This window comes from Planomonospora parontospora (genome assembly GCA_014647935.1).
Taxonomy (GTDB): domain Bacteria; phylum Actinomycetota; class Actinomycetes; order Streptosporangiales; family Streptosporangiaceae; genus Planomonospora; species Planomonospora parontospora.
In genome coordinates this window covers 147,676-205,346 of record BMQD01000005.1, presented here as the reverse complement: position 1 = coordinate 205,346, position 57,671 = coordinate 147,676, and the positions used below count along the sequence as shown (strand labels likewise).

Here is a 57,671-nt window from a genome sequence, read left to right as displayed (position 1 = left end):
CAGCGCCAGCTTGACGGCGGTGAGCATCGCGACGAACCCCAGCATGATGGTGACCAGCCCCGGCAGGGACGAGCCCGTGGTCGCGGCCAGCTCCGGCGAGCCGTGCACCGCGAAGGCCCAGGCGAACAGGCCGGCGGCCAGCATGACGATGCCCGTGTCGAGCCACAGGGTGAGCCGCTCCCTGCGCGAGCGGCGCGCGACGGGCAGCCGCAGCAGCGCCCAGAGGGCGGACAGCACACCGCCGAGGTACAGCGCCGTGGTCAGCGGCCCGGGCTGCTGCGTCGGCGCGCCGGGCCCGGCGACCGCGTCGTACGCGTTGCAGGCCACGCCGAGCCCGATGATGAACGCCGCCGTGCCCAGCCACCGCCAGAACAGCCGCGCCGCGGCGTCCAGGGAGGCGAGACCCGCCGTGCGCATGCACGCGTGCGCGCTGAGGAACGTGCTGAGCACCACCGGCACCCAGGCCACGACGGACATGCCCATGGGATGCGCGAAGTCGAGGACGAACCATCCCGCGCTGAACACGGCGAGGACCCCGAGGCCGACCGTCGGGGACGGGGACGGCACCCGGTCCGGAGCACCGCCCTGCAGCGGCAGCGGACGGGCCGGGAAGCGGGTCAGGAGACGGGTCAGAGCCGCACCGGAGGGCACGGTGCGCTCGCGCCGACCTGTTCGCATGCCCTGGCCCCCTTGCGACGCTTCCGGTTTCCCTTACGGAGGCCCATCGGCGGAACGGGACCGGTCCTGAGGGTTTCCCCACCGCCGCAGGCGCGACACCGTGTCACGGTGTCCGCCCCGTCACCGTCCCGGCGGAAGGCGTTTCCGCTGCGGAAACCGATGATCGGATGAAACTTTCAACTTTTCCAAGTCAGATGTCGCGACTGACCCTTGTCAGGTAATATCTCCATCGAATGGGAGCGCTCCCACCAACCGGAAACCCCCCCGACCGGAAGACGGAGACCGCACGATGCACCGTGACGACCACGCCGGAAGACCACGCCGGACGCTTCGCTCCATGGCCCTGCTGTCCGCGGCGGCGCTCTTCCTGATCCCCCTGGCCGAGAGCGCCTCCGCCCACGGGTCGATCGTCGACCCGGCGTCCCGCAACTACGGCTGCTGGCAGCGCTGGGGCAACGACCACCTGAACCCCTCCATGCAGCAGCAGGACCCCATGTGCTGGCAGGCGTGGCAGGCCAACCCCAACGCCATGTGGAACTGGAACGGCCTGTACCGCAACGGCGTCGGCGGCAACCACCAGGCGGCGATCCCGGACGGGCAGCTGTGCAGCGGCGGCCGGACCGAGGGCGGCCGCTACAACGCACTCGACGCCGTGGGCGCCTGGAAGACGACCGACATCCGCAACAACTTCACCGTCAAGCTCTACGACCAGGCCAGCCACGGCGCGGACTACTTCCGGGTCTACGTCACCCGCCAGGGCTACGACGCCACCACCCAGCCGCTGCGCTGGAGCAACCTGGAGCTGGTCCACCAGACCGGCCGGTACGCCCCCAGCCAGAACATCTCGTTCAACGTCAGCGCCCCCGGGCGCACCGGCCGCCACGTCGTCTTCACGATCTGGCAGGCCTCGCACATGGACCAGGCGTACTACCTGTGCAGCGACGTGAACTTCAGCTGACCCGCCGAGTCCACCGGCCCCGCCCGGCGCTGCCGCGCCCGGCGGGGTCCGCTGTGCCGTCCCCGATCGCGCGGGCGCCCATGACGGGATTCAGAAGTCCCCGGTCAGGGTGTAACCGCGCGTGACCGCGGTGAGGTCACCGTCCTCCCTGGTGGCGGCGACCAGCCCAGGAGGTCTGGGGACGAAGCCCGGCACGGCGGTCAGCCCGTCGGTCTCGGCGATCACGGTGAGGCGGATCCGGTCCTGCTCCGGTATGCGCAGGGTGATCCGGACTCCCCGGGCGGGGATGCCGCGGAAGCGGATCTCCGCGGGCCAGGTACCGGCTCGTGTGCCGGTGACGGGCACGCTCACCGACCCGAACCGGCCGGCCGACGCGGTGGCGCGGGTGATCGGCCGGTCGAGCCGCAGCGTCACCGAGCGCGCCCCCTTCCCGGCGGTCACGTGCAGTTCCAGCGTGTCCCCGCTGCGGGCCAGGACGTCGGCTCGCGGGCCCTCGGCGGCGATCGCCGGTGCGGGTCCGGTCCGGAGCGTGCCGCGTGCGTACCCGGGGGGCAGCGCGGAGGCGTCGTGGCCGGACACGTACCGCTCGGTCCACCGCGCCGGGTCCGCGTCGGCGCTGACCCAGTGGGCGGTACGGGTGGCGGCGTCCATGACGTACGCCAGATGCGTGCGCCGCGGCCGGTCGGCGTCGAAGTCGTCCGCCACGAGCCCGATGGCGACCAGCACCGACGCGAGGAGCAGGGCCGTCAGGGGCACCGCGAGAACGACGGCCCGCTTCGGCCGGGTGGCGGGATCGGGCAGGAACAGCTCCGCGATCGGCACCGCGATCAGCCCGGACAAGGCCAGCACCGACGCGCTCGCCCCGCCGAGTGCCAGACCCATCCCGTCGAAGACGTCCCCGGCCAGGGACGGCAGCAGCATCGCGGCCGTGACCGGACCCAGCATCGCGGCCGTGACCGGACCGAACATCGCCACGACCGTCCGCGCCCGGGCAGGCGTGCGGAGCAGGACCGCGGCCAGCCAGCCGAGCGCGCCCGTCAGCGCCGGCAGGGCGAACAGGAAGGACGCCCCGGGAGCGGCCTGGGCGCACAGCACGCCCAGCCCGGCGAACCAGGCCAGCGCGCCGACCGCCAGCGCCGCCGGGCCCAGCCTGCGGCGCAGCGCCAGGTACCAGCCGAGGACCGCCAGCGCGCACAGGACCGCGATCGCCGCCTGGTACGGCCGCGGCCGGTGCAGCAGGCCGCCCATCAGGTCGTAGGCGGGCCGCCAGGACACCAGCAGTTCCCACAGCCCCTGCGCCAGGGCGGCCGACACCGCCGGCGGCACCACGGCCGAGGCCGTCGCCGCGATCAGCCGGGGCAGGCTCAGCAGCCGCCTGACGCGGGCCGCCAGCGCCAGACCGGCCACCGCGACGACGGCCAGCACCGCCAGCGGCCAGACGAGCCGATCCGAATAAGTGATCATGGTGCCGAGTGCACGGAAGTAGGTGGCGTCGTGATCGGAGGCCAGCGTCCGCAGGTCCGTGCCGCCGAGGGCGCGCGCCAGCGCCAGCATGTTGCCGCCATGGTGTTGCAGGCTGCCCGGGTCGAGGTTCGCGATGGAGTCACCCGCGGTGTGGTACAGCGAGGAACCCTGGATGTAGGCGAAGTTCATGCCGGTGAAGCCGGCCTTGGTCAGCGGGGTGAAGTCCGTGTTGTTGGGCAGCAGCCGATACAGCTCCACCATGGCGGAGTGGCCGCGCGGCGCGGGGACGGCGCCTGCGAACGTCTCGACCAGACGGGCGTTGTCCGCGGAGGTCTCGAACATCAGCGAGGGGCCGCTGACCCCGCGCGCCTCCCAGTTCAGCAGCACGCCGCCGGTCCTGCCCAGGGGGTGCTCCCGGACGAAGGCCTCGGCGCCGAGCACACCGTCCTCCTCACCGTCCGACATGAGCAGCACGATGTCGTTACGCAGGCCGGGGCCGCCGCGGAGCGCCCGGACGGTCTCGAGCATCGCGGCCACCGCGGCGCCGTCGTCGGAGGCGCCCGGCCCCATGGCTGCGGAGTCGTAGTGCGCGGCGATGAGCACGGTGCCGGTCGAGGCCGTTCCCCGCAGCCGGCCCACGATGTTGTCGACCTGGCCGAACGTCGCCAGCCCCGCCGCGGAGCGGGAACCGACCGAGCGTTGGATCTCGACCTCCAGCCCTGCCGCGCGCAGCCGTCCGGCCAGGTAGTCCCGGGCCCGGTCGCCGGCCCGGCTGCCGACGGGCCGTGGTTCGGCGGCGAACTCCTTCAGGTGGACCAGCGCGCGCCCGGCGCTGAACCGGTCGTCCGGGGCGGTGGCCGGAAGGGGTTGCATGGTGCTGTCCGCCATGGCCGTCAGAATGATCACCACGGCCAGGACGAGCAGGGCCGCCGACCCGGCCCGCACCCGCCGTGGCACATCGAACAACTTTCCGATCATGGTCGGGAACGGTAGGCCGGGCCGCCCGCCCGGCGGAATGAGGCGCCCGTCCGCCTGAACCTGCGGTTTTCCGTACCCCAGGTACGGCCATGCGCCTCATTCCCGCCGCCTCCCGGTCCTTCGTAGCCTCGGGAGCACGGCATGCCGGCCGGCAGAGACCGTACTGCGCGGGCTCGTGGCCGACACGGTGTTCCGCCGGTGAGAGCCCGCCCCGCCTCCGCCTCGCCCTGCGCCCACGTGCACGGACTGCTCCCGCCGCTCGGCCGGACTCACGTCGCCCCGGCCGGGTGCGGGTGTCCTTTGTGATCTATGTAAGGGTTATAGTTTTATTTATTCGATTACCGAGACGAGGTGCGGAGTGCGGATCTCCATCACCGACTACACGGCCGGGGCGGCTCTGGCCGGCGATCTGGCCAACACCTCTCCCACCGTGCAGGCCGCGGCGGGCGAGGCTCTGCCGACCCCGGACGCGCTGATGGGGTTCCTCGCAGGACACGGGCTGCGGCTCGACGCCGTGGCGGGCGGGCGGCCGCCGACCGACGACGACCTCCGCGAGGTCCACCTGCTGCGCCGGGAGGCACGCGGCGTCGTGGAGACCGAGACGGAGGACCAGGCCGTCGCGGGCGGCGCCGTGCTGGCCGGGCGGGCAGGGCTCAGGCCGGTGCTGGAGCGCGATCCCGGCGGGCGGTGGCAGTGGTACGTCCCGACCAGGCCGGGCGCACCGCTGGCCGAGGAACTGGCCACGCTCATCGGCATCGGGTTGCTCGGCGCCGTTCGGGCGCTCGGGCACGGCCGGTTCCGTGCCTGTGCCGCCCCGGGCTGCCGCGGGGTGTTCGTCGACGTCAGCCGCGGGGGCCGTCGCGTCTACTGCAGGCCCGACGTGTGCGGCAACCGGATCAATGTCGCGAATCACCGCGAACGGCGGCGGCTTGACAGCCCCGCTCGCTGAAGAAGCCCGAAGACGGTTTGACGGCCCCGCTCACCGAAGAAGCCCGAAGTAGACGGCTCCGCTTCCCCAAGGAGACCAGGAGGACTCCCATGAACGACTCCGTGGACGGCACGACGGCCCGTCCGGCGGGCGGACCGCCGCTCGCAGGCGCTTTCCGGCTCCCCGACGGCACCTGGATCCGCGGCCGCGGCCTCCGCCGTCCGCCACCGGAGGGGCCCGTACCCGATTTCGGTCTCTACCTGGGTTCCGACGGGCTCCGCCGCCGCCACGAGAGCGGGCTTCGGTGGCCGCACGAGTGGATCCGGTGGCCCGACTTCCTGCTGCCCCGCGACCGCGACGCGGCCGTGCGGCAGATCCGTGCGCTGTACGAGCGAGCGCGGGCGGGCACCGCGGTGGAGGTCGCCTGCGACGGTGGCGTCGGCCGTACCGGCACGGTCGTCGCCTGCCTGGCCGTCCTGGCCGGTCTCGACCCGGCCGACGCCGTCGCCTGGACACGCGAGCACCACCATCAGCGGGCCGTCGAAACCCCGTGGCAGCGTCGCTGGGTGCTGCGCTTCCCGCCGTCCCTCAACCCGGATTCACGCGGCTGAGGGACGGGATGCGCACGGCAGCTCCGCTTCGATCACGGTCGGCCCCCCGGGCGGGCTGGTCACGGTGAACCGGCCGTCGAGCGCGGCCACCCGCTGCGCCAGCCCGGTCAGCCCGCCGCCGGCGGCGTCGGCTCCGCCCGTGCCGTCGTCTTCCACCCGCACGACCACCGCGGCGCCTTCCTGACGCACCTCGATGGCGACCAGGGTGGCCCCCGAGTGTTTCACGGCGTTCGTCACCGCCTCGCCGGCCACGAAGTAGGCGGCGGCCTCCACCGCCGCCGGAGGCCGCTCCGGCAACTCGCACGTCACCTTGACCGCGACCGAGGCCCGCTCGGCCACCCCGGCCAGCGCCTCGGCCAGCCCGTGCGCGTCCAGCCCCGACGGGTAGACCCGCCAGGCCACCTCGCGCAGCTCCACCAGCGCCTGCTGGGCCTGCTCGTGCAGCTGTCCCAGCAGTTCGGGCCGGCCCCGGCGGGCGCGTCCGGCGAGCATGGACAGCGCCACCAGCCGCTGCTGCACCCCGTCGTGGAGGTCGCGCTCGATCCGCCGCCGTTCGGCGTCGACCGCCGCGACCACCCCGGCGCGGCTCACGGTCAGCTCGTCGATCCGCCGCCGCAGCGCCTCCGTCGGGTCGGGAGCGAGCAGCCGTACGGCCAGCCGCCGCTCCAGCGCCTCCACCCCCACCAGACCGCACACGTCCAGGAACAGCAGAACGAAGCCCGACAGGCCTATGTAGGCCACCAGCGGCGGGGTGGGCAGCATGCCGTCGAACGCCTCCCCGCGCCCCCACGACGACGCCAGCGTGACCGCCAGGCCGACACCGATCACGAGCAGCAGCACCACGATGCCGCCCAGCAGGCCCACCGGCGTCCGGGCGGCCAGGTAACGCAGCTCGCCCTCCGCGTCCCTGCCGGGAAGCTCCAGGCGCAGCCGCCGCAGCTCCAGCCCGGTCAGCCGGGCGGCCGCCGAGCGCACGGCGGGACGGTCCGCGAACGGCGTCGCCACCAGCACGAACAGCAACCCCGCAAGTGCGGTCACCGCACCGGCCGCCACCGCACCGACGAGCCTCAGCCCTCTGGCCGCCGCCCCGACGAGCCTCGCCCCTCCGGCCGCCGACCGCATGCCGGCTCGCGGCGCACCGGGTGTTCCCATCACGTCGATCAGCCGTTCCGTCATGCGTCTCACACTAGGAACGACCGGGGTACGGCCGCCATGGGGCACATGGTCGTCCAGGGGTGCGGGAAACCACAGCCGCCGTGGCCCGCCTGGCCGACCCCCCCGCCCCGGACCTGTCGGCCGGCACCGCCCGGCCGGCCGACGCGGGCGTCCCGGGTCCGATGACCGGAATCAGGCCGATGCTCAGCAGGCCTTCGGCCGGGACTCGCGGCCGGATACGACCGGTCCCCGGCCCGCGCGGGGCCGCGGAGAAAACAACTTGGCATTCCGTATGCGAAAACCTAATCTTCGAACACAGGAGCCGGACGAACAAGAGAGGGGACGGACTCCGGAGCCGGAGCGCATACCGCACCGATTCATCCGCGCGGATCCGCTCCGCGACCGGAACCGATTACCGGGGAAACACGCCTGACAACTCCACAGTGGAATGCATTTCCTTTGGACCGCCTTTTCCGCCGTTTCCGCCGCCTGCGCGGCGGGCGTCCGCGGTGCCGGCCGCGAGGGCGCGGCGGGGCCCGCGGGCCGCGCTCCCCTCGGAGCGTCCGCGGCGGGCGGTTCCCGGGCCGATGGTGAAGCGGGATCACACCTGCCTTGCAAGCAGGAGTCCAGGGTTCGATTCCCTGCCGGTCCACGAGTGCCCTGAAAGGAGAGGGCACCGGGCCGGGACTCGGCGGCGGGATTGGCGACCCCCGCCCGGTCCACGGTCCACCCGCGTCCGCCCGGGCCACGCCACCCGGACCGGACGCGCGGCTCGCCGCCCTGGCCCAAACGGCAGAGGCGCCGCGCTCAGGTCGCGGAGGATCCGGGTTCGAATCCCGGGGGCGGCACGACGGCCCGGCGGGGCACGGCCCCCGGCCCTGTGGTCAGGGCCGGGGGCCGCCGCGTGTCAGTAGTAGAGGTAGAGGTCGAAACGCGAACCGGAGAGCGTGCACCGGAAGTCCAGGGCGGCACCGTTGACGAGCGCCTGGAAACCGGTCCGGACGCATTCGCTGCGCAATTTGTAGTGGCCCATGAGGTGCCAGCCCTCGGTGGCCTGGGCGGACGCTGCCGCGGCCGGGACCGCGACGGTGCCGAATGCCAGCCCACCGGCCATCAGCGCCACTGCGGCCAGACGACGAGCTCTCATTTCTCCCTGCCTTTCGTGAAGAAGCGGAATCTGCATGAACGGCGATTCGAGTGGGAATCACCCGTCGGACATCCGGTGTCCTGGAAAAGAGAGTGAACCGGCGCACTTGGATACCGCTTGCGGATCGGTGGGACGCCTGCGGGCAGATATCCGCGGCCCCGGTGAATTCGCGTCCACGAGGTCCACGAGGTCCACGAGGTCCACAAGGTCCACCGGGTCCGCGACCGGCACGGGATCCGTGTCACGGGCCTCCGATGAGGGAGCGTTCCCTGACGTTCCCGGCATCGGGGCGGGCCATCACGTTGCCGCCGGAGAGGACGGCCACCACGGGCCCGTCGGGCAGCACGGCCCGGTGGGCGAAGTAGGCCGCGGCGGCCACCGCGCCGCTGGGTTCGGCGCGTTCCCCAAGCTCCCGCCAGAGGACGTCGGCGGCGGCCTCGATGCCGTCCTCGCTCACGGTCACCATGTCGTCCACGTACCGGTTGATGTGCTCCCAGGCCAGCGCCCCCAGGACCGGAGCGCGCAGGCCGTCGGCCCGGGTGCGGTAGGTCTGCTGCACCGGCCACGCGGTGCGCCGGCCCGCGCGGAAGCTGGCCGCGCCGTCGGCGGCCAGCTCGGGCTCGACACCGATCACCCTGACCGCCGGGTCCACGGCCTTGGCCGCGACCGCGATCCCGGCCAGCAGCCCGCCGTTGCAGACCGGCACCAGGATCGCGCCGACGCCGGACAGGTCCAGGCCGATCTCGGTCCCGGCGCTGCCGTGTCCGGCGATGACGTCGAAATCGTCGGAGCGGACCACCGTCGCCTCGAGCCGGTCGGCCAGCGCCAGGCAGGTCACCTCCCGCAACGCCGGCGGCACGATCACCACCTCGGCGCCGAGCCTGCGGGCGGCCGCCACCTTCAGCTCAGGCGCGGTGTCCGGCAGGACCACGGTCGCCCGCAGGCCGTACCTGCCGGCGGCGTACGCGACGGCCTGGGCGTGGTTCCCGGAGGACTGGGCGATGACGTGCCCGATCCCCCGCTCCGCCAGCCGGCCCACGGCGTTCACCGCGCCCCGCACCTTGAACGAGCGGGTGGGCTGCCGGTTCTCGGGTTTGATCCAGAGCCGTCCGCCCGGCAGGCGCAGCAGCGGCGTGCGCCGTACGAACGGCGCGATCCGGACCGCGGCGGCGGCCACGTCGGCCGCCGCCACCAGGTTCGTCCCTCCGTCCATCAGGCTCATCTGCCCAGCACCTCGGCCTGGATGGCGTCCAGGTCGGCCGCGGCCTCGGGCGGCGGCGCGGCGTCGGGGACGAGGTCCTCCAGGTGGTGCAGTTTGCGGTAACGCAGTCCGAGCAGCCCCCAGACCACCAGGAACACGCCGCTGACCAGGAGCACCGCCGCCGCGCCCCGGCCCGGCCCGGAGGTGTGCCGCTGGGCCCAGTCGGCCAGCGGGCCCGCGGCCAGGAAGCCCAGCGGCTGCATGGCCGTGGCCAGCATGACGTTGACGGCCAGCACCCGGCCCTGCAGTTCCGGCCCCACCTTCACCTGGATGATGGACAGCCAGTGCGCGTTGCCGATGCTCATGCAGGCCAGCCGGAGGAACAGGCCGGCCGCGATCAGCCACACCGCCGGCCACGCGCCCATCAGCACCACCCCGACGCCGGACCCGACCACGAAACCGACCATGCCGGTGGCGCGGCGCCGGGTCCCACCCCAGATCAGCACCACCCCGGTGCCCACGGCCGCACCGAGGCCGCCGACCGCGGTCACCGTGCCCAGGGCCGCCGGGGAGCCGATGGCCAGCACGACCGGAGTGATCAGCACCCACATCAGCGCGGTGCAGAAGTTGACCACGGCGAAGTAGAACGCCATCACCAGCAGCGGCCGGCGCCGGTTCAGGAACCTCCAGCCGCCGGTCAGCGCCGCGCCGAACGTCTCCTCCTGCCGGTGGAACAGCCGGTCGGGGAAGCGGACCGCCAGCAGCGTCACCACGCCCACCCCGAACGAGACCACGTCGATGGCCACCACGGCCGACAGCCCGAACACGCCGATCAGTGCGCCGCCGGCGAGCGGGGCCACCACGTTGCCGACGCCGAAGCCCAGGTTGGCCAGGGCGTTGGCCTGCGGCAGGTACGGCTTGGGCACCAGCTGCGCGACCGCGGCCAGGTAGGCGGGTTGCTGGAACGCGGTGACCATCGAGGTGACGCCGACGATGGCGCACACGCTCCACAACTCCAGCCGGCCGGTGACCAGCAGCAGCACCAGCGCCGCCGTGACCAGGCCGGAGACCGCGTCGCAGGCCAGCATCACCCGCCGCCGGTCCACCCGGTCGGCCAGCGCGCCGCCCAGCGGGGTGAGGATCACCGCCGGGATCTGGGAGAGCATCACGACCAGGGCCAGGTCCAGGATCCGGCCGCTGAGCTGGTAGGCCCAGACGCCGAGCGCGAACGAGCTCAGCGCCGTGCCCACCGCCGAGACGAACTGCCCGCCCGCGACGGTGTAGAAGGGGCGCAGGCCGGTCCGCTCCGGTGGGCGCACCGGGTCGGGCAGTTTCCCGGACGCCCAGCGCCGCAGGTGCTCGACCACCAGCGCGGCCAGCGGTTCGGCCTGGTGCCGCAGGAAGTAGTGGCCGGCGCGGGGCAGCACGGCCGGCTCCACCCTGGGCGCGAAGACCGCCCACTCGGCGTACCGCTCCTCGTGCAACTCGGTGGCCCGGTCCCGTTCCCCCACCACGCACAGGATCGGGGCGCGCAGCGGCGCTCCCCCCGCCTCCAGCTCGCGGCCGAACCACTCCCGCGCCTCGGTCGCGTCGTGGCGCATCGCCCGCACCGCGGCCCGCACCGCGGCCTCGTCCATGTCGTCCTGCAGCCCGCCCGTGGCCCGCAGCGCATCCCGGAACATCCGGTCGGAGACCCAGCGGTCCCCGCGGAAGAACCGCCGGGTCAGGCCGGGCAGCTGCTGGGCGGCGGGGAAGCTGCCGCCCGTGATCACGCCCAGCACGGGGACCCCGTCCGCCTCCAGCCGGCGGGCCAGGGCCACCGCGAGCGCGGAGCCCACGCAGTGGCCGTAGACCGCGATCGGACCGGACGCCGTCCCGGTCGCCTCTGCGGCCAGGATCTCCACCAGCTCCTCCAGCGGCAGCGGCGCCTCGTCCGGCCGCGCCGGGTCGTGACCGGGCAGTTCCGCCGCGAGCACCTCCACCTGTTCACCCAGCGCCCAGGCCAGCGGCTGGTACACCGCCGCCGACCCGCCGCCGTACGGCACGCACACCAGCGTGAACTCGCTGGTGCGGCCGCCGCTCAGGCGGTGCAGGAGCCCGCCGCCGTCCTTGTCGCCGAGGAAGGCGGCCAGCTCGGCGACCGTGGGACGGGTGAACAGGTCGATCACCCGCAGGCCGCCGCCGATCTCCTTGACCGCGCGCACCGCGGCGAAGGAGTCCCCGCCCAGCGCGAAGAAGTCGTCGTTCGCCCCGACCTCGGGCACGCCGAGGACCTGCGCCCACACCCGGGCGACCAGCTCCTCCGCGGCCGTGGACGGCGGCACGAACTCGGCGGTCTCCGGCTGCGGCTCGGGCAGGGCGGCCCGGTCGATCTTCCCGTTCGGGTTGAGCGGGAGCCGGTCGAGCACGACGAACTGGGTGGGGACCATGTAGTCGGGCAGCCGATCCCGCAACGCGGACCGGACCGCCGCCGTGTCCACGGCCTTCCCGGTGCTCTCAGTTTTCCCGGTGTTCCCGGTGTTCCCGGTGTTCCCGGTGCTTTCGGTGTTTTCGGCGTCTCCGCGGGCGCCTCCGGCGCTCCCCGCCGACGGGGTCACCCAGGCGGCGAGCTGCCGGGCCTTGCCCTCGCCCACCGGCAGCACGACGGCCTCGGCGATCTGGGGCAGGGCCCGCAGGGCGGTGACGACCTCGCCCAGCTCCACCCGGTAACCGCGCACCTTGACCTGGTCGTCCACCCGGCCGCGGAACTCCACCCGCCCGTCGGCCGTGACCCGCAGCAGGTCGCCGCTGCGGTAGCAGCGCCCCCGCCCGGTCAGCGGGTCGGGCACGAACCGCTCCGCGGTCAGCTCGGGCAGGCCGATGTAGCCGCGGGTGACCCCCGGACCGCCGACCACCAGCTCACCCGGCACGCCGACCGGCACCGGCCGCAGCTCCGCGTCCACCAGGTGCCCGTACACCCCCGGCAGGGGCCGGCCCAGCGGGACGATCCCGGTCCGGTGCTCGGCCTCGACCTCCTCGGTCTCGCAGACCAGGCAGATCATCGTGGACTCGGTGTGCCCGTAGTGGCTCTGGATCCGCAGCCCCGGCCGTGCGGCCCGGGCCCTCTCCACCAGGTCCCACGGGCAGGCCTCACCGGCCAGGATCAGCAGTTTCTCCGGCAGCACCGCGGCCAGGTCGCCGCCGGAGGCCAGCAGCTCCAGGTGGCTGGGCACGCACTTGACCACGTCGACGCGGTGCGCGCTCAGGTAGCCGGCGAACGCCTCGGGGTCCATGGCGGTCTCCCTCGGCACCAGGTGCACCGTCCCGCCCGTGGTCAGGGCGCCGAACACGCAGGTGAGCCCGAAGTCGGCGGCGGGAGTGGACACCACCGCGTACGACCCGCCGGGCACGCCGATCCGCGGCAGCATGCCGTTCAGGTAGCCCGTCACGCTGCGGTGCTCGACGGCCACGGCCTTGGGCGTGCCGGTGGACCCGGAAGTGAAGATCACATGGTGCAGGTGCTCGGGCCGCACGCCGGTCTCCGGCCGGGTCCGCGGCAGGGACGGCAGGCGGTCCAGCGCCAGCACCCGGCGGTCCGGCCCGATCAGGCCGGCGAACTCGGCCGTGGTGATCACGGCCCGCACCCCGGCGGCGTCGAGCATGGCGGCGATCCTCGCGGCCGGATAGGCCGGGTCCATGGGCAGGTAGCCGCCGCCCGACTTCTGGATCCCGAACAGGGCGCAGGCCAGGCCGGCCCCGGGCTCCAGCAGCACGCCGACCGGCTCGTCGGCGCCTGTCCCGCCCTCCAGCAGCCAGTGGGCGATCCGGTTGGCCTCCGACTCCAGCTCCGCGTAGGTCAGGCTGCGGTCCGCGCCCACCACGGCCGGCGCGTCGGGGGAGGCGTCCACCCAGCGCTCGATCAGCCGGTGCACCGGGACGTCCGCCGCGACCGGCGACGGATCCCCGGCCGGAACCCGGCCGGTCCCCGCCTCCGCCGTGAGGCCCCCGGCCGGAACCCGGCCGGCCGCCGCCTCAACCGACGGGTCCCCGGCCGGAACCGGACCGGTCCACGCCTCCGGCGCCGGGCCGCCGGCCAGGATCGGGCCGGTCACCGGCTCCAGCGGCTGCGCGCCCACGGGCGCGTCCAGATCGGCCAGCATCCCGTCCAGCAGGGCCAGGTACCACCGGGTGAACCGGGCCGCGGTGGCCTCCCCGAACAGGTCTGTGCGGTAGCCGAGCCCGCCGCGCAGCGGCCGTCCCGGCCCGTCGTCGACCACGTACCAGTTCAGGTCGAACTTCGCCGTCCGCTCGGGCGGCTCGATCCCGGCCGCCTCCATCCCGGGCAGCTCCGGCCGGCCCGTGCCGGGGACGTAGTTCAGCATCACCTGGAACAGCGGCGTCGCCGACAGGTTCCGCTCCGGCCGCAGCCGGTCCACCACCCGGTCGAACGGCGCGCTCGCGTGGGCGAACGCGCCCAGCGACGACTCCCGGACCCGGGCCAGCAGCTCGCGGCCGGTCGGGTCGCCGCCCACGTCGGTCCGGACCACCACCGTGTTGAGGAAGCAGCCCACCACGCCCTCGGTGTCGGGGTGGTCCCGGCCGGCGACCGGTACGCCGACCGCGATGTCGGTGCCGGCCGACAGCCGCGCCAGCAGGGCCTGCAGGGCGGCCAGCAGCACGATGAACGGCGTCGCCCGGTAGGCGGCGGCCACCGTCCGGACCCGCTCGCTCAGCTCCGCCGGCAGCTCCAGGTCCACCGAGGCGCCGCCCGGGTCGGCCACGGCGGGGCGCGGCCGGTCGGCGGGCAGGTCCAGCACCGGCGGCAGTCCTCGCAGCCGCTCGGCCCACCAGTCCAGTTCGGCCAGGTCGGGGACCGGTGCCACCTCGGCGTACTGGGCCGGCGGCGGCTCCGGTGGCGGGCGCAGCCCGAGCCGGGCGGCGTACAGTGCGGCCAGCTCGGACAGCAGCAGTCCGCGGGTCCACGCGTCGGTGGCGATGTGGTGGAAGGTGAGCGAGAGCACGTGCTCGGTCTCGCCGACCGCGAGCAGCACCGCCCTCATCGGGGGTTCACGGTCCAGCGCGAACGGCGTGGCCAGGTGCGCGGCCACCGCGTCCTCGACCTCCGCCGGGCCGATCTCCGCCGTGGACACCGGCACGTCCTCGGCCGGCCGTACCACCAGGACCGGTTCGGCACCGGAGTCGTCGATCACGCTGCGCAGCACGTGGTGCCGCTCGGCCAGGTCCCGCACCGCGCCCAGCAGTGCCTCCGCCTGGAGCGGCCCGCGCAGCCGCAGCGCCAGCGGCACATTGTAGGCCGTGCTCTCCGGCTCCAGCTGCGCCAGGAACCAGAGCCTGGCCTGCACTCCGGACAGCGGGACCGGACCGTCCGCCCGTGCCCGCCGTACGGCCGGCGCGGCGGCCGGGCGGGGCAGGGCGGCGGCCAGGTCGGCGAGCACCGGGTGCTCGAACAGCAGCCGCACCGCCACCGGCGCGCCCAGGCGCTCCCGCAGCCGGCCGACCACCCGGGTCGCGGCGAAGGAGTGCCCGCCCAGGGCGAAGAAGTCGTCGTCCGCCCACACCTGCGGCAGGTCCAGCACCTCGGCCCAGACCTCGGCGACCAGGTGCTCCTGCGGCGTGCCCAGCGGCACCCGCGCCACCGGACCGGCCTCGGGGACCGGCAGCGCCGCCCGGTCCACCTTGCCGTTCGGGGTGAGCGGCAGCGCCTCCAGCACGCCGATCGCGGACGGCACCATGTAGTCGGGCAGCCGCTCCCGCAGCGCGGCCCGGATCGCCGCGACGTCCACGGCGCTCACCGTGCCCGCGGCGCCTACGGTGTCCACGGTGTCCATGGCACCTGCGGCGTCTGCGGCGCCCGCGCTGCTCCCCGTGCCGCCGGAGTCCCCCGTGCCGCCGGAGTCCCCGGAACCTCCACGGGAGGGCGTCACCCAGGCCGCCAGGCGGCGCTGCGCCCCGGTGCCGACCGGCTGCACGAATGCCTCGGCCACCTGCGGCAGGGCCCGCAGCGCGGCGGTGACCTCACCGAGCTCCACCCGGAACCCGCGCACCTTCACCTGGTCGTCGATCCGGCCCAGGAACTCCACCAGCCCGGCCGGGTTCACCCGCACCCGGTCCCCGGTGCGGTACCAGCCGTCCGTGAACCGCTGCGCGGTCAGGTCGGGCCGACCCAGGTAACCGCGGGCCACGCCGGGCCCGCCGATCCACAGCTCTCCCGGCACGCCGTGCGGCAGCGGCCACCCGGCGCGGTCCACCACCCGGCACCGCACGCCGGGCAGCGGACGGCCCAGCGGCACCGCGCCGGACGCCGTCTCGGCGCCGTCGCAGGCCAGCGCCGACACCGTGGTCTCGGTGGGACCGTAGTGGATCTGCACGTCCAGGGACGGCCGCGCCGCCCGCACCCGCTCCACCAGATCCCGCGGTACGGCCTCACCCGCCAGGATCAGCAGCTTCCCGGGCAGGGCGTCCACGCCCAGCAGCTCCAGCTGGCTGGGCACCATCTTGACGACGTCCACCGGGTGCGCGGCCAGGTGGGCGGCGTACGCGGCCGGGTCCGTGGCCGTCTCGTGGTCGACGAGGTGCAGGGTCGCGCCCGAGGTCAGCGCGCACAGCACGTTGGTCAGCCCCAGGTCGGCCGCGGCGGTGGACACCAGGGCGAAGGAGCCGGCCCCCTCGGGCAGGCGTCCGTTCACCGCGCCCAGGTAGTGGGTGATCTGCCGGTGCTCGACCGCGACCCCCTTGGGCTCCCCGGTGGAGCCGGAGGTGTAGATCACGTACGCCAGGTGGTCCGGCGGCACGGCCACGTCCGGGCGGTGCGCGGGCCGGTCCGCGGCGTCGGCGACCTCGGCCTCGGTGAGCACGATCCGGGCGCCGGAGGCGGCCAGGACGGCCTCGGTCCGCCGCGCCGGGTAGACCGGGTCCAGCGGCAGGTAGGCCGCACCGGCCTTGAGGATCCCCAGCAGGGCGACCGCCAGCTCCGGCCGCCGCTCCATCAGCACCCCGACCGGCTCCTGCGGCCGCACCCCGCGCTCCAGCAGCCAGTGCGCCACCTGGTTGGCCCGCCGCTCCAGCTCCGCGTAGCCGAGCGGCGCACGGCCGGGCGACACCACCGCGACCGCGTCGGGGAAGGCCTCGGCCGCCCGCTCGACCAGCGCGTGCAGCGGCGCGTCCGCCGGCGGGTCCCCGGCCGGGCCGTGCAGGTCGGGGCCGGCGGGCAGCAGGACCGGCGCGTCCAGGTCCGTGAGCATCCCGTCCAGCAGCGCCAGGTACCAGTCCACCAGCCGCCGGACGACGGTCTCCTCGAACAGGTCGGTCCGGTAGCGCAGCTCGCCGGAGAACCGCTCCCCGTCGTCGCCGACCGTCAGGTTCAGGTCGAACTTGGCCGTCGGCACGGGCAGCGGCTCCGGCCGGACCTCCACCCCCGGCAGGCTCACCGGCGCGCCCGTGTCGTACACGTTGAGCATCACCTGGAACAGCGGGGTGACCGACAGGTTCCGCTCCGGCTGCAGCCGCTCCACGATCCGCTCGAACGGCGTGCGGGCGTGCGCGAACGCGTCCAGCGCCGCCGTACGGGCCCTGGCCAGCAGTTCGGCGCCGGTGGGATCGCCGGAGGTGTCGGTGCGGATCACCAGGGTGTTGATGAAGCAGCCCACCACGCCCTCGGTGTCCGGGTGGTGCCGGCCGGCGTCCGGCACCCCGACGGCGATGTCGTCGCCGCCGGACAGGCGGGACAGCAGCGTCTGCAGACCGGCCAGGAAGACCATGAACGGCGTCGTGCCCGCCACCGCGCGCACCTTGGCGGTCAGGTCCGCGGGCACCTCGAACGCGACCGCGGCCCCCTCCCAGGTGGGGACGTCCGGCCGGGGCCGCGCGACGGGCAGGTCCAGCACCGGCGGCAGGCCGGCCAGGCGCCGCGTCCACCAGTCCAGGTCGTCCTCGGAGCGCCCGTCCTCCGAGCGCCCGGCCTCCCACGCGGCCACGTCGGCGTACTGCAGGGCCGGGGGCTCCGGCTGCGGCGCCAGGCCGAGGCGGGCGGCGTACAGCGCCGCGAGGTCCTGCAGCAGCAGCCGCTCCGACCAGGCGTCGGTGGCGATGTGGTGCAGGGTCAGCGCGAGCACGCACTCGTCCCCGCCGGTCCGGAACAGCGCGGCCCGCATGGGCGGCTCGGCGTCCAGCCGGAACGGGCGCCAGGCGTGGGCGGCCAGTTCCCGCTCCAGCGCCCCGGGCTCCACGTCGACCACGGAGACGGGCACGCCGCCGGTCGGCCGTACCCTCGTCCCGTCGACGACGCCGCGCAGGATCCAGTGCCGCTCGGCCAGCTCGGCCACCGCGGCGGTGAGCGCGGCGACGTCCACCGGCCCGCTCAGCCGCAGCGCCAGCGGCACGTTGTAGGCGGGGGTGTCCGGCTCCAGCTGGGCCAGGAACCACAGCCTCTCCTGGGCCGGGGAGAGCGGCATGTCCGCCGCGGACAGCGCCGGGATTCCCGCGGCCCCGGGGGCGTCCGCCGCGGCGCCGGGGGCTTCCGCCGCGGCGCGGGCGGCGGCGAACCGGGACCGGACCAACTCGGCGATCCGGTCCTGGGTGACCTCGGTCATGCGTCGCTCCCGTTCATCAGTTCGGTGAGGATCAGTTCTTCCAGCCCGGCGGCGAAGTCGGCGAGCACCGGCCGCTCGAACAGCAGCCGCACCGGAACGGGCACCATCAACGTCTCGCGGAGCCGGCCGACCACCCGGGTCGCGGCGAAGGAGTGGCCGCCCAGGGCGAAGAAGTCGTCGTCGGCCCAGATCGGGGACCGCTCCAGCACGGCGCTCCACACGGCGGCCACCAGGCGTTCGGGGTCGGTGCCGGGCGCGACGCGCCCGGCCGCGGGATCGTCGACCGGCTCGGGCAGGGCCCGCCGGTCCACCTTGCCGCTGGGCAGGGTGGGCAGGGCGGGCAGCACGACCCACCGCCGGGGCACCATGTGGCCGGGCAGCCGCGACCGCAGATGCCGCTCGGCCGCGGCGGGGTCGGCCGTCTCCGGCACGACGTAGCCGACCAGGTGCGCCTGCGCGCCCGAACCGGCCACGGCCACCGCCCCGTCCGCCACCTCGCGCAGCACCGCCTCGATCTCGCCCGGTTCGATCCGGTATCCGCGCACCTTCACCTGGTGGTCCCTGCGGCCGTGGAACTCCAGCGTCCCGTCCGGCCGCCACCGCACCAGGTCCCCGGTCCGGTAGCACCGGCCGCCGGGGACGAACGGGTCGTCGACGAACGCGGCCGCGGTCAGCTCCGGCCGGCCCCGGTAGCCCCGGGTCACCCCGGCGCCGCCCAGCAGCAGCTCGCCCACCGCGCCCGGCGCCGCCAGCCGCAGCTCGGAGTCGACCACGTAGGCCCGTTCCCCCGGCATCGGCAGCCCGATCGGCACCGGCCCCGGCTCGTGCGGGCGCACCCGGTGCTGGATCGAGGCGACGGTGGCCTCGGTGGGGCCGTAGGTGTTCCACAGCTCCCGGACCCGGGGCAGGATCTGCCCGGCCAGGGCCGCGTCGAGGGTCTCCCCGCCCGCGATGGCCAGCAGCCCCGGATCCCCGGCCCAGTCCGCGGCCAGCAGCATCCGGTAGGTGGTGGGCACCAGGTCGACCACCGTCGCCCCGCTGTCCGCGATCCGCGCGGCCAGCGCGTGCCCGTCCACGGCCGTGGCCCGGTCCACCACCACGCAGGTGCCGCCGACGCTCAGCATGCTCCACAGTTCGGAGGCGGAGGTGTCGAAGGTCAGCGGCGCCACGACCGGCTGCACGTCCCAGGGGCCCAGGCCCAGCTCGGACACCAGCCCGGCCACGTAGGCGGCCAGGTTGCCGTGGGTGACCTCCACGCCCTTGGGCGTCCCGGTGGAGCCGGAGGTGTGCAGCACGTAGGCCAGGTCCCCGCCCCGCACCTCCGGCAGCTCCACCGGCCCGCCGGGAGCGGCGGGGGCGGCGGCCAGGTCGTCGGCGTCCAGGACGGTGACGCCGGGGACGGCGGCCGCCCCGCCGCGGGTGAGCACCACGCGCGCGCCGGCGTCCTCGGCCAGCCGGCGCAGCCGCTCGGCCGGGTGCTCCGGGTCCAGCGGCAGGTACGCCGCCCCGGCCCGCCACACCGCCAGCAGGGCCGCCGGCATCAGGTGGTCGCGGGGCAGGCAGACCCCGACCACCTCGCCCGGCGCCACGCCGTGCTCCAGCAGCGCCGCGGCCACCCGGCCCGACCAGTCGTGCAGTTCCGGGTAGCCGATCGAGGCGCCGTCCGGGCCGACCACGGCCGTCCCGCCGGTGTGGGCCGCCAGCGCGTGCGGCACCGTCTCGGGGAACTCCGGAACCTCCGGTCCGGCCGCGGCGGCCAGCAGGGCGGCGCGTTCGTCCGGCATGACGAGCTCGAAGGCCGGCAGCGGCCGGTCCGGGTCGGCCAGCGCGCACCGCAGCAGCCACATCAGCCGGTCCAGGTACGCCTCGGCCCGCACCGGGTCGATCCGGGCGACGCCGTACTCCAGCTGCAGCTCGGCGCCGTCCGCGGTCCGGTTGACCAGAACGCCGAACTCGTGACCCGTGGCGCCCGAGCCCAGGTCGGTGAGGAGCTCCAGCGCGCCCAGGCGCACCGGCACCTCGGCGTGCTGCATGGCCAGCAGTACCGGGGCGCGGGGCAGGTCGCCGGCGGGGACCTCCTGGTGGACCAGGGCCCGCGTGGCCGCGTCGGCCGCCTGCCGGACCAGATCCCGGAAGGTCAGCGCGCCGGTCGGCCGCAGCCGCACCGGCACCGTGTCCACCAGCGGGCCGATGACCCCGGTCAGCTCCGGCCGGGCCCGCCGCGCCGCGACCACACCGACCAGCGTGTCGGGCTCGCCGGAGGCCAGGGCCAGCGCGGCCAGGTAGACCGCGAACGGGGTCGCGCGGCAGTCCCGGGCCAGCGCGCCCACGCCCGCCTCGAACTCCTCGGGCAGCGCACGGATCACCCGTCCGGCCGTCAGGTCCGCGGGCACCGGGTCCGCCACCGGCGCCCCGGCCAGCTCGTCCCGCCAGAACTCCCGCAGCGGCGCCGGATCCGGCCGCTCCCGCTCCTGCACGGCCACGTCGCCGAACTGGACCACGGGCCCGGGGACCGGCCCGCCGGCCAGCTCGGCGGCCAGTTCCTCCATCAGCACCGCGACCGATCCGCCGTCGAAGGCGATGTGGTCCACCACGACCACCAGCTCGGCCTCCGCCTCGCCGACCCGGCACAGCTCGGCCCGGAGCAGCGGCACCTCGCCCGTCAGGTCGAACACGTGCGCGGCCGCCGCCCTGGCCACCTTCTCCGGGTCCTCGCCCACGGGATGCTCGACCAGGGGCACGGCCGCCGGCGGGTGCACCACGGCGTACGGCACGCCGTCCGCGTCGACGGCGACCGTGCTGCGCAGCACCTCGTGCCGGCGGACGACCGCGTCCAGGGCCGACCTCAGCGGCGCGGCCTCCCGCAGGCCGCGCACGCGCAGCCGGATCCCCAGCGTGGTGACCGGGCTGTGCGGATGGAGCCGGCTCAGGGTCCAGAACTGGCGCTGCATGTCGGTGAGCGGGTACCGGGACCGGCCGCTCCGCCGTACCGCCGCCGGCCCGGCCCGGTCCAGCCCGGCGGCCAGGCCCGCCGCGGTGGGGGAGGCCAGGAAGGCCGCCAGGGGCACGGTGCGCCCCAGCCGGCGGGACAGCTCGGTGACCACCCGGGCCGCGGCCAGCGAGTGCCCGCCCAGGTCGGCGAAGCGATCGTGCACGCCGACCTGCGGCAGGCCCAGCACCCCCGCGATCACCTCCGCCACCAGGCGCTCGTCCTCGGTGCGGGGCGCGACCGGTGCCGCGCCGGACGGCCGGGCGGCGCCGAGCACGGGCAGGGCCGCCCGGTCCACCTTGCCGTTGGGGGCGAGCGGGAGCTCCTCGGCCACGCCGATCCGGGTCGGCACCAGGTGATCGGGCAGCCGGGCGCGCAGCCAGTCCCGCAGCTCCGGCTCGCCCACGCCGGAGGCCGCCGCGTGGCCGGCCAGGTAGGCGGTCCCGTCGTCGTCCGCGACGGCCAGCACGACGGCCCGGCGCACCGCGGGATGGCGGCCCAGCACCGCCTCCACCTCGGCCGGCTCCACCCGGTAACCGCGGATCTTGACCTGGTCGTCGGCCCGGCCGGCGTAGCGCAGCACGCCGTCCACCCGCCGTACCAGGTCCCCGCTGCGGTAGACGCGGCCTCCGTCCGGCTCGGTGCGGAACGCGGGCGACTCACGGCCCAGGTAGCCGCGGGTCACCCCCGGCCCGCCGATCCACAGCTCGCCCAGCTCGCCGTCCGGGACGGGGTCGCCGTCCGCGTCGCGCACCGAGAGCAGCGCACCGGCCATCGGCGCGCCGAGCGGCGGCTCGCCCTCGTCGTCCCGGCCCACCTCGGCGAAGGTGCAGGAGGTGGTGCACTCGGTCGGGCCGTACAGGTTCAGCACCCGGCGCACCCCCGGGTTGGCGTAGATCCGCCGGACCAGGGCGCCGGTCAGCTGCTCGCCGCCGGAGAACACCGCGCGCACCCCGCCCGGCAGCGGCTCGCGCAGCAGCACCGCCAGCGCGGAGGGGACCCCGTAGACCGTGGTCACCTCGTCCCGGGCCGGCAGGGTCGGCAGCGCCAGCACGTTCTCGGCCAGGATGACCGTCCCGCCGGTGATCAGGGGCAGGAAGAGCTGGGTGATCGACGCGTCGAAGCAGATGGAGGCGCCGGCCAGCATGCCGCTCAGCTCCTCGGCGGTGTACGCCGACGCCTCCCAGGTCAGCAGGTTCATGGTGTTGCGGTGCTCCACCACCACGCCCTTGGGCGTCCCGGTGGAACCGGAGGTGTAGATGACGTACGCAGCGTCCCCCGGGTCCCCGGCCACCCGCAGGATCCCGTCACCCGGTTCTCCGACCCCCCGCGGCGCCCCTTCGCCCGGTTCCACGTCGCCGACGAGTACGGCCCCGGCCCCGGTCAGGGCCGCGGTCTCGCGCAGCGCGGCCGAGGTGACCACCGCGGCCACCGCGGCGTCCTCCGCCATGAACCGCAACCGCTCGGCCGGGTAGGCGGGGTCCAGCGGCACGTACGCCGCTCCCGACTTCCACACCCCCACCAGCGCGGGGAGCAGCCACTCGCCGCGCTCCAGGCAGATCCCGACCAGATCGCCCCGCCCGATGCCGCGGCCGGCCAGGGTGCGTGCGACGCCGTCGGCCCTGCGGTCCAGCTCGGCGTAGCTGAGGCGGCTCGTGCCCGCCACGACGGCGGTGCGCTCCGGAGTGCGCCGGCACTGGGCCTCTATCGCCTCGTGGACGCGCCCCGGCGTGCCGGGTCCCCCTGCCGCCGCCGGGACACGGCGGCCCGCCGCATCGATGCGTGCCACATCAACGGTCACTTCGTCCTCTTCTCCAGCTGAAATCACACCCGGTGACGAGAAATCCCGGAAATCGTCCGACCGATCGGCGCTTATGGTCGAGATCTTGATCCAGGCGACTTGCGAGCGTCTTGCGACCGGCTTGGGATTTCGCCCGCGAATACGGGCGTTCGCGTTCTCCCAGATGAGCGCGCCGATGACCGTGAGAACGACCGCGTCCTCCGGTGTGGAACCCGCGCCGGCCGGTGCCGCCTGATGACGATCCCCGCGACCCGCCCCATAATCGGCGTGGGCCTTCGCGGAAGGCGGATTCAGGAGGAGCGGTGGGACTGCCCTACGACGCGGTGCTGTGCGACTTCGACGGCGTCGTCCGCCATTACGACGCCGGTGAGGTGACCGCTCTCGAACGTGCCTGCGGCCTCGCCGAGGGCACCACGATGAAGATCGCCCTGGCACCTGAACGGCTGGATCCCGTGACGCGGGGGCAGATCACGACCGCCCGGTGGATGACCTCGATCGTCGCCGAACTGGAGCGCCTGCTCGGCTCGGCCGAGCAGGCCGGGGCCCTGGGACGGGCGTTCGCCGAGGCCCGCGTCCGGGTCGACGAGGAGGTCCTCGGCCTGCTGCGCCGGGCTCAGGCCCGGGTGCCGGTCGTGCTGGTGACCAACGCGACGGCCCAGTTGGAAGACGACCTTCAGACGCTGGGCCTGACGTACGCCTTCGACGACGTCGTCAGCAGTGCCCGGGTCGGGGCGGCCAAGCCCGAGCGGCGGATCTACGAGATCGCGGCCGAGCGGGCGGGAGCGACCGCCGCGCGCTGCCTGTTCGTGGACGATCGCCGGGAGAACGTCGAGGCCGCCCGCGCGCTCGGCATGACCGGCGTGTTCTACCGCGAGGTCGCGGATCTGCGCGAGGCGCTGGCCCCGCTGCTGGACGGGGGCCGCGGCCCGTCCCCTTCGTAGCCCGCTCCGGGCGGACCCGCCCGTCGGCGGTGGCAGCGCCAGCGGTTGGCGGTCACCCGCGGCTCTCGTCGAACGGCTCGTCACTCCAGCGGAACCACGCCTCGTCCTTCTCGACGTGCAGGAGGAACTCCGCGACGGGACCGGACGGCGCCACCATGGAGACGGCCTTCCGAATCTCTTCGTACACCTCATCCCATTCGTCCCACCGCTGCTCCTCCATCAGTTCGAGATCGCGGTCGAACAGCGGCTTCACCTCGGCGAACGCCGGACCGGGGGCGAAGCGCCCGTGCAACCAGGGGAAGTCGGCGTCCTCAACGGTGATCTCCCCGACGAGCTCCCGTCCGCGCAGCACCCGCCAGATCCCGCCCATGAATCCCATGTCCACTCTCCGTCGCAGCGATCGGGTCGTCGCGGCAGCCGCCCCGCCGGTCCCGCGCCCATCCTTACCGGTCCGGATGTCGTTCAGGCAGAACCGTCCGAGGTCGTTCCGGGTTTCGTGTGGAGGATCTCGCGGGCCTGGTCCGCGGCGCGGGCGATGCTCTCGGAGACGAAGTCGACGAAGCGGGCGATGTTCTCCAGCCGGGCGGCGGCCGGGGTGCCGGGGCCGAGGACGCCCACGCCCTGACGGGCGATCTCGCCGAGGTGGGCGGTGGACCGGGCGCTGGCCATCGTGGACTGGTATATGACGTCGTCGTCGACGACGTAGCGTTCGCGGCGGCGTTCGTCGCGTTCGCGGCGGATGAGGCCCTGGCTGTCGAGGAACGCGACCGCTTTGGAGACGGAAGCCGGGCTGACCTGAAGGCGTCCGGCGAGTTCGGCGGCGGTGAGGCTGCCGGTGTCGGTGGTGTAGAGGCTCGCCAGTACCCGGGCCGTCATCGTGGGCAGGCCCGACTGCATGAAGACGGTGGTGAACGTCTCCTCGTACTCGCGTACGGCTTCGGCGTCGCGCCCGTGGGCCTGCGGGGGCGTACCGGGAGCCGGGGGCGCGGCCTTCCTGCGGCGGTGGGCGCGGCGCTCGGTGGCGCGGTGGGCGAGGTCGGCGCGGTAGGCGGCAGGGCCGCCGTTGCGCATCACCTCCCGGGTGACCGTCGAGGTCGGACGGTCGAGGCGTCTGGCGATCTCCGCGTAGGCGAGGCCGTCGGCCAGTCCCAGCGCGATCTGCTGGCGTTCCTGCTGGGTGAGTCTGCCGCCCGGCATCGGGAGTCTCCTTCGTGGTCTTCTTCGTGGTCCGTGCTGTCCGCACCATAGCGTTCACCCTTCATCAATTGCAACGAAAGCATTTGAGATCATTGCGTTAAGTCCAGAACGTTTGCAATGATTTTCGGTCTCTTACCTGCGGAAACTATTATCTTATGCAACATTCATGTTGCTGAGATTGTGAAGGCAACGTAGCTTTTCCCTTGTCGGAAACAAGACGCCGACGGAGAGCACGACACGGACGAAGGAGAGCACCATGCAGAAGTTCGCCACCCCCGCCCCGGTCTCGGCGGTCCTGGACATCCCCGCGGGATGCATCCGCCTCATCGCCGCCGACCGGGCCGACACCACGGTCGAGGTCCTGCCCGCCGACGCCTCCAAGAGCCGCGACGTCAAGGCGGCGCGGCAGACCGCGGTCACCTACGACGACGGCGTCCTGCGCATCCGCACCCCCGAACCCGGAAACCAGCTCTTCGGCCCCTCCGGGTCCGTCGAGGTGACCGTCCAGCTGCCCGCCGGCTCACGCATCGAGGCCAAGGCCGCCAGCGCCGAACTGCGGGGCGTCGGACGGCTCGGCGACATCTCCTTCACCGGCGCACACGGCACCGTCAAGCTCGACGAGACCGCAAGCGCCCACCTGACCCTCCAGTCCGGCGACGTCTCGGTCGGCCGCCTGGGCGGCCCCGCCCGGATCAGCACCCAGAAGGGCGACCTGCGCGTCACCGAGGCCGTGCACGGCACGGCCACGCTGCGCACCGAGCACGGCGACATCTCGGTCGGCGCCGCCCGCGGAGCCTCCGCGTGCCTGGACGCCGGCATCGCCTACGGCCGCATCCACAACGCCCTGACCAACACCGACGGCGCCGCCGCCGACCTGACCATCCGCGCGACCACCGCCTACGGCGACATCACCGCCCGCAGCCTGTAAGAGCGCCCCGCAGGGCCCGAACCAAGGGCCTGTCAGGCGCAGCGGCCCCTTCCCTCCAGCTGAATTCCGCAACAATCCTCAAGGAGCACGCCACCATGTCCACCACCCAGTGCATCCAGGCCCGCCCGCAGCTGCACAAGACCATCGAAGAGATGATCGGCTCCGGTTTCCTCGGCGTGACGATGCGCGTGCACGACGAGCACGGCGAGTGGACCGCCAGCGCCGGGACGGCTGAGCTGGGCGGCACCGCCGGGCCGCCAGTCGACGGGCACGTCCGGATCGGCAGCAACACCAAGACCTTCACCGCGACCCTGGTGCTGCAACTGGTGGCCGAGGGCAGGATCGGACTGGACGCCCCGGTGGCCGACCACCTGCCCGGGTTCGGGCTGGACGAGCGGATCACGGTGCGGATGCTGCTGCAGCACACCAGCGGGATCTTCAACTTCACCGGCGACTACGACCCCGACGGCACATTCGTGCCGGGGACCCCCGCCACCACCTCGGGCAAGGAGTGGGCGGAGGGCCGGTTCACGACCTACCGGCCGGAGGAGCTGGTCCGGCTGGCGCTGTCGAAGCCGGCGCGGTTCGAGCCCGGCACCGGCTGGAGCTACTCCAACACCAACTACGTGCTGGCCCGGCTGCTGATCGAGAAGGTCACCGGCCGCCCGGTGGCCGAGGAGATGCAGCGGCTGATCCTGGGGCCGCTCGGCCTGTCGGGCACCGTCCAGCCGACCAGTCAGACGGACATCCCCTCCCCGCACGCCCACGCCTACTACCGCTACGAGGACGCCGGAGAGCAGAAGACGGTCGACGTCACCCGGCACGACCCCTCCTGGATCTCCAGCGGCGGCGACATGATCTCCACCACCCACGACCTGCACACGTTCATCTCCGCCCTGATGGGCGGCAGGCTCCTGCCGGACGCGCTGCTGGCCGAGATGTGCACCCCGCATCCGACGGGCATCCCGAACATGGACTACGGCCTGGGCGTGTTCGTGCTGACCACCGACGGCGGCGCCACCGTCATCACCCACAACGGCGGCATCGCGGGCCACGCGGCGCTGATGTACAGCACGCCCGACGGCAGCAAGACCCTGACCGCCGCGCTGAACTACGTCGACGACGCCGAGCTGTCGCTGGGAGCGGCCTTCCAGCAGGCGGCCCAGCGCCTGGTCGCCGAGGTGTTCGACGCCGGACAGGCCGGGCCGGCAGCAAGCACCACCTGATCACCGGCGAATGACCAGCAAACGATCAAAAGGCCGGATCCCTGAGCTTGGGATCCGGCCTGTGGATTTGCGAAACCGTGTGGGGCTACCAGGACTTGAACCTGGGACCTCTTCCTTATCAGGGAAGCGCTCTAACCGTCTGAGCTATAGCCCCTCGTCGTGCGGAAACCGTATCGCATCCCCGGGAGGATGGCGAATCCGGCCGCTCGAACAGGGAAAAGCCTACCGTGTTCCGGGACCTGTTCGCGCCGCGTCCCCGGACCGGATCCGGGGACGCGGCGCGAGCGGTCACTCGGCTTCGCTGAAGGTCACCTCGACGCCGCCCACCAGGTCGGAGGCGACGTTGTAGATGACCGCGCCCAGGGTGGACAGGGCGGTGATGAGCACCACGTTCACCGCGCCGATCAGGGCGGTGTAGCCGAGGATCCGGACCGGCTCGAACCAGGGGGAGATGTCGAAGCTGGTGTCGGAGGCCTTGCCGTCCGGGACGGTGAACTGGTTGACGATCTGGATGATCGAGTCGAAGACGCCGAGCGCGTTCAGCACCATGTAGAGCACCGCGACCGCGACGAACAGCACCACGAAGCAGACCAGGGAGACCACGAAGCTGAACTTCATGGCCGACCACGGCTCGATCCTGCGCAGGACCAGGTGCGCCTTGCGGGGCGTCCTGGGCCCGGACGAGTCCGAGGACTTCCGGTTGTCCATCCGCAGCGGGGAGGACGATCCCGAGGCCTTCCCGTCGACCGCGGTCGCCGTGTTCGCCGTGTTCAGCGAGGACGAGGCGCTGCCCGGCCGAGGAGCCGCACCCGGGCCGGGAACGGTGCTCGGGCCGGGAACCGTACCGGCCGGAGAGGGCCCGCCGGCCGCCGGACCGCTGGACACCGGACCGTTGGACACCGGAGCGGCAGGGGTGCGCGGCGGGGCCGACTGGGCTCCGGGAGACCAGGACGGGCCGGCCTCGGCGGAGGCCGGGCGGATCCGTACCGTGGAGTCGGCCGGCTTCTCGTCGTCGTTCGCCTTCTTCATGCCGGACCCGCCCTTGGTGGTCTCGTCGGTCGCCGAACCGTCGGTCTCCGGCGCGGAGGCACCGCCGTCGGCCGGTGACTCGACCACCTCCACGACATCCGCTTCAGTGGCCTTGTCCATCTTCTCCGTCACCTGATCGCGTTTCGGTCGGGCAGGCGAGGACGGCCGCGGACCCGAACTGGCCTGAGCGCTCACCGGCTACTCCCCTTCCCCGTTTTCCTCGGTCTCCAACGCCTCGGCGCCCTCCAGCACCTCGGTGCTCTCCAGCGCCTCGGCGTTGCGGGCGAGAGCCACGACGCTGTCCCCCTCGCTGAGGTTCATCAGCCGCACCCCCATGGTCTGGCGGCCCGACTGCTTGATCTCCCCGGCGCTGGTACGGATGACCCCGCCGGCCGAAGTGATCGCGAAGACCTCGTCCTCGGCCCGCACCATCACCGCGCCGACAAGCCTGCCACGAGCGCTGACGATCTTCGCGGTCAGCACGCCCTTGCCGCCACGTCCCTGCACAGGGTACTGATCCGCCGGAGTGCGCTTGGCATAGCCGCCCTCGGTGGCGACCAGGACGTCGTCGCCGTCGGCCATCCGGTTCATCGCGAGGAGCTCGTCGCCGTCGAGGAAACGCATGCCGATCACACCGCTGGTCGCCCGCCCCATCGGCCTCAGCGCCTCGTCGGAGGCGGTGAAGCGGATGGACTGGGCGTTGCGGGAGACCAGCAGGAGGTCGTCCTCCTCCGACACCAGCCGCGCTGCGATCACCTCGTCATCTTCGCGCAGATTGATGGCGATGAGGCCACCGGTGCGCGGCGAGTCGTATTCGGCCAGGCGTGTCTTCTTCACCAGACCGCTCCGCGTGGCCAGCACGAGGTACGGCGCGACGTTGTAGTCGCGCATCGCCAGGACCTCCATGACGACCTCGTCCGGCTGCATCGCCAGGAGGTTCGCCAGGTGCTGGCCGCGGGCGTCCCGGCCGGCGTCGGGCAGTTCGTACGCCTTGACCCGGTAGACGCGGCCCTTGTTCGTGAAGAACAGCAGCCAGTGGTGCGTCGTGGTGACGAAGAAGTGGTCGACGATGTCGTCCTGGCGGAGCTGCGCGCCGCGCACGCCCTTGCCGCCGCGCTTCTGCGCCCGGTACAGGTCGGTGTTGGTGCGCTTGGCGTACCCGCCCCGGGTGATCGTGACGACCATGTCCTCCTCGGCGAGGAGGTCCTCGATCGACATGTCCGCCTCGTAGGCGATGATCTCCGTCTTGCGCTCGTCGCCGTACTTCGCGGTGATCTCGGAGAGCTCGTCGAAGACGATCGTGCGCTGCCGCTCGGGCGAGGCCAGGATGGCCTGGTAGTCGGTGATCTGCGTCATCAGCGAGTCGTACTCGTCGATGATCTGCTGCCGCTCCAGGGCGGCCAGCTTGCGCAGCTGCATGTCGAGGATGGCCTGCGCCTGGACCTGGTCGATCTCCAGCAGGGACATCAGGCCGCCCTGCGCCTCGGACGCCGAGGGCGACCGGCGGATCAGCGCGATGACCTCGTCCATCCGGTCGAGCGCCTTGAGCAGCGCGCTCAGGATGTGGGCCCGCTCCTCGGCCTTGCGCAGCAGGTAGCGCGTCCGGCGGACGACGACCTCGATCTGGTGGTCGATGTAGTGGCGGACGAACTGGTCGAGCCTGAGCGTGCGCGGCACCCCGTCCACCAGGGCCAGCATGTTGGCGCCGAAGGTGGTCTGCAGCTGGGTGTGCTTGTAGAGGTTGTTCAGCACGACCTTGGCGACCGCGTCGCGCTTGAGCACGATCACCAGGCGCTGCCCGACCCGGGAGGAGCTCTCGTCGCGGACGTCGGCGATGCCGCTGATCCGGCCGTCCTTCACCGACTCGGCGATCGACAGCGCCAGGTTGTCCGGGTTGACCATGTAGGGCAGCTCGGTGATGACCAGGCACTGCCGGCCCTTGGCGTCCTCCTCGACCTCGACGATCGCCCGCATGGTGATCGAACCGCGGCCGGTCCGGTAGGCGTCGTCGATGCCGCGGCGGCCGACGATGAGCGCGCCGGTCGGGAAGTCGGGTCCCTTGACCCGCTCGATCAGCGCCTCGAGCAGCTCCTCGTCACCCGCCTCGGGGTGCTGCAGGGCCCACTTGACGCCCTCGGCCACCTCGCGCAGGTTGTGCGGCGGGATGTTGGTCGCCATGCCGACCGCGATGCCGGCCGACCCGTTGACCAGCAGGTTCGGGAACCGCGACGGCAGGACCAGCGGCTCCTGCGAGCGCCCGTCGTAGTTGGGCTGGAAGTCGACGGTGTCCTTGTCGATGTCACGGATCATCTCCATGGCGATCGGCGCGAGCTTGCACTCGGTGTACCGCATCGCGGCCGGCATGTCGTTGCCCGGCGATCCGAAGTTGCCCTGGCCGTCGACCAGGGTGTAGCGCAGCGCCCAGGGCTGCGCCAGCCGTACGACGGTCCCGTAGATCGACGAGTCGCCGTGCGGGTGGTAGGAGCCCATCACGTCGCCGACGACGCGGGAGCACTTGAAGTAGCCGCGGTCGGGCCGGTAGCCGCCGTCGTACATCGCGTAGAGCACGCGGCGGTGGACCGGCTTGAGGCCGTCGCGGACGTCGGGCAGCGCGCGGGACACGATGACGGACATCGCGTAGTCCATGTAGCTGCGCTGCATCTCCGACTGGATGTCGACCGGCTCGATGCGTTCGGCGGGCGCGGGCGGGATGTTCACATCCGTCACGGGTGATGGATCCTTTTCGGGAGTCGGAGAGGGTCGGTACGGCTGCCGCTACACATCGAGGAAGCGCACGTCCCGCGCGTTCCTGATGATGAAGGAGCGGCGGGCCTCGACGTCCTCTCCCATGAGGACGCTGAACAGCTCGTCGGCCTGGGCCGCGTCATCCAGGGTGACCTGGCGCAGGAGCCGCGTCTCGGGGTTCATCGTGGTCTCCCAGAGCTGGGAGGCGTTCATCTCGCCCAGGCCCTTGAAGCGCTGGATGCCGTCGTGCGCGCGCGGGTCGCGCTTGCCGCGGGCGATGCCGTCGCTGATGATCGCGTCCCGCTCCTGATCGGAGTAGGCGTAGGAGGCGTCCTCGCCCCGGCGGTCCCACTTGATCTTGTAGAGCGGGGGCTGGGAGAGGTAGACGTGGCCGGCCTCGATCAGCGGGCGCATGAAGCGGAACAGCAGCGTGAGCAGGAGCGTGTTGATGTGCTGGCCGTCGACGTCGGCGTCGGCCATCAGGATGAGCTTGTGGTAGCGGAGCTTGGCGATGTCGAACTCGTCGTGCACGCCGGTGCCCATCGCGGTGATCAGCGCCTGGACCTCGGTGTTCTTGAGCACCTTGTCGATGCGGGCCTTCTCCACGTTCAGGATCTTGCCGCGGATGGGCAGGATGGCCTGGAACTTGGAGTCGCGGCCGCCCTTGGCGGAGCCGCCCGCCGAGTCGCCCTCGACGATGAACAGCTCGCACTTCTCCGGGTCGCTCCACTGGCAGTCGGCCAGCTTGCCGGGCAGGCCGGAACCGGACTCCAGCAACGACTTGCGCCGGGTGAGGTCGCGGGCCTGGCGGGCCGCGATGCGGGCGCGCGCGGCCTGCAGGGACTTGTTGATGACGTCCTTGGCCTCGCCGGGGTTGCGCTCGAACCAGTCGCGCAGGTGGTCGTTGCAGGCCTTCTGGACGAACGACTTGGCCTCGGTGTTGCCCAGCTTGGTCTTGGTCTGGCCCTCGAACTGCGGGTCGGCCAGCTTCACCGAGATGATCGCGGTGAGCCCCTCGCGGATGTCCTCACCGGACAGGTTGTCGTCCTTGCCCTCCTTGAGGAACTTCTGCTCGCGCGCGTAGCGGTTGACGATCGACGTCAGCGCGGCGCGGAAGCCCTCCTCGTGGGTGCCGCCCTCGGCCGTGTTGATCGTGTTGGCGAAGGTGTAGACCGACTCGCTGTAGGAGTTGTTCCACTGCATGGCGATCTCGACCGAGATGCCGTCGCCGTGCTCCTCGAAGTCGATCACCGAGACGTGGGCGGGGTCCTTCTTGGCGTTGAGGTGCCTGACGAAGTCGGACAGGCCGCCCTCGTAGAAGTAGACGACCTCGGTGGGCTCGTCCTCGATCATGTGGTCGGGCCGCTCGTCCCGCAGGGAGATCGTCAGGCCCTTGTTCAGGAAGGCCATCTCCTGGAAGCGGCGCGAGAGCGTCTCGAAGTTCCACGTGGTGGTCTCGAAGATGGTCTCGTCGGCCCAGAAGGTGATGGAGGTGCCGGTCTCGCCCGTCTCCTCGCCCTTGACCAGCGGGCCGGTGGGCCGGGTGTCGGCGTAGCTCTGCCGCCAGTAGTGGCCGTCGCGGCGGATCTCCACCTCCAGCCGGGTGGACAGGGCGTTCACCACGGAGACGCCCACCCCGTGCAGGCCGCCGGAGACGGCGTAGGACTTGCTGTCGAACTTGCCGCCCGCGTGCAGCACGGTCAGCACGACCTCGACCGCGGGCCGCTTCTCGACGGGGTGCATGCCGACGGGGATGCCGCGGCCGTTGTCGACGACCCTGACGCCGTTGTCGGCCAGGAGCGTGACCTCGATCCGGTCGGCGTGCCCGGCCAGGGCCTCGTCGACGGAGTTGTCCACCACCTCGTAGACGAGGTGGTGGAGACCGCGCTCGCCGGTCGATCCGATGTACATGCCCGGGCGTTTGCGGACGGCCTCGAGCCCTTCGAGAACGGTGATTGAGCTAGCGTCGTAGGACAAGTGTGAAATCCTCCTGCCGAGGACACGCGGCGCGGGCGCATTCAGCCCCACCGTGCCCGTCACCGTCGTGAATGCCCCGATGCGCTCACCCGAGGGAGTCGGCTTTCATGCCGGGGTGACACGCAAACGGACGTGTCCGGAATCCTGTTTCATTCTAGCGGCTCGGAACACATCGTGCGGCATTGACGGGCCCTGAAAGCCTCCCAGACGAGTCGATCATCGTTTCAAGGATCCCCCTACCGGGGCGGGAGTCGTCGCCCCAGAGGGGCGCTGATCCGTTTGAGCCCGGCCGAGCAGGGGATGGAGGCCTGATCCGGGTCTCCGTCGGGCGCCCGCACGGCACCGGCCGCGGCGGCAGCCGGAAGATCGGCCCGCCGTGGGAATCCCGGCCGGAACCCGCCGGCGGGCACCGTGTCGACGGACACCCCACCGGTGGGCAGTCGGTGGGCAGTCGGCGGGCGGCCGGTGGACACCCGCCGGCCGTCACCCGTAGGTGTCGCCCGGCCCCCGGCTCCCGGTCACCCGCAGGCCCCCGCTGCGCGGCGGGCCGTTCTGCGGCCCCTGCACGTTGATCCGCTGTACGGTCCCGTCCCCGAGCTCCTCGTTCAGCCGCCTGACCACCTGACCGGCCAGCCACCGCACCTGGGAGGCCCAGGCGGTGGAGTCGGCGACCACCAGGACCTCGCCGTCGGCGAAGCTCTGCGGCGTGGTGTGCGCGGCCATCTCCGGGCCGACGATCTCGTGCCAGCGACCGAAGACGCCGCCGACCGCCACCGGCTCGCGCCAGCCCCGGTCGGCGAGCAGGTCGGTGATGGCCCGTCCGAAGAGCTGCGGGTCCCCCGACTCCCGGCGCGGTCCCGCGGCCTTCTTCCGGGGCTCGCGCGGCAGCTGCCCGCGCTTGGCCGCGTCGGCCTTCGCCTGGGCCAGCTTCTCCCTGGCCAACGCCGCGCCCCTGGCGGCCGCGTTCTTGGCGGCGCCCCCGGCGGGACCGGGTACGGCCCCCGGCACCGGGGCTCCCGCACCTGCGGCGGGTCCCGGCCCTGTCCCCGGCTCCGGCGTCTGCTCAGCGGACACGGGACACGCTTCCCTCCGCCACGTCGAACCGGGCCCCGGCCAGCTCCGCGGGTACGTCGTCGGGGACCGCGGCGGTGATCAGCACCTGCTCGGCGGGCGCGACGAGCTCGGCCAGCCGGCGGCGGCGCTGCGCGTCCAGCTCGGCGAAGACGTCGTCGAGGATCAGCACCGGGTCGCCGCCGTCGGCCCGGAGCAGGTCGTAGGCGGCCAGCCGGAGGGCCAGGGCGAACGACCAGGACTCGCCGTGGCTGGCGTAGCCGCGCGCGGGCAGCTCCCCCAGGCCGAGGAACACGTCGTCGCGGTGCGGCCCGACGAGGGTGACCCCGCGCTCCAGCTCGGCGGTGCGGACCTCCAGCAGACCGGCCCGGAGCGCCTCCTCCAGCGCGGTCCGGTCGGGAGCGTCCGCGCCCGGCCGGACCACGGCACCCGTGGCACCGGCGGTGTCCGCAGACCCCGCAGACCCCGCAGACCCCGCAGACCCCGTAGACCCCGCAGACCCCGCAGACCCTGGAGACACTGCGGCACCCGCAGCGCCTTCGGTGTCCACAGACCCCGCAGAGCCTGTGGATCCTGTGGACAGGCTGCTGCGGTACGCCAGGTCCACGGGCGCGGAACCGGGCGCCAGGGAGGCATAGGAGGCGGTCACCAGCGGGCGCAGCGCCTCGACCAGCTCCAGCCGGGCCGCCAGCAGCTCGGCGCCGTGCCTGGCCAGGTGGGCGTCCCAGACCTCCAGCGTGCTCAGCACGTCGCCGGCGCCGGCCGCCGCGAACGCGGCCTCGCTCTCCGCCCGGCGGCCGCTCCGCGCGGGGCTCCGGCCGCCGCGCCTGGCCTGGGCCGCGGTGCGCAGCAGGGCCCCGCGCTGCTTGAGCACCCGGTCGTAGTCGGCGCGGACCCCGGCGAGCCTGGGGGTTCTGGCCACCAGCAGGTCGTCCAGGAACCGGCGGCGCTCCGCGGGGTCGCCCTTGACCAGGGCCAGGTCCTCCGGGGCGAACAGCACCGTGCGCAGCAGGCCGATGACGTCGCGCGGGCGGGACACGGGGGAGCGGTTCAGCCTGGCCCGGTTGGCCCTGCCGGGGTTGATCTCCAGCTCGACCAGCGCCCGCCGGTCGTCGCGCACGACCACCGAACGCACGACGGCCCGCGCCGCCCCCTGCCGGACCAGCGGCCCGTCGGTGGCGACCCGGTGGCTCGACTGCGTGGCCACATAGCCCAGCGCTTCGACCAGGTTGGTCTTGCCCTGCCCGTTCGGCCCCACGAAGGCCGTGGCGCCCGGTTCGAGGGCGAGTTCCACGGCGTCGTAGGACCGGAAGTCGGTCAGCGAGAGGTGGGCTACGTGCACGCCGTTACGTTAGTGCCTTCCCGTTCCTGCGGTGGCTGCAGGAGCCGGGCCGTACCGAAGGGGCATGGGCGGCCCGGGCGGCGGAACGGCGGGCGGGAAGGCGCGGCGCTCGCGGTCCACAACCTGCGGCTCGTGGTCCACAGCCTGTGGACGGTCGCAGGACGGGCGCGCCGCCGTGCCGCACCCGTCCACAGGCTGTGGACCGGGGGCCTATCCCTGGGCCTCGACCGGGGGGACGACGTCGGCGCCGGGGGCGTCGGCGCCCTTGGCGACCTCGCCCTCCTTGGCGGTGACGGCGTGCCCGCCGAACTGGTTGCGCAGCGCCGCGACCATCTTCATGGCGGGGGAGTCGTCCTGGCGCGAGGCGAACCGCGCGTACAGCGCGGCGGTGATGACGGGCAGCGGTACCGCGTGGTCCACCGCCGCCTGGACCGTCCACCGGCCCTCGCCGGAGTCCTGGGCGTAACCGCGCAGGCCCGACAGGTCGGAGTCCTCGTCCAGCGCGCGGACCAGCAGGTCGAGCAGCCACGAGCGGATGACCGTGCCCTGCCGCCAGCTCTTGAAGGCGCCCGGCACGTCCGTCACGATGTCGGCGGCCTCCAGCAGCTCCCAGCCCTCGGCGAAGGCCTGCATCATGCCGTACTCGATGCCGTTGTGGACCATCTTGGCGAAGTGCCCGGCGCCGATCTCGCCCGCGTGGACGAAACCGTCCTCACCCTCGGGCTTGAGGGTCTCGAAGACCGGCCGGAGCCGCTGGATGTCCGCCTCGGCGCCGCCGACCATCAGCGCGTAGCCGTTCTCCAGGCCCCACACGCCGCCGCTCACGCCGCAGTCGACGAAGCCGATCCCGCGGGCCGCCAGCTCGGCGCCGTGCTTCTGGTCGTCCACGTAGTGCGAGTTGCCCCCGTCGACGACGACGTCCCCGGCCGACAGCAGCTTGCCGAGCTCCTCGACCGTCGCCTGGGTCGGCGCCCCCGCCGGGACCATGACCCACACCGCGCGCGGCGCCTGCAGCCGGTCCACCAGTTCCTGCAGGCTCCCGACGTCGCTGACGCCGGGGTCCCGGTCGTAACCGACGACCTCGTGACCGCCGCGGCGCAGCCGCTCGGCCATGTTGCCGCCCATCTTGCCCAGTCCGATCATGCCGATCTGCATGTGCCGTCCCCTTCAGGATCGCCCAAACCGTCCGTACCGCTGTGCCCTACGAGCATCCCCTTCCCGGGATCCCATCATCCACCCGGGTCCGGACGGGCTCACGCGGGCCGTACCGGATCCGCGGCCGCGGCACGGGCGGGCCGTACCGGTGCGCACGGCGCTGAGCGGCTCTCCACGCGGTCCGCGGCCCGCCCACCGCCTCCGGCCCGCCCCAGGGGCCCCACGGGCCTCAGCGGCGGTCTGGGCGGCCTCCCAGGGTGTCGGAGCGCTCCGCCCGGAGAGGGCCCGTGCGGGTGCGCACCCGTGCGGGACCGCGGGCCCGCACAGGTGCGGCGGACCGCGCCCCGTCAGCTGGAAAGACGGATCGGCATGATCAGGTAGCGGTAGGCGGTGGTTCCGTCGTCCACAGGCTTGCCCGGGGTGAGGATGGCCGGCTTGGTGGAGGTGGTCATCTGCAGCCGGGCCACGTCGGAGTCGATCGCGTGCAGGCCCTCCAGCAGGAACTGGTGGTTGAAGGCGATGTTGATGTCGTCCCCCTCGAAGTCCACCGGCAGGACCTCCACCGCCTGCGCCTCGTCGCCGCTGCCCGCCTCCAGTACGACCTCTCCGCCGCGGAAGGCCATCCGGACGGGGGTGTTGCGCTCGGCGACCAGCGCCACACGCTTGACCGCCTCGACGAACGAGGCCGTGGACAGGTCCGCGCGGGCGGAGAACTCGGTCGGCAGCAGCGAGCGGTACTTGGGGAACTCCGGGTCGAGCAGGCGGGTGGTGGTGCGGCGCCCGGCGCTGGAGAAGCCGATCATGCCCTCCCCGGTGCCGCCGGCGGAGCTCATCGCGATCTCGACCTGGGCGCCGGTCGACCCCAGGGCCTTGGCGGTGTCGGCGAGGGTCTTGCCGGGGATCATCGCGATCGCCGAGATGTCGGCCTGCTCCGGCTGCCACTTCAGCTCGCGTACGGCCAGGCGGTAGCGGTCGGTGGCGGCGAGGGTGACGGTGTCGCCCTCGATCTCCACCCGCACGCCGGTCAGCATCGGCAGGGTGTCGTCCTTGCCCGCCGCCACCGCGACCTGCGCGACGGCGGAGGCGAACACGTCACTGCCGACGCGCCCGGCGGCCGGGGGCATGGCCGGCAGGGAGGGGTAGTCCTCCACAGGCATGGTGAGGAGTGTGAACCGGGCGCTGCCGCAGGTGACGACGGCCTTGGCCCCCTCCACCACGAAATCCACAGGCTGTGCGGGGAGCGCGCGGGTGATCTCGGCGAGGAGCCTGCCGGAGACGAGGACCACTCCGGCCTCGCCCGTCTGCAGCTCGAGGGTCACCTCGGCGGAGACCTCGTAGTCGAAGCCGGAGAGCTTCAGCTGACCGCCCTCCGTGACCTCGAGGCGCATGCCGGCCAGCACCGGCACGGAGGGACGCGCCGGAAGGCTGCGTGCCGTCCATGCGACCGCCTCTGCGAGCACGTCTCGGTCGACCCGGAACATCACGTGGATCTGCCTCCTGTGTATCGAGCGCTGTCCGCTCGGTGCCTTGGGGTTCAAGTGTTCACTGTCGCGCGCCTGCGCTGCCCCGGAACCCCTCTATGGGTCTTGAGTTTCTTCTTGAGAGATAAGTGGGGTCATCACAGTAGGGGGTGTGGAAACTGTGGACGGACCTCGTTTTCGCAGCTCACACCCTGTTTTTTCATCCACCGGGGGTGTGGGCGGAGCCTGTGGGAAACCGGCCCGCCTGTGGACGGCCGAACTCTACCCACAGGCCGTCCCCAGGTGAGGGGCTCTCCATCCACCGGTAAACGATGGTTATCCACGAGGTTTCCCCAGGTTTTCCACGGGGTAGGAGACCGATTTGTCCCTGGGGAAAACTCTGCGCACAGGGCGTCCACATGTTGTCCACGGGTTGTCAACAAGTTGTCCCCAGGTTCTCCCCAGAGTTGTCCCCAGGTGGGGAATAAGGCGAGAACAGCTCATCATCGGCTCAGCCGCCCGAATTTTTCTGATTGCCCAGGTTGTCCCTGGCCGCGACGCTGATCCACAAGGTTTTCCACAGGCTGTGCATCATCTGTGGGGAATCGCTCACCCATTGCGCGACTGCTGCTTGATCCTCGTGGTGAGCTCGTTGACCTGGTTGTAGATCGAGCGCCGCTCCGCCATGAGCGAGCGGATCTTCCGGTCGGCGTGCATGACCGTCGTGTGGTCGCGGCCGCCGAACTGCTGGCCGATCTTCGGCAGCGACATGTCGGTGAGCTCCCGGCACAGGTACATCGCGATCTGCCGGGCGGTCACCAGGACCCGCGAGCGCGAGCCGCCGCACAGATCGTCGATCGACAGGCCGAAGTAGGTGGCGGTCGAGGCCATGATCGTGGCGATCGTGATCTCGGAGTCGGCGTCCTCGGTGATCAGGTCCTTGAGCACGACCTCGGTGAGCTGCAGGTCCACCGACTGCCGGTTGAGGCTGGCGAACGCGGTCACCCGGATCAGCGCGCCCTCCAGCTCACGGATGTTGGTGGAGATACGGCTGGCGATGTATTCGAGCACCTCGGGCGGGGCGGCCAGCCCCTCCTGGATCGCCTTCTTGCGCAGGATCGCGATGCGGGTCTCCAGCTCGGGCGGCTGCACGTCGGTGATCAGGCCCCACTCGAACCGGTTGCGGAGCCGGTCCTCCAGGGTGATCAGCTGCTTGGGCGCCCGGTCGCTGGAGATGACGATCTGCTTGTTGGCGTTGTGCAGGGTGTTGAAGGTGTGGAAGAACTCCTCCTGCGTCTGCTCCTTGCCCTCCAGGAACTGGATGTCGTCCACCAGCAGGATGTCCACGGCCCGGTAGCGGCCGCGGAAGTTGTCGGCCTTGTGGTCGCGGATGGAGTTGATGAAGTCGTTGGTGAACTCCTCCGAGCTGACGTATCTCACCCGCGCGCCGTCGTAGAGGCTCTGCGCGTAGTGGCCGATCGCGTGCAGCAGGTGGGTCTTGCCCAGCCCGGAGTCGCCGTAGATGAACAGCGGGTTGTACGCCTTGGCCGGGGCCTCGGCCACCGCGACCGCGGCGGCGTGCGCGAAACGGTTGCTGGAGCCGATGACGAAGGTCTCGAAGGTGTACTTCGGGTTCAGCCGCGCGGGCTCCCCCGGAGTGCGGCCGCCACGGGAGTCCCACCTGTTCTGGGCGGGAGCCGGCACGGGCGCCGGGCGTTCGAAGGCGCCGGGCTCGGCGCGGGGCGGCGCCGGCTGCGGGGGATAACCCCGCCCGCCGTACCCCTGACCCTGGTCCTGCTCTGCGGGGGGAGGCGCGGGCGCGGGCGGCGCGGGGCGGTACGGCTGCGTGTTCTCCTCCCGCTGGGGATAGTCGCCCTCGCCCTGCGGATAGGGGAAGGAGAAGCCCTGTCCCTGTGGCCGGGGCTGTGGATAGTCGGTGGACGGCGGCGCGGCCGGGCGCGCCGCGGGATAGGGGTGCTGCTGGCCGGAACCCCCGTGGTGCTGGGCGTTCCCGCCCTGTGCATAACCCGGCTGCGCCCCGTTGCCCTGGGGATAACCCGCCCCGGAGTCCTGGGGATAGGCCTCCCGGGGCCGGGCGGGGCCGCTCCCGGGGCGCCCGGCGTTCCCGGGGCCGCCGACCCCGGGACCCGGACCGGCGTTCGCGCTCGCGGCGGGGTCCACCATGACCGCGAAACGCATCGGGCGGCCCATCTCCTGGGAGAGCGCCTGGGTGACCAGGGGGCGGAGCTTGTTCTCCAGCACGTCCCGGGCGAAGTCGGTGGGCGCGGCGAGCACCACGGTGTCGTTCATGAGACCGAAGGGCACGGTCTGCCCGAGCCACGCGCGGTGGATGGGCGGGACGTCCTCATGGAGGGAACTCGCCAGCACCCGTGCCCACACCGCGCCGAGTTCCATCTCGTCCATGGCCCGGCTCCCCTCCTTCGACGCGGCCCCCCGCGAGCACACCGCGAATCCGCTCTTCGTCCACACCGATGGCCGCCGAGCGCCTCGGATCTCCCGTTGTCCACAAGCTGTCCACACGTCGGCGGCTGTGCGGCCGGTCGTGGTCCCGTCTCGAAATCCACATGGAATCCACAGCGGATCCACAAGCCGTGCACAACCCCGCACAGACGGCAAGGCCGTGTTCTACAGCGGGAAGAAGGTCCGGAGGGGCCGACAGTAGTCCGTGTCCACAGGGTGTTCAAGACGTTGTCCACAGCCTAGTGGCTGTGCAGGGGAGGCTGGGTGCACATCCTGTGGATAAAGAAACGCCGGTGGAAAAGAAGCCTGTGGAACTGTGGACGACCGGCTCGGCGAAGGCGTCCGGTTTGACCTGGGACGCATCCGACCCGTAACGTACGACGGTCGGCTTGCCACGCGGCGGCTATTTCGCATGCCCCGCATCCGGCAGGCCAGCCATGTCGAACATCCCCATGTGCTGGGGATGCGCCTCAAGCCTGGAGCCCACTCGTGAGCAAGCGTACTTTCCAGCCGAACAACCGCCGTCGCGCGAAGACCCACGGCTTCCGGCTGCGCATGCGCACCCGTGCCGGTCGCGCGATCCTGGCCGCCCGTCGCCGCAAGGGCCGCGCCGAGCTCTCCGCCTGACGCGCGTCCGCCGTGCCCGGTTCGCCGGGCCGGGCAGCGAGCGTCCTGTCGCCCGCCGACCGTGAGGTTCGGCGGGCGATAGCCGTACCTGCCCAGGGTTGAGAAGGTCCTCTCGTGCTGCCGTCCAGGTCCCGCATGCGCCGGGGCGAGGAGTTCAACAGCGCGGTCAGGAAGGGCGGCCGCTCGGGCCGCCCCACGCTGGTCGCGCATCTCGGCATGCGCGCTCCAGATCTGCGGGCCGGTGAGCCGCCCCTGGTGGGGTTCGTGGTGAGCCGCGCCGTCGGCGGCGCGGTCGTCCGCAACCGGGTCAAGCGCCGGCTGAGACACCTCATGCGCGACCGGCTCGACCGCCTCCCGCGAGGTAGCCTGCTGGTTGTACGCGCCAATCCACCGGCCGCGTCCGCGCGGAGCGAGCGCCTAGCCGCCGAACTCGACGTCGCGCTCGATCGTTTGCTCAGGCGGCGAGAGTCCTCCACGACTCGCATGGAGGGATGACGATGACGGCGCAGCAGACCGCCGGGGCCTCCCCGGCCGCCCGGACCCTGATGGCTCCGATCCGGTTCTACCGGGCCTTCGTGAGCCCGCTGCTGGGTCCCCGCTGCCGTTTCCATCCCTCGTGCAGCGCTTACGGCCTCGAGGCGATAGCCGTTCACGGCGCGTTGCGCGGCACATGGTTGACGATCCGGAGAATCGGGCGTTGCCACCCATTCCATCCCGGAGGTTTAGACCCGGTGCCCCCACGCCCGGTCCGGTCCCACGAAACGCAAGGGAGCTAGCTCGGTGGAGCTGTCCTGGCTCAACTGGCTGTACACAGCCGTCGCCCAAGTCATCACCTGGATTCACCAGGGCTACAGCACCTTCATCCCGAAGGACAGCGGGCTCAACTGGGCGCTGACCATCATCACGCTGACCGTGCTGATGCGGCTGCTGATCTTCCCGCTCTTCCTCAAGCAGATGCGCTCGTCGAAGAAGATGCAGGAGCTCGCGCCGAAGGTGCAGGAGCTGCGCAAGCGCTACAAGAACGACAAGCAGCGCATGAACCAGGAGGTCATGGCGCTGTACCAGGGAGCGGGGGCCAACCCGCTCGGCGGCTGCCTGCCGATCCTGGCGCAGTTCCCGATCTTCATCTCGATGTTCACCGTGCTGCAGGCCATGGCGGCCGGCCAGCCGAAGTTCGGCATGACGCAGGAACTGGTGAACGACGCCCGGGCGGCGCACATCTTCGGCGCCCCGCTCCCGACCACCTTCTTCTGGGACGCCAAGGAGGTCACCGCCCTCGGTGCCGACCCGGTCGTCGCCAAGGTGGTGCTCGCGATCTTCGTGGCGGTCAGCTCGCTGACCACCTTCCTCACGGTCCGGCAGAGCGTGACCCGCTCGATGGCGCAGATGCCGGACAACCCCATGGCGCAGCAGCAGAAGATCCTGATGTACATCTCGCCGCTGTTCGCGATCTTCTCCCTGAACTTCCCCCTCGGCCTGATCCTCTACTGGGTCACCACCAACCTGTGGACGCTCGGCCAGCAGCACTGGTTCTACAGCAGGCACCCCATGCCGGTGGTCGACGCCAAGGGGAACATGGTGACGCCCGCCCCCAAGCCGGGCCTGATGAGCAAGGTGCGCAAGACCGCACCCGAGCCCGAGGCCCCGCCCGCGCCGCCGGCCCCCAAGGTCACCCGCCAGCAGCCGACCCGCCAGCCTCGCAGCAAGCGGACGGGCGGTAAGAAGTAGTCCCGGCAGATGGCGTGGGTCCCGCAGGCAGGATCCACGGCGCTCCCCGACCCATCCCGACAGCACGAAGGAGTGGCTGGACGTGACTGAGGCCCAGCAGGAGACCGCGGCCAAGGCGGCTCCCGATCTCGCAGCCCTGGAGCAGGAGGGCGAGATCGCGGCCGACTATCTCGAAGGGCTGCTCGACATCGCCGACATCGACGGTGACATCGACATGGACGTCGAGGGCGATCGCGCCGTCGTCTCCGTGGTGGACGTCAAGGGCGGCGATCTGGTGGGTCCCAACGGTGAGGTCCTGGAGGCGCTCCAGGAGCTCACCCGGCTGGCGGTCCACCGGCAGATGGGGGAGCGCTCGCGGCTGATGCTCGACATCGGCGGTTACCGCGACCGCCGCCGGGCCGAGCTCCGCGAACTCGGCACCAAGATCGCCGGGGACGTCAAGCGCTCCGGCGAGCCCAAGTCCCTCCAGCCGATGACGCCGTTCGAGCGCAAGATCGTGCACGATGCCGTGGCCGCCGCGGGCCTGCGCAGCGAGTCCGAGGGCGAGGAGCCCCGTCGCTTCGTGGTGGTGCTCCCCGCCTGACCGCCCCGGCGGGCGGACGATCGGCCGCCGTCCCTGGCACGCCAGGGACGGCGGCCTTTTTCGTCCCTCTTGCCGACACGGCGGATCCCTCCGGACGTCGGCTAACGTTGGTTCGCATAGCGCATGTCGGCAACGGCTCACACCCCCGGGGGTGGCCCGCTGATTCTGAGGAGAGAGTGATCATCCAGTGAGCGACCAGTTGCCCGAACCGCCCGAGGTGGCACGTGAGGTGTTCACCGGTGAGGCCTGGTCCCGAGCGGAGGCGTTCGCGGAGTTGCTCGCCGGTCCAGGAGTGGTGCGCGGACTGCTCGGCCCCCGCGAGGTGCCCAGGATCTGGGACCGCCATCTGCTCAACTGCGCGGTGGTCGCCGAGGCCGTCCCCGAGGACGTGCGGCTGGTGGACATCGGCTCGGGCGCGGGCCTGCCCGGCCTCGTGCTCGCCATCGTCCGGCCCGACATCTCGGTCACGCTCCTCGAACCACTCCTGCGCCGGACGGTCTTCCTCCAGGAGTGCGTCGATTCACTGAAACTGGAGAACGTCGAAGTGCTGCGCGGCCGGGCCGAGGAGTTCGCCGGCAAGCGCGAGTTCGACGTGGCCTCCGCGCGGGCGGTGGCGCCGCTCGACCGGTTGCTGTCCTGGGCGCTGCCGTTGCTCTGCGAGGGGGGAGAACTGCTCGCGATGAAGGGGGAGCGTGCGGCGGAGGAACTGGCCGAGGCCGAGGCGCAATTGCGGTCCAGTGGAGTGCTGACCGCCGAGCTTGTATCCGTCGGGCACGGTAAGGTCGAGCCGCATGCAACTCTCATCCGGGTGGTCGCCGGTCGGGCCCCCGAGAGAGCCCGGCAGGCCTCTCGCCGAAAGGATCGTGCTCCGCGCCCGAAACGGGTGCGAGGCCAGTAGACGGACCGAAAAGCGAGTGCAAGGCCAAGGAGATCCGGTGAGTCGAACGCTCCCCGGCGCGAGCGCCGGGTTCTCCACGCTGGACGATCGCGGACGTGTGATCACCAGCACGGCAGGGGGTCTCGGCTGGCCGGAGACCCCCCTCTCTTCTCCGCTCGGCAGTCCCTCAGGCCTGGGATGGCCGGCCTCGGCTCCTCCCGCCGCGGCCCGGCCGGTGGAAAGGAAGACGACCGTGACCCCCAATCCCCTTAACCCCGGCGAATCGCCGCTGGTACGAGAGGCACTCAGCTCAGTGGTTTCACGTGAAACATCGCCCCAGAACACCACGGTCGCTTCCGGTAACTCCTCGGCGACCCGGGACGGCGACTGGCCCCGGCCACCCAAGACCCGGATCTTCACCGTCGCGAACCAGAAGGGCGGTGTGGGAAAGACCACGACGTCGGTCAACCTGGCGGCGGCACTCTCCATGCACGGTCAGCGCGTCCTGGTGGTGGACCTCGACCCGCAGGGCAACGCCTCGACGGCCCTGGCCATCGAGCATCGCGGCGACGTGCCGGACATGTACAAGGTCCTGGTGGAGGACATGCCGCTCATCGAGGTGGTGAAGGAGGTCCCGGACATGCCCGGCCTCTACTGCGCCCCCGCCACCATCGACCTCGCGGGCGCGGAGATCGAGCTGGTCTCCATGGTGGCCCGCGAGGCCCGGCTGCAGCGGGCGCTGGCCGCCTACGACGCCATCGAGTTCGACTACATCCTCATCGACTGCCCGCCCTCGCTCGGCCTGCTGACCGTCAACGCGCTGATGGCCGCGAACGAGCTGCTGATCCCGATCCAGTGCGAGTACTACGCGCTGGAGGGCCTGGGCCAGCTGCTCCGGAACGTGGAGCTGGTCCGCGCCCACCTGAACCCCACCCTCGACCTGTCCACCATCCTCATGACGATGTACGACGGCCGTACCCGGCTCGCCTCGCAGGTCGCGGAAGAGGTACGGTCCCATTTCGGTGACACGGTGCTGAGCACGCTCATCCCGCGGAGCGTGCGTGTCTCCGAGGCGCCCAGCTACGGGCAGTCGGTCATGACCTACGACCCGGGCTCCAGCGGTGCGATGGCCTACATGGACGCCGCCCGTGAGATCGCCTACCGCGGCGCGGCCGTGTGAGCGGCGGGGAGCGCCTCGGCGGTGCCGCCGCGGATGTTACTGAGGGCGAGACGTCGAGCCTTGGGGAGGGGCAGTGAGTAAGCAGCCGAGAGGACTGGGCAAAGGGCTGGGGGCACTGATCCCCACGGCTCCCCCGCCCGCGGAGCCCACCGCGCACGCCGGGTCCGGCGCGACCGCGACCATGGTGGCTCCGGAGCCGGCTCCTCAGGAGCAGAGCCTCAAGCCGGTCGCCGGCGCCTACTTCCTCGAGGTCCCGGTCGGGGACATCGTGCCGAACCCCCGGCAGCCCCGGGAGATCTTCGATGACGAGGCGCTTAAGGAACTGGCCGCCTCGATCAAGGAGGTCGGTCTTCTCCAGCCCATCGTGGTCCGGAGGGCGGGGGGCGACCGGTACGAACTCATCATGGGGGAGCGTCGCTGGCGGGCCTCCACGATGGCCGGGCTGGAGCTGATTCCGGCGATCGTGCGGGACACCCAGGAGGACAAGCTCCTTCTGGACGCCCTGATCGAGAACCTCCAGCGCGAGCAGCTCAACGCGCTGGAAGAGGCGGCCGCCTACCGTCAGCTCCTGGACGACTTCGGCGCCACCCACGAACAGCTCGCCACCCGCATCGGCCGTTCCCGCTCGCACGTGACGAACACCATCCGGCTCCTCAACCTTCCGCCCCGGGTCCAGAACCGGGTGGCGGCGGGCACGATCAGCGCCGGCCACGCCCGGGCCCTGCTGAGCCTGGATGATCCGGCCGCACAGGAACGCCTTGCAGACCGGATCGTGGCCGAGCTCCTCTCGGTCCGCGCCGTCGAGGAGATCGTGGCGATGGGGGACGCCTCGGCGGCTTCCGCCCCCGCGCCTCGCGCTCCGCGGGCCAAGCCCGAGGAGGACCCCTCGCTCCGCCGCCTGGCGGACAGACTCTCGGACCACTTCGAAACCCGGGTGAAGGTGGACTTCGGCCGCCGCAAGGGACGCATCGTGGTGGAGTTCGCGACCATCGACGATCTGGAGCGCATCATCGCGACGATGGCTCCCGGCTCGGTGGAATCGCCGGAGGAGTAGTACCCGCTCAGGCTGCATGCATGGCCGTCGTGTTTCACGTGAAACACGACGGCCATTCTTATGCTGCTGGGGGTGCGTACGCTGCGCGATGGCCGGGGGTGCGTACGCTGCGCGATGGTTGGGGTGGGGGCGCACGGGGGCGGTCCGGTGGTCCTGCCGGCGTATAAAGCACCGCACCCCGCACCCCGCGCGCCCGAGCCCAGGCCGGAGGCCGGAGAACACCAGAGCTCAGCTGAGACGGCTACCACACGGACCGGCTCGCCCCCGTGCGCCCCCACCCCGGCCACCACGCAGCATCCGCACCCGCCCGGCCCGCCCCAGCGAACCGGACCGCCCCACGCGAGAGGGTCGATGTGTTTCACGTGAAACATCCCACGGAGACGGTCGGTGTTTCACGTGAAACCGTACGGCTGGAGGACAAGCGGCCGGGTCGGCCGCCTCAGGGGCGGGGTTGGATGACGGCGCGGATGTCCGCGACGAAGGTGTCGATGTGCTCGGGGGTGGTGTCGAAGGCGGCCATCCAGCGGACCACGTTCTCCGAAGCGTCCCACGTGTGGAAGAGATAGCGCTGTTGCAGCTCGGCGATCGCCTTCTCCGGCAGCGCCGGGAATACGGCGTTGGACTGAACCGGGTAGCGGAGGGAGACTCCAGGGAGATCGGTGACGCCGTCGGCGAGTCGATGGGCCATCGCGTTGGCGTGGGCGGCGTTCTCCCGCCAGAGGTCGTCGGTGAGGAGCGCGGTCAGCTGGGCGGAGACGAAGCGCATCTTCGAGGCGAGCTGCATCCCCTGCTTGCGGAGGAACAGCGCCGGTGCGTCCAGCTCGGGGCGGAGGACGACCAGGGCCTCGGCGCCCAGGGCCCCGTTCTTGGTACCGCCGAAGCTGAGCAGGTCCACTCCCGCGTCGGTGGTCAGGGCGCGCAGCGGACAGCCGAGCTCGGCGGCGGCGTTGGCCAGACGGGCGCCGTCCATGTGCAGGAAGAGACCGTTGGAGTGGGCGAACTCCGCGAGCTCGGAGATCTCGTCGGCGGTGTAGACCGTGCCGCACTCGGTCACCTGGGAGATGGAGATGACGCGCGGCTGGGCGTACTGGGTGTTCCCGACGACGGAGAGGTGCTCGCGGACGTCGTCGGCGGTGATCTTGCCGTCGTCCGTCGGGAGGGGGATGAGCTTGGCGCCGAGGATCCGTTCGGCGGCGCCGCACTCATGGGTGTTGATGTGCGCCGTGGCCGGGCAGAGCACGGAGTCGTAGGAGCGCAGCGCCAGGCCCAACCCCACGACGTTGGCCCCGGTGCCGTTGAACATCGCGTACGCCCGCGCCCGCGCACCGAACTGGCTCCGGAAGGCGTCTTCCATCGCCTGGGTCCAGGGGTCGGCGCCGTAGGCGGGAGCGTCTCCGGCGTTGGCTTCCGCGACGGCCGCGAGCACCTTGGGATGCACGCCGGCGTGGTTGTCGCTGGCGAAGCTCTTGGGAAAGAGAGTGGAGGTCAGCACAGTGCCAGCGTATGGGAGCCGCCCTCCCCGCCGATCAGGCGGTGCGCCGGTCCGCCCGGAGGCGGGAGGGCTTCACCCGGGAGCGGGGAGGCGCGGGATTCAGGCCGCGCCGCGGGCGGCGGCCTGCTCCAGCAGCGAGCGGCAGAGGGAGCCGAGGTCGTGGTCGGCGGCCTCGACGGCCATGGGGAAGAGGGAGGTCTCGGTCATGCCGGGAGCGACGTTGACCTCCAGGAAGTGCGGCAGGCCGTTCCCGTCGACGATCAGATCGGTCCGGGAGATGTCGCGCAGGCCCAGGGCGGCGTGCGCGGTCACGGCCATCTCGGCGCAGGCGGCCGCGACCTCGGGGGACAGGCGGGCCGGAGCGAAGAACTCCGTACGGCCCGCGGTGTAGCGGGCCGCGTAGTCGTAGACGCCGTCATCGGGGACGATCTCCACCGGTGGCAGGGCGACGGGTCCCTCACCGAGGTCCACCACGGAGACGGCCACCTCGACGCCCTCGACGCAGCGCTCGATCAGAGCGGTGTCCCCGTAGGCGAAGCAGCCCACCATGGCGGAGGGCAGTTCCTCGGCCGTGCGCACGATCGAGGCGCCGAGGGCGGATCCGCCCCGGGAGGGCTTGACGAACAGCGGGAGCCCCAGCCGCTCGACGATCCGGGCCAGCACGGCGGAGGCGCCGAGGTCGTGGAACGTCTCCTTGGGGAGCGTCACCGACTCGGGGGTGCGCACGCCGGCGGAGCGAACGACCGTCTTGGCGGTGGGCTTGTCGAATGCGACCCGGCATGCTTCGGACCTGGCGCCCACGTAGGGGACGGAGAGGAGCTCCAGCACCGAGCGAATGGCGCCGTCCTCGCCGGCTCCGCCGTGCAGCGTCACGAAGACGGCGCTGGGCGGGTCGGCCAGCACCCGGGGGACGAGGGAGGCGTCGATGTCGCGTGCCTCGACGGAGACGCCCGCCGCACGCAGCACCTCGCTCACCCGCCGCCCCGAGCGCAGCGAGACCTCCCGCTCGTAGGACAGGCCGCCTGCCAGGACGAGCACATGGCCGAGATCACTCATCCGCACACCTTCTCCTTCAGGCCCGCACGAGCCCGTCGAACCGCTCTTCTCGTCGTCGGGCCGGGCGCCGGACGACAGCGTTCACCGTACGGCACCGCCCCGCGGCCGGCCCACGCGGCGGCCCGTCACGGGGGAAACCGGCTCCGGAAGGGGCCGGAGCCGGTGGGACCGCGCTACGCGGGAGCCGGCGTCACGCGAGGTCGGGTCCCGGGGTGTCCACCCCGATGTGGTCGGGGAAGGCGCCGGGGCCGAACGTGTCGCGCAGCTGCAGCTCCTGCTCGACCACCCCGGCCAGTCGGCGCACGCCCTCGCGGATGCGCTCGGGCTCCGGGTAGCAGTAGGACAGCCGCATGTTCCGGGCGCCGCTCCCGTCGGCGAAGAAACCGGTGCCCGGGACGAACGCCACCCGCTCGGCGACTGCCCGGGGCAGGAGTGCCTTGGAGTCCAGCCCCTCGGGGAGGGTGGCCCAGACGAAGAACCCGCCGCTCGGCCGCGTCCAGGAGCACTCGGCGGGCATCAGGGACTCCAGCGAGGAGAGCATGGTGTCCCGGCGCTCGCGGTAGAGCTCCCGGAAGGTCTTGATCTGCTCGCGCCAGGGCTGGGTGGCGAGGTATTCGCCCACGGCGAGCTGGGTGAAGGCGGAGTGCGACAGCACGGCCGACTCCATCGCCAGCACGAGTTTGTCGCGGATGGCGTGCGGTGCGAGCGCCCAGCCCACCCGGAAGCCGGGGGCGAGCGTCTTGGAGAACGACCCCAGGTAGACCACGCCGTCGGGGTTGTCGGCGCGCAGCGCCCGCATGGGCTCGCCGTCGAAGCCGAGCAGGCCGTACGGATTGTCCTCGACGATGAGCACGCCCGCGCGCTGGCAGATGTCCAGCACCTGCGCTCTGCGCGCGGCGTTGAGCGTCACCCCCGCCGGGTTCTGGAAGGTGGGGATCGTGTAGAGGAACTTGATGCGGCTGCCCGCGGTCTGCAGCGCGTAGACGGTCTGCGCCAGCGACTCGGGGATGATGCCCTCATCGTCCATGGCGATGTGCACGACCTTCGCCTGGTAGGCGGAGAAGGTGCCCAGCGCGCCCACGTAGGAGGGGCCCTCGGCCAGGATGACGTCGCCGGGGTCGATGAAGATGCGGGTGATGAGGTCGAGGGCCTGCTGCGAGCCGACGGTCACCACGACGTCGTCGGCGTGCCCCTCGATCCCCTCCAGGCGCATGACGTCGCAGATCTGCTCGCGCAGGTGCGGGTCGCCCTGGCCCGAGCCGTACTGGAGCGCGACCGGGCCGCGGCGGGCCACGAGGTCGGCGACGAGCTCTCCCACGACGTCCAGGGGCAGGGCCGTGACGTACGGCATGCCGCCGGCCAGCGAGACCACCTCGGGTCTCGACGCGACGGCGAAGAGAGCTCGAACCTCGGAGGCGACCATCCCGGTAGCCCGTGCGGCGTACCGATCGACGTAGGCATCGATGCGCGACCCGTGGGCCGCGACGGTCCGACCGTGATCCGAGTCCTGGGGTGCCACGGTCCACCTCCTCGTCGTAGGAGCACAACGTGCTCAAGCTAGATAAACCAGGGTACGTCAGTGGCACCTCTACTCCCCGTGGGGGATCGGAGCCCTGAAACGATGACCTCCGCTGGGCTACGATGCCAGCTGGGGAAGCGGTTTTCGCGGGTTTCCCCACCGTGGCCAGGAAGGCCTGGGCACTCGTCTCGCACGCGATTGGGGCCAACAGGTGTCGCGTCGGTTGGTGAACGTCACTCTCGACAACCTCGACGACCTGCCGCGCCGCTGCCGCCGGTGCGTCTTCTGGGAGCTCGATCCGGTCAGCGGGGACCGGGCCCTGGAGGCCGGCGACCCGGGGCTGGAGAAGGAGGCGTGGATCTCCTCCACCCTGCTGGAGTGGGGCAGCTGCGGCAAGATCGCCTATGTGGACGGTGCGGCGGCCGGCTTCGTGCTCTACGCGCCCCCGCTCTACGTGCCCCGTTCGGCGGCCTTCCCGACCTCGCCGGTCAGCGCCGACGCCGTGCTGCTGATGACCGCGCACATCGTCCCGGAGTTCTCCGGCGGCGGTCTGGGCAGGATGCTGGTCCAGGGCGTGGCCAAGGACCTGACCCGGCGCGGGGTGCGGGCGATCGAGGCGTTCGGCGACCTGAAGTGGGAGCAGCCGGGGGCGTGCGTCATGCCCGCCGACTACCTCCTGGCGGTCGGCTTCAAGACGGTCCGGCCGCACCTGCGCTTTCCCCGGCTCCGCCTGGAGCTCAAGAGCGCCGTCTCGTGGCGTGAGGACGTCGAGGTGGCACTGGAGAGGCTCCTGGGGTCGATGAGTCCGGAGAGGGCTCTGCGGCCCGTCTGAGCCGCCCTGGAGGCCGCCGGGCTCCGGCGGGCCCGCGGACGCGCAAGAGCCCCCTCGGGGGGAGGGGGCTCTCACTTGGGTGGGTGTGCCGCTCGGAAGCGGGTGGTACGGCCCGGCGTCGCCGTGGGGAGCGACCGGCCGCAGGGGGCCCTCCAGAGGCCCGCGCGCAGGCCGCCTAGATGATGCCCTCGAGCTCGCGAAGCAGCATGGCCTTCGGCTTGGCGCCGATGATCTGCTTCACGACCTCTCCGTTCTTATAGACGTTCATCGTCGGGATCTGGAGTACGCCGTACTGCTGGGCGATCGCCTGATTCTCGTCGACGTTGAGCTTGACGATGGTCAGCTTCTCGGCCTGCTCCCCGGCGATCTCCTCCAGGATCGGCGCGACCTGGCGGCACGGGCCGCACCACTCGGCCCAGAAGTCGACGAGGACGGGCTTGTCGCTCTTGAGCACGTCGGCCTCGAAGCTGGCCTCGGTCACGTTCTTGATGGCGCCCACTGCTTGCTCCCTTGTATCCGGGTTCCTACGACTGCTCTCGGTTCTGGGGTCACTTCTCGTCGTGCTCGGCCAGCCAGCGCTCGGCGTCCAGCGACGCGGCGCAGCCGGTGCCCGCGGCGGTGATCGCCTGGCGGTAGGTGTGGTCCACCACGTCGCCCGCGGCGAAGACGCCGTCCAGGTTGGTGCGGGTCGAGGGGGAGGCGACCTTGACGTAGCCCTCGTCGTCGAGCTCCACCTGGCCCTTGACCAGCTCGGTGCGGGGGTCGTGGCCGATCGCGATGAACAGGCCGGTGACGGCGAGCTCGCTCTCCTCACCGGTCTTGAGGTTGCGCAGCCGTACGCCGGAGACCTTCTCCTCGCCGAGGACGTCGACGACCTCGCTGTCCCAGACGAAACGGATCTTGTCGTTGGCGAACGCGCGGTCCTGCATGATCTTGCTGGCGCGCAGTTCGTCCCGGCGGTGCACGACGGTCACCGAGGCGGCGAACCGGGTGAGGAAGGTGGCCTCCTCCATGGCGGTGTCGCCGCCGCCGACGACCACGATGTCCTGGCCGCGGAAGAAGAAGCCGTCACAGGTGGCGCACCAGGAGACGCCGCGGCCGGACAGCCGCTTCTCGTTGGGCACGCCCAGCTCGCGGTAGCCCGAGCCGGTGGCCAGGATGACGGCCTTGGCGTGGAAGGTGCCGGTGGCGGTCTTGACGACCTTGGGGGTGACGGTCAGGTCGACCTCGACCACGTCGTCCGCGACGAGCTCGGCGCCGAACCGCTCGGCCTGCTTGCGCAGGCCGTCCATCAGGTCGGGGCCCATGATGCCGTCGGGGAAACCGGGGAAGTTCTCCACCTCGGTGGTGTTCATCAGCGCGCCGCCGGCGGTGACCGACCCCTCGAACACCAGGGGGTTGAGGTCGGCGCGTGCGGAGTACACAGCCGATGTGTAACCGGCGGGACCCGATCCGATGATGATCACATTGCGGACGTCCATCACGCGTTGCGCCTTTCCCTCTGCCGTTGCCAGTCGCGTCAACAGATCCTAGGCGTCGGTGATTCCCGGTGACGCCGAAGCCCGGCACGGACGGTTCCGTGCCGGGCTCCTGAGCGGTCCGGGCGGGGTCAGCGCCAGCTGGCGAGCGCGGGCTTGCGCACGGTCTCGCAGGACGGGCCGACCACGTGCACGCGCACGCGGTTCTTGGGCTGGTCGTGCCAGAACAGCACGATGTTGGCCTCCTGCCCGTTGTAGAAGCCCCGGTCGACGGCGAACGGCTGCCTGCCGACCTTCGCGGAGACCTGCTGCACGCAGCGGGTCAGCTCGGAGGTGGCCGCCGTGCCCAGGACGGGCGCCGGGCTGATGTACTCCATCAGCGAGCCGCGGAGCTCCTTGTCGGTGTAGTTCCAGTTGCTGTCGGTCAGCTGGTACTTCGTAGCCGCACTCGGCAGGGGCTGGGCGATCTGCTGCTCCTGCTTCGGACCGGCCGCGGAGAGCATGCCGGTCGCCATCACGGTCGCGCCGGCGACCGCCGCCGCCACTCCCGCCGCCGCGGCGACCGACGCCCAGCGGCGCCGTCCCGCGGCTCTGCGCCGCCTCGACGACGTCACCGGGACCACGGTGCCGTCGTCGCCGACGACCCCCAGCACCGGCACCGGCTCGGGCCGGGTCTCGCGCTCGGGCTCCGGCTCAGGTGCGGTGAGCTCGGGCTCCGGCGCCGGGGGAGGCGTGGCCTCCCAGGGCGCGTCGCGCATCATGTCGTCCCAGGCCGGTGCTTCCACCAGCCCGATTCCACCTCCACGGAAGTTCTCGGCCTCGGCGGCCAGCGCCCGGTCGATGCGGAGCGCGACCCCCATCGGCATCGCCGGGGTGGGCGTCGCCGCCAGAAGCTCACGGACCGCTGCGAGGTCGGCGAGGCTCTCACCACAGGGATCGCAGATCGCGAGATGCTCGCGAACCCGCATGGCCGTGGCGGCGTCGAGGAGACCCTCGGCCAGTTCGGCCAGGACCTCCAGGTCGTAGTGCGTATCACCCGTCACGAAGTTCTGCTCCCTTCGCCGATGAGACGCGAGACAGGTCGGATCGGTTCCGCAGATGCGAAAGAATGGGGACAAGTTTCGCGCGACCACGTGCGCACCGGCTCTTCACGGTGCCGCTCGGCACCTGCAGGACCTGGGCCGCGTCCTCGACCGAGTAGCCCATCATGTCGACGAGCACCAGGGCCGCCCGCTGGTCGGCGGGGAGCAGCTTGAGCGCGGACGAGACCTCCATGGAGACCTCGCGCTCGGCCGTCTGGTCGGGCACCGGGGTCTCGCGCTCGGCGGCCTCGATCAGCTCGTCGTCGGCGACGGGCCGTACGGACTTGCGGCGCATGCGGTCCAGGCAGGCGTTCACCACGATGCGGTGCAGCCACGTGGTGACGGCCGCCTCACCGCGGAAGCTGTCCGCCTTGCGGTAGGCGGAGACGAACGCGTCCTGCACGGCGTCGGCCGCCTCGTCGGGGTCGCCCAGCGTGCGCAGGGCGACCGCCCACATGCGGTCTCGGTGGCGCTTGACTATCTCACTGAAAGCGTGCGGATCCCCGGCGATGTGCCGGGTCAGCAGATCGGCGTCGGACATGGCCGTCCGCGCCTCCTGCTGATCCGCCGTCGGCGGGGTATCGGGTGGGGAATTCACAAGGAAAGTCCTGCTATGCCGATCCGGGAGAACACCTCTACGGAATAGATGGTGCCACGAAATCTCTCATGATCGGCAAGAAGAGCGGTAAACCAGATCAAATCACACCGCTTCCGTCTCGCCGCCCCCGCCGGTCACTTCACCGCGCGGATCTTCACCTCGTTCACCTGGGCGCGGTACTTGCCCTGGTAGGAGGGGCCCTCGGTGAACCAGAGCAGGATGTAACGCCCCTTCTTCGGGGACTTGGCGGTGAGGGTCTCCTTGCCGCCCAGCCCGGAGGCCTTCGCCACCGCGCCCAGGTCGTCGAGGTCCTTGGAGTCGCCCACCCGGAGCTCCACGGTGCCGCCGGAGACGGGCCCGAAGTCGGCCGTCACCTCCTTGACGGCCACGCTCTCCTTCAGGTCGATCAGCAGGCCGACGCCCTTCTTCAACCGGCCGAAGTCGGCGGAGGGGTACGACTCGGAGTGCCAGTCGGTGGAGGGCTTGCCGTCCAGGGCCAGGGACGCGAGCTCGCTCCGCTCGTCGCCGTCGCCCAGCGGGTCGAAGCCCTGGGCGGAGCCGGGCTTCACCTCGCGGGTCGCGGTGGTCCCCGTCGTGGGCGTGGGCGAGGAGCTGCCGCCGGCCTCCGGGGCGTCGCCGGCGTTGCCGATGCTGCGGCCGAGCGTCCAGGCGCCCAGGCCGACCGCGGCCATGACCAGCAGGACGACCAGCCCCACGGCCACCTTGCCGAGCGCCCCGCCGCCCCCGGAGGGGTGCGGCTGCTGGACCGGACGGTACGGCGGGGGCGGAGGCGGGGTGTGGCGCTGCGGGGACGCGGCGGTGTCCAGGCCCTCGGAGCGGGAGGCCGTCACCGGAGGGGCGGGCGGCGGCGCGGGCATGGGCATGGGGGCGGGCCGGGGCACCGAGCTGAGCGCCTCGGCGACCTCCGCGGGGCTGGCCAGCGGGGTCTGGCCGCGCTTGCTCTCCGGCAGCAGCGCCCGGCAGACGATGGTGTCGAGGTAACCGGGAACGCCGGCGGTGACCTGGCGCGGCGTGCAGTAGTGCCCGTTGTCCATCGGCGCGACGGGCAGCCCGCCGGGGGCCTCCTCGCCCGGCCAGTGGCCGGTCAGCCCGGCGTACAGCAGGCGGCCGAGGCCCTCGGCGTCGCCGCGGGCGGCGTCCTCGACCCGCATGTTGTCGTGCACCGCGTCGGCGAGGACCGCGTCGACCCCGAGGCCGAGCAACTTGACCGTGCCGCCCGCCGTCCACACCAGGTGCTCGGGGGTCAGGCACAGGTGCGGGACGCCGGCCTCGTGGGCGTGGGCCAGCGCCTCGGCGACCTCCGCGACCAGTGCGGCGGCGCGCTCGGGCTCCATCGGCCCGGCGGCGACCAGGTCGGCCAGGTTGTCCCCGGTCACCCACTCGCTGACGACGTAGGAGCAGCCGTCGTCCTCGGTGGCGTCGAAGACCTGGGTCAGCCGCGGGTCGGTGAGGCGGCTGGCCGTACGGGCGGCCGAGACCACCTCGTTGAGGCGGGGGAAGTCGGGATCGAAGGTGTGGACGGCGACGGGCCGGGCGAGCACCTCGTCGATGGCCTTCCAGAGCGTGGCCCCGTTGGACTCGTGGACGCGGTCTTCGAGCCGGAACCGTTCGGCCAGCTTCGTGCCGGGCTCGATCGCCGAGGAGGTGCTCATGAACTCTCCGAAACTGGGAACGCGTCAGCGTCGCGCCCTGCGGGCACGTCAGGCCTCATCACACGATGCCGGGTGGATCCGCCCACGCCCTCCTGCTTCCACTCACCGCGCGTCGTCACACGCGTCGCACCATGGTAGTGCCGCACCGTTCCACCCGTGTTCTCCCTACCGGACGGGCGGGGAAAACATCGGAGTCACCGGCGTCCTCGTCCTGTGACCATTCCAACGATCGAACTCACCTCGGGGATGCGCATGCGGTGCGCGACGACCAGGTAGAGCGCCAGGCCGGCCCCGCCGCCCACCGCGAGCATGACGGCCGCGCTGAGCGGGGTCAGACCGGCCAGCTCACGGGTGAGCCAGAGCACACCGAGAGCCGCCAGCGTACCCGGAAGGGCGGCGGTGTACATCCGGGACAGCCCCGAGGCCACCACGCGCCCGTTCAGCCCCCGCGTACGGCGCGAGGCGAGCATCCAGGCGACCACGGTGCCCGTCGCGTAGGCGGCGGTGAGCGCGCACGCCAGTCCCATCACGACGTAGCGCGGCGGCAGGACGGCGGCGGACAGGAGGCTGAGGCCGATGCTCACCGCGGTGTTGCCCGCTCCGATGAAGACCGGGGTGCGGGTGTCGCCGAAGGCGTAGAAGACCCGCAGCAGGAGCTGGAAGAGCGAGAACGGCACCAGCGCCAGGCCGAAGACCTGGAGCACGTTGCCGATGTAGACGGCGTTGTCCAGGGTGTTGTTGCCCCAGGAGTAGATCAGCACGGTGACCGCCGGCCCCAGCACCATCAGCAGCAGCCCGGCCGGGACCAGCAGGACGGCGACCAGGCGCACACCGGAGGCGAACTCGTCGCGGACCGTGCCGAGGTCCCCCTCGGCGGCCGACCGGCTCATCCGGGGCAGCATCGCGGTGATCACCGAGACCGCGATGATCCCGTAGGGGAGCTGGAAGAGCTGGAACGCCTGGGCGTAGGCGGTGTTCCCCGCGCCCTCCGCCTCCCCGCCCGCACCGGAGGCGATCATGGTGGTGACCCAGAAGCCGACCTGGGTGATGAGCACGTAGACGATGCCCCAGCCGGCGGTCCGGCCCATCTCGCCCAGGCCCACGCCGCGCAGGCCGAACCGGGGCCGGAAGCGGAAGCCGGCCCGGTGCAGCGAGACCATCAGCACCAGGCACTGGGCCACGATCCCGGCGGTGGTGCCGAGGCCGAGCAGGGCGAGGTCGGCGTCGCTCACCGCCTCGACGTCCGCACCCGAACGGCCCGCCGTCACCAGGTAGAGGACCAGGACGCCGATCATCACGACGTTGTTGAGCACCGGAGCCCACATCGGCGCGGCGAAGCGGTCGCGGGTGTTGAGGATCGCCCCGGCGAGCGCCCCGACGCCGACGAAGGCGATCTGCGGCAGCACGTACCGGGCCAGCATGACCGCGACCTCGGTCTGCCGGTCGCTCCAGCCGTCGTCGGTGTACAGGCCGATCAGCGGCCCGGCGAGCAGCACCGCCGCCGCGGTGAGCAGGACCAGCGCGACGGTGCCGATCGTCAGCAGCCGCTGCTCGTAGGACCGGCCGCCGTCCGGGTCGCTCTTCTGCCGCCGCACGATCGACGGGACCACGACGCTGCTCAGGATCCCGCCGATGAGGAAGTCGAACAGGATGAACGGGATCGCGTTGGCGACGGTGTAGGCGTCGCCCATGTGCGCGCTGCCGAGCGCGGCCACGAGCACCGCGGCTTTGACGAAGCCCGTGACGCGGGAGACCATCGTGCCCGCGGCCATGATCGCGCTCGCACGCAGGACCCTGCTCATGCTTCTTCCTCCGCTTGGTGAACGCCTGCCGGCTGGGGGG

General features: G+C 72.3%; 41 protein-coding genes and 3 tRNA genes (1 of these 44 running past the window's edge). 17 read left to right on the top strand and 27 right to left on the bottom strand.

All coding sequences use genetic code 11. The features are described from left to right. A protein-coding gene (locus IEZ07_RS10185; RefSeq protein WP_191894499.1) for an EAL domain-containing protein crosses the window boundary here: on the bottom strand, window positions 1–678 show its beginning. The gene continues 2,235 nt to the left of window position 1, outside the view; only the first 678 of its 2,913 coding nucleotides appear in the window; its start codon is at window positions 676–678; the stop codon falls past the left edge of the window. Between the two features lie 337 nt (window positions 679–1,015). On the opposite strand from IEZ07_RS10185, the gene IEZ07_RS10180 reads away from it, so the two are divergent. Continuing rightward, window positions 1,016–1,636 carry a lytic polysaccharide monooxygenase auxiliary activity family 9 protein gene (locus IEZ07_RS10180; protein ID WP_230880722.1) on the top strand — a complete coding sequence of 207 codons (621 nt, stop codon included), beginning with the start codon at window positions 1,016–1,018 and terminating at the stop codon, window positions 1,634–1,636. 90 nt (window positions 1,637–1,726) lie between these two features. On the opposite strand, the gene IEZ07_RS10175 is transcribed toward IEZ07_RS10180, so the two are convergent. Beyond that, window positions 1,727–4,057: a M28 family peptidase gene (locus IEZ07_RS10175; protein ID WP_239319922.1), complete on the bottom strand. Its 2,331-nt coding sequence runs from the start codon at window positions 4,055–4,057 to the stop codon at window positions 1,727–1,729. Window positions 4,058–4,436: 379 nt separating this feature from the next. Here IEZ07_RS10175 and IEZ07_RS10170 point away from each other — a divergent pair, with 379 nt between their 5' ends. Both IEZ07_RS10170 and IEZ07_RS10165 read left to right on the top strand, forming a co-directional pair. Next, window positions 4,437–5,027, top strand: a complete 591-nt coding sequence (locus tag IEZ07_RS10170; RefSeq protein ID WP_191894496.1) for a CGNR zinc finger domain-containing protein — start codon at window positions 4,437–4,439, stop codon at window positions 5,025–5,027. An 89-nt stretch (window positions 5,028–5,116) separates the two neighbouring features. Further along, window positions 5,117–5,617, top strand: coding sequence for a protein-tyrosine phosphatase family protein (locus tag IEZ07_RS10165; RefSeq protein WP_191894495.1), 501 nt, complete (start codon window positions 5,117–5,119; stop codon window positions 5,615–5,617). Here IEZ07_RS10165 and IEZ07_RS10160 read toward each other — a convergent pair. After that, a complete protein-coding gene (locus tag IEZ07_RS10160; RefSeq protein WP_239319917.1) occupies window positions 5,606–6,793 on the bottom strand; it encodes a sensor histidine kinase in 1,188 nt (395 codons plus the stop codon). The two genes, IEZ07_RS10165 and IEZ07_RS10160, sit on opposite strands and share 12 nt — an antisense overlap. A 560-nt stretch (window positions 6,794–7,353) precedes the next feature. Here IEZ07_RS10160 and IEZ07_RS10155 point away from each other — a divergent pair. Together IEZ07_RS10155 and IEZ07_RS10150 are read left to right on the top strand one after the other, a co-directional pair. Then, window positions 7,354–7,424 (top strand) — tRNA-Ala (locus tag IEZ07_RS10155). 122 nt (window positions 7,425–7,546) lie between these two features. Further along, a tRNA-Leu gene (locus IEZ07_RS10150) sits at window positions 7,547–7,620 on the top strand. 59 nt (window positions 7,621–7,679) lie between these two features. Here IEZ07_RS10150 and IEZ07_RS10145 read toward each other — a convergent pair. From IEZ07_RS10145 to IEZ07_RS10130, 4 genes are all read right to left on the bottom strand, one after another. Then, entirely contained in the window at window positions 7,680–7,919 is a 240-nt protein-coding gene (locus IEZ07_RS10145) for a hypothetical protein (RefSeq protein ID WP_191894494.1), read from the bottom strand. Window positions 7,920–8,160: 241 nt separating this feature from the next. Further along, entirely contained in the window at window positions 8,161–9,141 is a 981-nt protein-coding gene (locus tag IEZ07_RS10140) for a threonine ammonia-lyase (RefSeq protein WP_239319918.1), read from the bottom strand. Beyond that, a complete protein-coding gene (locus IEZ07_RS10135) occupies window positions 9,138–17,708 on the bottom strand; it encodes a non-ribosomal peptide synthetase/MFS transporter (protein WP_191894493.1) in 8,571 nt (2,856 codons plus the stop codon). The genes IEZ07_RS10140 and IEZ07_RS10135 overlap by 4 nt, the downstream gene beginning before the upstream one ends. Then, entirely contained in the window at window positions 17,705–22,498 is a 4,794-nt protein-coding gene (locus tag IEZ07_RS10130; protein ID WP_191894492.1) for a non-ribosomal peptide synthetase, read from the bottom strand. Before IEZ07_RS10130 ends, IEZ07_RS10135 begins: the two co-directional genes overlap by 4 nt. A gap of 302 nt (window positions 22,499–22,800) precedes the next feature. Between IEZ07_RS10130 and IEZ07_RS10125 the strand changes: the two genes are divergently transcribed. Next, window positions 22,801–23,439 carry an HAD family hydrolase gene (locus tag IEZ07_RS10125; RefSeq protein ID WP_204054364.1) on the top strand — a complete coding sequence of 213 codons (639 nt, stop codon included), beginning with the start codon at window positions 22,801–22,803 and terminating at the stop codon, window positions 23,437–23,439. 52 nt (window positions 23,440–23,491) lie between these two features. Here the strand turns inward: IEZ07_RS10125 and IEZ07_RS10120 are convergent, their stop codons facing one another. After that, window positions 23,492–23,818 carry a hypothetical protein gene (locus tag IEZ07_RS10120; protein WP_191894491.1) on the bottom strand — a complete coding sequence of 109 codons (327 nt, stop codon included), beginning with the start codon at window positions 23,816–23,818 and terminating at the stop codon, window positions 23,492–23,494. An 83-nt stretch (window positions 23,819–23,901) separates the two neighbouring features. Continuing rightward, window positions 23,902–24,636 (bottom strand): helix-turn-helix domain-containing protein, encoded by a 735-nt coding sequence (locus IEZ07_RS10115; RefSeq protein ID WP_191894490.1) that lies wholly within the window; start codon window positions 24,634–24,636, stop codon window positions 23,902–23,904. Between the two features lie 256 nt (window positions 24,637–24,892). Here IEZ07_RS10115 and IEZ07_RS10110 point away from each other — a divergent pair, with 256 nt between their 5' ends. Together IEZ07_RS10110 and IEZ07_RS10105 are read left to right on the top strand one after the other, a co-directional pair. Beyond that, window positions 24,893–25,564, top strand: a complete 672-nt coding sequence (locus IEZ07_RS10110; protein WP_191894489.1) for a DUF4097 family beta strand repeat-containing protein — start codon at window positions 24,893–24,895, stop codon at window positions 25,562–25,564. Window positions 25,565–25,659: 95 nt separating this feature from the next. Continuing rightward, window positions 25,660–26,790, top strand: coding sequence for a serine hydrolase domain-containing protein (locus tag IEZ07_RS10105; protein ID WP_191894488.1), 1,131 nt, complete (start codon window positions 25,660–25,662; stop codon window positions 26,788–26,790). 80 nt (window positions 26,791–26,870) lie between these two features. On the opposite strand, the gene IEZ07_RS10100 is transcribed toward IEZ07_RS10105, so the two are convergent. The 9 genes from IEZ07_RS10100 to dnaA form a co-directional block, all read right to left on the bottom strand. Next, window positions 26,871–26,944: transfer RNA gene (locus IEZ07_RS10100), tRNA-Ile, on the bottom strand. Window positions 26,945–27,078: 134 nt separating this feature from the next. Further along, a complete protein-coding gene (locus IEZ07_RS10095; protein WP_191894654.1) occupies window positions 27,079–27,819 on the bottom strand; it encodes a DUF3566 domain-containing protein in 741 nt (246 codons plus the stop codon). Window positions 27,820–28,017: 198 nt separating this feature from the next. After that, window positions 28,018–30,546: a DNA gyrase subunit A gene (gyrA, locus tag IEZ07_RS10090; protein WP_191894487.1), complete on the bottom strand. Its 2,529-nt coding sequence runs from the start codon at window positions 30,544–30,546 to the stop codon at window positions 28,018–28,020. A gap of 48 nt (window positions 30,547–30,594) precedes the next feature. Beyond that, window positions 30,595–32,541, bottom strand: coding sequence for a DNA topoisomerase (ATP-hydrolyzing) subunit B (gyrB, locus tag IEZ07_RS10085; protein ID WP_191894486.1), 1,947 nt, complete (start codon window positions 32,539–32,541; stop codon window positions 30,595–30,597). A gap of 483 nt (window positions 32,542–33,024) precedes the next feature. After that, window positions 33,025–33,615: a DciA family protein gene (locus tag IEZ07_RS10080; RefSeq protein WP_239319921.1), complete on the bottom strand. Its 591-nt coding sequence runs from the start codon at window positions 33,613–33,615 to the stop codon at window positions 33,025–33,027. Beyond that, window positions 33,605–34,954: a DNA replication/repair protein RecF gene (locus IEZ07_RS10075; protein ID WP_191894485.1), complete on the bottom strand. Its 1,350-nt coding sequence runs from the start codon at window positions 34,952–34,954 to the stop codon at window positions 33,605–33,607. The genes IEZ07_RS10080 and IEZ07_RS10075 overlap by 11 nt, the downstream gene beginning before the upstream one ends. Before the next feature lie 210 nt (window positions 34,955–35,164). After that, on the bottom strand, window positions 35,165–36,109 hold the full coding sequence (gnd, locus tag IEZ07_RS10070) for a phosphogluconate dehydrogenase (NAD(+)-dependent, decarboxylating) (RefSeq protein WP_191894484.1): 945 nt from the start codon (window positions 36,107–36,109) through the stop codon (window positions 35,165–35,167). A 347-nt stretch (window positions 36,110–36,456) separates the two neighbouring features. Further along, a complete protein-coding gene (dnaN, locus tag IEZ07_RS10065) occupies window positions 36,457–37,593 on the bottom strand; it encodes a DNA polymerase III subunit beta (RefSeq protein ID WP_191894483.1) in 1,137 nt (378 codons plus the stop codon). A 585-nt stretch (window positions 37,594–38,178) separates the two neighbouring features. Continuing rightward, window positions 38,179–39,993, bottom strand: a complete 1,815-nt coding sequence (gene dnaA / locus IEZ07_RS10060; RefSeq protein ID WP_191894482.1) for a chromosomal replication initiator protein DnaA — start codon at window positions 39,991–39,993, stop codon at window positions 38,179–38,181. A gap of 546 nt (window positions 39,994–40,539) precedes the next feature. Here dnaA and rpmH point away from each other — a divergent pair. The 8 genes from rpmH (at window position 40,540) to IEZ07_RS10020 (ending at window position 46,099) form a co-directional block, all read left to right on the top strand. After that, complete coding sequence (gene rpmH / locus IEZ07_RS10055; protein ID WP_010849920.1) at window positions 40,540–40,677, top strand: 50S ribosomal protein L34; 138 nt, start codon at window positions 40,540–40,542, stop codon at window positions 40,675–40,677. 114 nt (window positions 40,678–40,791) lie between these two features. Next, window positions 40,792–41,172, top strand: a complete 381-nt coding sequence (rnpA, locus tag IEZ07_RS10050; RefSeq protein ID WP_068900270.1) for a ribonuclease P protein component — start codon at window positions 40,792–40,794, stop codon at window positions 41,170–41,172. Then, window positions 41,169–41,453 carry a membrane protein insertion efficiency factor YidD gene (gene yidD / locus IEZ07_RS10045; RefSeq protein WP_444980670.1) on the top strand — a complete coding sequence of 95 codons (285 nt, stop codon included), beginning with the start codon at window positions 41,169–41,171 and terminating at the stop codon, window positions 41,451–41,453. Before rnpA ends, yidD begins: the two co-directional genes overlap by 4 nt. Window positions 41,454–41,457: 4 nt before the next feature. After that, window positions 41,458–42,405 (top strand): membrane protein insertase YidC, encoded by a 948-nt coding sequence (gene yidC, locus IEZ07_RS10040; RefSeq protein WP_191894481.1) that lies wholly within the window; start codon window positions 41,458–41,460, stop codon window positions 42,403–42,405. An 82-nt stretch (window positions 42,406–42,487) separates the two neighbouring features. Next, on the top strand, window positions 42,488–42,988 hold the full coding sequence (locus IEZ07_RS10035; RefSeq protein ID WP_191894480.1) for a Jag family protein: 501 nt from the start codon (window positions 42,488–42,490) through the stop codon (window positions 42,986–42,988). A 187-nt stretch (window positions 42,989–43,175) separates the two neighbouring features. Continuing rightward, window positions 43,176–43,886, top strand: coding sequence for a 16S rRNA (guanine(527)-N(7))-methyltransferase RsmG (gene rsmG, locus IEZ07_RS10030; RefSeq protein ID WP_191894479.1), 711 nt, complete (start codon window positions 43,176–43,178; stop codon window positions 43,884–43,886). Between the two features lie 391 nt (window positions 43,887–44,277). Further along, a complete protein-coding gene (locus tag IEZ07_RS10025) occupies window positions 44,278–45,045 on the top strand; it encodes a ParA family protein (protein ID WP_068900548.1) in 768 nt (255 codons plus the stop codon). 73 nt (window positions 45,046–45,118) lie between these two features. Beyond that, window positions 45,119–46,099, top strand: a complete 981-nt coding sequence (locus IEZ07_RS10020; RefSeq protein ID WP_191894478.1) for a ParB/RepB/Spo0J family partition protein — start codon at window positions 45,119–45,121, stop codon at window positions 46,097–46,099. A 439-nt stretch (window positions 46,100–46,538) separates the two neighbouring features. On the opposite strand, the gene IEZ07_RS10015 is transcribed toward IEZ07_RS10020, so the two are convergent. From IEZ07_RS10015 to IEZ07_RS10005, 3 genes are all read right to left on the bottom strand, one after another. Further along, window positions 46,539–47,591, bottom strand: a complete 1,053-nt coding sequence (locus IEZ07_RS10015) for a threonine aldolase family protein (RefSeq protein ID WP_191894477.1) — start codon at window positions 47,589–47,591, stop codon at window positions 46,539–46,541. Window positions 47,592–47,690: 99 nt separating this feature from the next. After that, the gene (locus IEZ07_RS10010) at window positions 47,691–48,647 is read right to left on the bottom strand and encodes a D-alanine--D-alanine ligase family protein (RefSeq protein WP_191894476.1); all 957 of its coding nucleotides are present in this window, start codon (window positions 48,645–48,647) and stop codon (window positions 47,691–47,693) included. Between the two features lie 190 nt (window positions 48,648–48,837). Next, window positions 48,838–50,070 carry an aminotransferase-like domain-containing protein gene (locus IEZ07_RS10005; RefSeq protein ID WP_239319929.1) on the bottom strand — a complete coding sequence of 411 codons (1,233 nt, stop codon included), beginning with the start codon at window positions 50,068–50,070 and terminating at the stop codon, window positions 48,838–48,840. Between the two features lie 322 nt (window positions 50,071–50,392). On the opposite strand from IEZ07_RS10005, the gene IEZ07_RS10000 reads away from it, so the two are divergent. After that, a complete protein-coding gene (locus IEZ07_RS10000; protein ID WP_231647498.1) occupies window positions 50,393–50,998 on the top strand; it encodes a GNAT family N-acetyltransferase in 606 nt (201 codons plus the stop codon). Window positions 50,999–51,173: 175 nt separating this feature from the next. Here the strand turns inward: IEZ07_RS10000 and trxA are convergent, their stop codons facing one another. The 6 genes from trxA to murJ all read right to left on the bottom strand — a co-directional run bounded on the left by trxA (window position 51,174) and on the right by murJ (window position 57,631). After that, window positions 51,174–51,497, bottom strand: a complete 324-nt coding sequence (trxA, locus tag IEZ07_RS09995) for a thioredoxin (protein ID WP_068900295.1) — start codon at window positions 51,495–51,497, stop codon at window positions 51,174–51,176. A gap of 49 nt (window positions 51,498–51,546) precedes the next feature. After that, the gene (gene trxB, locus IEZ07_RS09990; protein ID WP_068900297.1) at window positions 51,547–52,482 is read right to left on the bottom strand and encodes a thioredoxin-disulfide reductase; all 936 of its coding nucleotides are present in this window, start codon (window positions 52,480–52,482) and stop codon (window positions 51,547–51,549) included. A 125-nt stretch (window positions 52,483–52,607) separates the two neighbouring features. After that, window positions 52,608–53,519: an anti-sigma factor family protein gene (locus IEZ07_RS09985; protein ID WP_191894474.1), complete on the bottom strand. Its 912-nt coding sequence runs from the start codon at window positions 53,517–53,519 to the stop codon at window positions 52,608–52,610. After that, on the bottom strand, window positions 53,509–54,156 hold the full coding sequence (gene sigM, locus IEZ07_RS09980; RefSeq protein WP_084008702.1) for an RNA polymerase sigma factor SigM: 648 nt from the start codon (window positions 54,154–54,156) through the stop codon (window positions 53,509–53,511). Before sigM ends, IEZ07_RS09985 begins: the two co-directional genes overlap by 11 nt. A gap of 134 nt (window positions 54,157–54,290) precedes the next feature. Then, on the bottom strand, window positions 54,291–55,829 hold the full coding sequence (locus tag IEZ07_RS09975) for a protein kinase family protein (RefSeq protein WP_191894473.1): 1,539 nt from the start codon (window positions 55,827–55,829) through the stop codon (window positions 54,291–54,293). A gap of 194 nt (window positions 55,830–56,023) precedes the next feature. Continuing rightward, on the bottom strand, window positions 56,024–57,631 hold the full coding sequence (murJ, locus tag IEZ07_RS09970) for a murein biosynthesis integral membrane protein MurJ (protein ID WP_191894472.1): 1,608 nt from the start codon (window positions 57,629–57,631) through the stop codon (window positions 56,024–56,026). Window positions 57,632–57,671: the final 40 nt, after the last annotated feature.

Bases quoted from the DNA above. Each gene is read 5' to 3' on its own strand.
- IEZ07_RS10180 (WP_230880722.1), top strand. From the start codon at position 1,016: ATGGCCCTGCTGTCCGCGGCGGCGCTCTTCCTGATCCCCCTGGCCGAG.
- IEZ07_RS10165 (WP_191894495.1), top strand. From the start codon at position 5,117: ATGAACGACTCCGTGGACGGCACGACGGCCCGTCCGGCGGGCGGACCG.
- IEZ07_RS10160 (WP_239319917.1), bottom strand. From the start codon at position 6,793: ATGACGGAACGGCTGATCGACGTGATGGGAACACCCGGTGCGCCGCGA.
- IEZ07_RS10145 (WP_191894494.1), bottom strand. From the start codon at position 7,919: ATGAGAGCTCGTCGTCTGGCCGCAGTGGCGCTGATGGCCGGTGGGCTG.
- IEZ07_RS10140 (WP_239319918.1), bottom strand. From the start codon at position 9,141: ATGAGCCTGATGGACGGAGGGACGAACCTGGTGGCGGCGGCCGACGTG.
- IEZ07_RS10135 (WP_191894493.1), bottom strand. From the start codon at position 17,708: ATGACCGAGGTCACCCAGGACCGGATCGCCGAGTTGGTCCGGTCCCGG.
- IEZ07_RS10120 (WP_191894491.1), bottom strand. From the start codon at position 23,818: ATGGGATTCATGGGCGGGATCTGGCGGGTGCTGCGCGGACGGGAGCTC.
- IEZ07_RS10115 (WP_191894490.1), bottom strand. From the start codon at position 24,636: ATGCCGGGCGGCAGACTCACCCAGCAGGAACGCCAGCAGATCGCGCTG.
- IEZ07_RS10110 (WP_191894489.1), top strand. From the start codon at position 24,893: ATGCAGAAGTTCGCCACCCCCGCCCCGGTCTCGGCGGTCCTGGACATC.
- IEZ07_RS10105 (WP_191894488.1), top strand. From the start codon at position 25,660: ATGTCCACCACCCAGTGCATCCAGGCCCGCCCGCAGCTGCACAAGACC.
- IEZ07_RS10095 (WP_191894654.1), bottom strand. From the start codon at position 27,819: ATGAAGAAGGCGAACGACGACGAGAAGCCGGCCGACTCCACGGTACGG.
- gnd (WP_191894484.1), bottom strand. From the start codon at position 36,109: ATGCAGATCGGCATGATCGGACTGGGCAAGATGGGCGGCAACATGGCC.
- dnaA (WP_191894482.1), bottom strand. From the start codon at position 39,993: ATGGACGAGATGGAACTCGGCGCGGTGTGGGCACGGGTGCTGGCGAGT.
- yidD (WP_444980670.1), top strand. From the start codon at position 41,169: ATGACGATGACGGCGCAGCAGACCGCCGGGGCCTCCCCGGCCGCCCGG.
- IEZ07_RS10010 (WP_191894476.1), bottom strand. From the start codon at position 48,647: ATGAGTGATCTCGGCCATGTGCTCGTCCTGGCAGGCGGCCTGTCCTAC.
- IEZ07_RS10005 (WP_239319929.1), bottom strand. From the start codon at position 50,070: ATGGTCGCCTCCGAGGTTCGAGCTCTCTTCGCCGTCGCGTCGAGACCC.
- IEZ07_RS09975 (WP_191894473.1), bottom strand. From the start codon at position 55,829: ATGAGCACCTCCTCGGCGATCGAGCCCGGCACGAAGCTGGCCGAACGG.
- murJ (WP_191894472.1), bottom strand. From the start codon at position 57,631: ATGAGCAGGGTCCTGCGTGCGAGCGCGATCATGGCCGCGGGCACGATG.